The following is a 56,576-nucleotide window of genomic DNA, read 5'->3' as shown; positions in this document are numbered from 1 at the left end:
CGGCGCTCGCCCGCCGCGGTCCGGCCGCGGCGGCGTGGCACGAGCGGGGCTGGCTGCGCAACATCAGTGCCAACACCCGCTATTCGCCGCTCACTCCGGTATGGAACCTCACGGGCTGGCCCGCGCTCTCGGTCCCGTTCGGCGCTCTTTCCTCGGGGCTGCCCTGCGCGGTGCAGCTGGTGGCGGCGCCGCACAGGGAGGACGAACTCCTGGACCTGGCCGGGACGTTGGAGTCCCTGCGCCCCTGGCGGCGGCACGCGCCGACCCCTTGAGGCGGTCTGCTACCAGTTCGTGAACGCCCCGTCCGCCGTGCGCAGATGGGGCCGTTCCGTCGTGAACGCCTGGTAGCCGCGGGCCTGTTCACGGTCGATGTCCACGCCGATGCCCGGCAGTTCACTGCGCTCGATCCGGCCGGCCCGTACCGTCGGCCGGTGGGTGAAGAGCGCGGCGATCTCGGGCTCGGGGTCGGTCTGGTGCTCCTGGATCGCCACGTTCGGGCAGGCCAGGTTGAGCTGCAGCGAGGAGGCGGCGGTGACGGGGCCGAGCGGATTGTGCGTGGCCAGCTTGATGTGGTGGGTCTCGGCCATGGCGGCGATCTTCTTCGCCTCGGTGAGCCCCGCGGCGACTCCGATGTCGACCCGTGCGTAGTCGATCAGGTCGCCCTCGATGAGGCTCCTGAACTCCCATTTGGAGCCGTACTGTTCACCGGCCGCGAGCGGTACGCCGGTGCGTGAGCGCAGCATCCGGTAGCTCTCGGGGTTCTCGCAGCGCAGCGGGTCCTCGACGAAGTACGGGCGGGCCGCCTCGATCTCCCGGCAGAGGGTGAGCGCCTCGGGCGGGTCGAGCCGGGTGTGCACGTCGAGGATCAGCTCGACGTCGTCGCCGACGGTCTCCCGTACCTCGTGGAAGAGCGCGACGGAATCCCGCAGACAGCGGCGCGCGTCCAGCACGTCGTCGGCGTCGTGCGGCGACGCGAACCGCAGATGCCGCCAGCCCTCGGCCACCAACTCCCGGCAGCGGTCCAGGAATCGGGGCCGGTCGTGGTACCCGTCGCCGACATGCACATACGCCGGTACGTGGTCGCGCACCCGGCCGCCGAGCAGCTCGTGCACCGGTACGCCGAGTGCCTTGCCGCGGATGTCCCACAGGGCCACGTCCACCGCGGCGATCGCGGCGCCGAGTATCCGGTCGGCGGGGAAGAAGCCGCGCCGGAACATCACCTGCCACAGGTGCTCGATCCGCCGCGGGTCCTCGCCCACGATCAGCTCGGCCAGATGCTCGAGGGCGCCGGCGACCGCGCGCTGACGTGAGCGGATGCCGACCTCGCCCAGACCGTGCACGCCCTCGTCGGTGTCGACGACGACGAGCATCATGCTGTCCCCGTGGTCGGGGAGAGTCAGCACTTCCAGGCCGGTGATCTTCATGCCACTCCTTGCGCTCGGCGCGTGATGAAAACGTTCCCGCAAAATCATGGGAGTTGATGAGAACGCATCATCGGCAGCGGTCGGGCGATCGCGCAAGTCCCCGCAGTGCAGGGAATTTTCATCGAGTTCACACTCTTGACACGCCCGGGAACGTTCGCAAGCATCCGTCAGGTCAGTCAGGAATCAGCCAGGCAACACCGGCTCGGGAGGACCTCAAGTGGCGGTCACCATCAGGGAAGTGGCGAGCGCGGCGGGCGTTTCGGTGTCCACCGTGTCGCGGGCCTTCACCTCGCCCGAGCAGGTGCAGCCGGCCACGCGGCAGCGCATCCTGGACGCCGCCGCCAAGCTCGGCTACGCGCCGAACCCGGCGGCGCGCAGTCTGCGCGGCGGCGGTACGGGCACACTCGGCCTGATCGTCCCGGATATCGCCAACCCGTTCTTCCCGCCGATCGTCAAGGCGGTCCAGGCGCGCGCCCGACGTCTCGGGTACACCGTTCTGGTCGCGGACAGCGACGAGCGCGAGGCCGATGAGCTGGAGACCATCGCGGCCGTGTCGAAGCGGGTCGACGGGCTGATCCTGTGGGCGTCGACCCTCACTGAGGACAAGCTGCGCGAGCTCGCCGCCCAGATGCCGCTGGTGGTCGTGAACCGCCAGGTGGAGGGCGTCGCGGAGGTGCGTATCTCGCTGTCCGCCGGGATCGCCCAGGCCGCCGAACTGCTGCGCGCCTACGGCCACCGGCGCTGTGTGTTCATCAACGCCTCCCGGGCCGAGCTGCGACGCGGCAAGTCCATCCAGGAGTCGTTCGAGGCGCTCGATCTCTCCCTGGTCGAACTCGGACCGTACGAGCCGCGGTTCGAGACCGGCGTACATGCCGCGACGCTGGTCGCCGCCCACGAGGCGACGGCAGTGATCGCGCACAACGACCTGGTCGCCCTGGGTGTGCTGCACCAGATGGCGAACCTGGGGGTGAGCGTGCCAGGGGACGTCAGCGTCATCGGGATCGACGACACCCTCCTCGCCTCGGTGTCGACACCGAGCCTCACCACCATCCGTATCGACCCCGAGGAGATCGCGACGCGCGCCGGCGATCTGCTCATCGAGACCATCAACGGCCGGCACACGGACGGTCCTGCCCCCTGCGTGGAGATCGGCTCCCGGCTCATCCCCCGCGCGTCGACGGGGCCGGCGCCGGTCGGCTGACCCGCCGTACCGCAAGGCCACAGCTCGAGGACCCCGTACCGCACCCTCCCCTGCCCTTTTTCGCCCTTCATGGAGTCGCCATGTCCACAATCTCCCGTCGTGCGGCCGCACTCGGCTGCATAGCCGTGACCCTCGCCCTCGCGGGCTGTTCCTCCCTGACGCCGGGCAAGGCCGGCGCGGACGGGGATCTGGTGCTGCGGGTGCAGGGCATGCCGCCGGCCACCGACAAGCCGGGCCTGAAGCTGTTCAAGCAGCAGGTCGCCGACTTCGAGAAGGCCAATCCGGGCATCAAGGTCAAGGGTTCGACGACCGTCTTCGACCCGCTGACGTTCTCCGCGAAGCTCTCGGGCGGCAGTGTCGAGGACGTCATCAAGGTCCCGCTGACCGAGCCGCAGCGCCTCATCCAGCAGAAGCAGGTCCAGCCGATCACCGGGCAGCTGAAGGAGTGGGACCACTTCAAGGAGTTCAACCCGCAGGTCCTGGAGCCGCTGAGCGACAGCGGCGGCGAGGTGTACGGGGTGCCGCAGAACCCGTACGCGCAGGGTCTGGTCTACAACCGCGACCTGTTCGAGAAGGCCGGCCTCGACCCGGACAAGCCGCCGGCGACCTGGGACGAGGTCCGCGCGGCCGCGAAGGCGATCAGCGAGAAGACCGGCAAGGCGGGCTTCGTGCACGAGTCCAAGGACAACCAGGGCGGCTGGCAGCTCGCGATGCTGTCGTACGCCTTCGGGGGCGAGCTCCAGACGGAGCGGGGCGGCAAGTACACCGCGACGCTCACGGGCGAACCGACCAAGAAGGCGCTGCGGCTCCTCAAGGACATGCGCTGGAAGGACGAGTCGCTCGGCAAGAACATGCTGAACAACCAGAACGACGTCATCAAGGCCTTCTCGGCCGGCCAGATCGGCATGTTCATGGGCAGCCCCGGCACCTACCGTCTGGCGAAGATGCAGTTCGGCATGGAGGACACCGACGCGTTCGGTGCCGCCCCGATGCCCCAGTCCGGCGGCAATGCGACGCTGACCGGCGGCGACATCTACATGGTCCCGAAGTCCGCGGACAACAAGCATGCCGAGGCCGCCGTGAAGTGGCTGACCTTCGCCTACGCCAAGCCGCAGTACAGCACCGAGGTCGCGGCCGCCCAGGCCAAGACCCTGTCCGCGGACCCGAAGTCGGCGGTGGGTGTGCCCACGCTGCCGGTCTTCGACGAGAAGCGGCAGCAGGAGATCAACACCGCGATCAAGCCGTATGTGAACGTGAAGCTGGAGCACTTCAGGCCCTACACGGACGGCCTGTCGAAGCTGGAGCTCAAGCCCGAACCGCCCTACCAGGCACAGACCTTGTACACGGCGCTCGACTCGGTGGTGCAGGCGGTGCTCACCAAGAAGGACGCGGATGTCGACGCGCTGCTCGCGTCGGCCGAGAAGGACGTCAACGCCAAGCTCGCCGCGGACCAGAAGTGAGTGTGCTGACCGAGGAGCGGCGGGCGGTGGTCTCCAAGCAGGCCACGCCCACGCCGCGCAAGCGGAAGTCCGGCACGGGAGGTGCCCGCCGGCAGCTCACCGCCTGGCTGTTCCTGCTGCCGACCCTGGTCGTCTTCGGGCTCTTCGCCTGGTGGCCGATCGTGCGCAGTCTCCTGATCAGCTTCCAGCAGACGAATCTCGTCGATCCCGCGGTCTGGGTCGGTCTGGACAACTTCCGTGCCCTGTTCGACGATCCGCTGCTCGGCACGGCAGTCGGCAACACCTTGTTCTTCGTGGGGCTCGGGCTGCTGATCGGCTTCCCGGCGCCGCTGATCCTGGCAGCCGTCATGTCGACCGTGCGGCGCGGCGCCGGGGTCTACCGCTTCCTGGTGTATCTGCCGGTGGTCATTCCGCCGGTGGTGGCGATCCTGCTGTGGAAGTGGTTCTACGACCCCGGGGCCGGCCTGTTCAACAACGCACTCGGCAAGATCGGCCTGGGCCCGTACTCCTGGCTCGAGTCCTCCGACAGCGCGATGCTGTCGCTGGTCCTGGAGGCGACCTGGGCGGGCATGGGCGGCGCGGTCCTCATCTACCTGGCCGCGATGGTCTCCGTCCCCGGCGAGCTGTACGAGGCGGCCGAGGTGGACGGCGCGGGGATCTGGCGGCGCATCTGGCACGTCATGCTCCCCCAACTGCGGCCTGTCATCGGCCTGTTGCTGCTGGTCCAGCTGATCAACACGGTGCAGGTCTTCACCGAGCCGTACGTCTTCACCGGCGGCGGACCCGAGAACGCCACGCTGACCGTGCTCCTGCTCATCTTCCGTTACGCCTTCCAGGACGGCGCCTACGGCCAGGCGGCCGCGCTCTCCTTCCTGATGGTGCTCGCCCTGGCCGCCTTGTCGGCGGTGTATCTGCGGGCCACCCGCAGCTGGAGCAAGTCATGACCACGCTCACCACCTTCGTATCGACCAACGACCGACAGCGCCCGGGTGTACGGGCCGCCGTGCGCAGCATCCAGATCGGCACGCTGATCCTGCTGCTCCTCATCGGGATCGGACCGCTCTACTGGATGGTCAAGGGCGCGGTGTCACCGCCCACCGAGCTGACCACACAGCCCCTCGCGCTCTGGCCGGACAAGCCGCTGCTCGGGAACTTCTCCACGGCGTACACGGATCTGAGCGTGGGCCGCTATCTGGCGAACACCTTCGCCGTGGTGGGCGGTTCATGGTTCGTGCAGCTGTTCATCTCGGCCACCGCCGGGTTCGCGCTGTCGGTGCTCCGCCCGAAGTTCGGCACGGTGATCTACGGGGCGATCCTGGCCACGATGTTCGTGCCGTACACGGTGAACATGGTCAGCCTGTTCATGACCGTCATCGACGTGCCGTTCCTGCATCTCAACCTCGGCGACACCTACTGGGCGATCTGGCTGCCGGCCGGAACCAACGCCTTCACGGTGCTGCTCGCCAAGCAGTTCTTCGACGCGCTGCCGAAGGAGCTGTTCGACGCGGCCCGCGTGGACGGCGCGAACACCTGGCAGCTGCTCACCCGGATCGTGCTGCCGATGAGCCGGCCGGTGCTCGCGGTGATCTCCCTGCTCGCCGTGATGCACAGCTGGAAGGACTTCATCTGGCCGCTGGTCGCGATCACCGACCCGGAAAAGCAGCCGATCAGTGTCGCGCTCCACCAGCTCGCCACGCAGGCACCGCAGGACCAGCTGATCGCCGCGATGGTGCTGGCCGTCGCACCGCCGGTCCTTGTCTTCGTGGTCTGCCAGAAGTACATCGTCGCCGGTCTCGGCTTCACCGGCGTCAAGGGCTGAGCCTCTCCACTCCTTTCCTGAACAAGAGAAAGGCACCTCCATGTCAGTCGCCCGCCGCAGATTCCTCCAGGGCTCGGCCGCCGCCACCGGCGCGACGCTGCTGCCCGTGTCGCTCGCGCACGCCGCCGAGCAGGTCACCATCGACGCCGACGGCATCAAGCTGATCGGCCGCACCGACGGATCCGTGCTCATCCAGGACGGAGCCGGCACCGGCCGGGTCGAGCTGAGCCACTTCATGATCAAGGACTCGGCGCTCGGGCAGCAGCGCACCTTCGGAGGCACCCCGGCGCTGGTCACGTTGCCGGACGGGCGGTCCGCGCTGCGGGTCACGTATGCGATGGGCAGTGGCGCACCCGGGGTGACCGTGCGCGGCACGTTCGACGTGACGGCCCGGCGCGCGCATCTGAAGTGGGAGGTGAGCGGCTCGTCCACACTCACGCCGACCGGTTTCATGTTCGCGCGTACGGTGCTCACCCCGAGCGCACCCGAGTCCTATGAGGCGCTGACCCTGTGGGAGCGCGACGCGCGGGGCGGTATCCCGTACGAGGTGAACGCGGGCCGCGCGTACACGGCGACCTGGGGCGACACCAAGGGCTCGTTCTGCCTGCCGAGTTCCAATCCCTCGTACACGAACGCCACTTGGATCCACTCCCCCGGCACTGCGACCGGCACCTCCGCCGCCGTCACGGAGGCGGACTTCGTACTGGGCGATCTGCGGCCGCGCGCGGCGGGCACCATCGCCGCGGGTCGGGTGCTGGGGGTGGAGGTCTGGTCGGAGCAGCCGTTCGGTCTCTTCAAGGCTGCCGGGCAGACGATGACGCTCAAGGCGCAGGTCGTGAACGGGTCGACGGCCACCAAACCGGTCACGCTCACGTGGTGGGCGCGGGACTTCGCCGGGAAGAAGCTGGCGGGCGGAACGCTCACCAAGTCCCTTGCGACGGGCGCCTCCTGGGACGCCGCGTTCCCCGTCACCTCCCCCTCGCAGGGCATCGTCTTCACCGAGGTGTCGGCCGTCAGCGGCAGCGACAGGGCGCTGGCCCGTACGAACCTGTCCGTGCTGCCGGACTTCGCGTACAAGGCGGGCACGGAGTCGATGTTCGGGCTCGCCAACTATCCCTGGCTGCTCAAGCCGAGCAAGGACGCGGTCCTGGGGCTGCTCAAGACGCTCGGCATGAAGTGGATCCGGATCGCGTACGCGGGTGCGCCCGGAATCGATATCGCGACGCTCGACGCCAACGGCATAGCGCACAACGTGGAGTTGAGCGGCATCCCCGTCGGCGGCACCCCGGAGCAGATCGCGGCCTGGGCCGACACGAACGTCGCCAAGGCGCTGGACGCGAAGGCCGCGTACTTCGAGGTCAGCAACGAGGTCAACCAGCCGTGGATGTCGGGCCGCGGCGCCGACCTCTATGTACGCGACGGCCTCAAGCAGGTCACCGACCGTCTGGAGGCGGCCGGTTCGACGATGAAGGTCATGAACGCCGGGCTCGGCGGCATGGACTACGTCTGGACGAAGAACTTCCATGACGCGGGCGGCTGGGACCTCATCGACGCCTTCGCGTTCCACCCGGGCCGCGGCAACTTCACCGCCGACCACGCACCACCGCCCGAGGAGTGGGAACAGGGCCCTGCCGGTTCGTACTGGAACTTCCTCGGCGCCCTGCTCAAGGCCAAGCAGGTCATCGCGGAGTACGGCGAGAAGGAGCTGTGGCTCACCGAGGCGTACGCGCCGACCAAGCCCAACGCCTGGTGGTCCGACACCTATCGGCACGCCGCCGAGAACACCCTGCTCACCCTGGCGCTGTGCAAGGCGGAGGGGGTGCGGGGCGTCAACTGGTACCAGCTGCACGACTCGACCATCCACCACCCGCAGGAGGCCGACCCCGCCAACCCCGAGTACCACTACGGCCTGCTCAACCGGGACACCAGCGCCAAGCCCTCGCTGCTCGCCTACGCGACGGCGGCCCGGGTACTCGACCAGGCCGAATTCGTACGGAAGTTGGCCTTCGCCGACCCGGACGTGAAGGGGCTGCTCTTCAGCACGCCCGGCGGCCCGGTGTCGATCCTGTGGTCCCGAAAGGACGGCTACCTCCTCAACACCGACCACGGCGAGGACCCCTTCTACGCCACCCCCGAGCCCTGGCTCGACCCGTGGCCGACCAAGACCGACGTGATCGCCCACTCCGCGACGGTCGCCGGCACGGTGCGCGAGCTCAACTGCATCGGCCAGGAACGGACGCTGACCGCCGCCGCCGGCAAGGTGAGGCTCACGCTCGACGGTGCCCCGCGGATCTACTACGGCCTCGCGGCCAACCCCGACTGGAAGTAAGGATCATGCAGAGCGAGACGGTTCGGCACGACATCACCGTCGTCGGCGGCGGCCTGGCCGGGGTGTGCGCGGCGATCGCCGCGGCACGCCTGGGCCGGCACGTCGCCCTGGTCACCAACAGGCCGGTGCTCGGCGGCAATTCGAGCAGCGAGGTCCGGGTGTGGGTGTGCGGCGCGACCGGGCACGGCAAGAACCACTTCGCCCGCGAGGGCGGCATCATGGGCGAGCTGTTCGTGGAGAACCAGTACCGCAACCCGGACGGCAATCCGTACTTCTGGGACGCCCTGATCCTGGACTTCGTGCGCGCCGAGCCGACCCTCTCGCTCTACCTCAACACCGACGTACGCGAGGTGGACGCCGACGGACCCGACGACGAGCGGCGCATCACCGCCGTCACCGGCTGGATGATGGGCTCCGAACGGCTGATCCGCTTCGAGAGCGACCTGTTCCTCGACTGCACCGGCGACGGCCTCGTCGGCCATCTGGCCGGGGCCCATCATCGCATCGGCCGCGAGGCCCGAGCCGACTACGACGAGCCGTGGGCGCCGGAGGCCGCCGACGACATCACGCTCGGCTCGACGCTCCTCTTCTACACGAAGGACGCCGGGCACCCCGTGCGGTACGTTCCCCCGGCCTTCGCGAAGGACATCGCGCAGACCTCGATCCCGCAGCGCCGCATCATCAAGGCCGGTGACAACGGGTGCGCGTACTGGTGGATCGAGTTCGGCGGCGAGCTGGACACCGTGCACGACAACGAGCGCATCCGCGACGAACTCTGGTCGGTGATCTACGGAATCTGGGACCACATCAAGAACTCCGGCGAGTTCGACGCGGCGAACATGACCCTGGAGTGGGTGGGTTCACTCCCCGGCAAGCGCGAGTACCGGCGTTTCCTCGGCGACTATGTGCTGCACCAGGGCGACATCCTCGGCCAGAGAGAGTTCGCCGACCGGGTGGCGTTCGGCGGCTGGTCCATCGATCTGCATCCGCCGCAGGGCATGTACGCCACGGAGGCGGGCGCCAAACAGCGCTACGCGGACGGGATCTACCACATCCCGTATCGCAGCCTCTACTCGGTGAACACCACGAACCTGCTGTTCGCGGGCCGCAACATCTCGGCCTCGCATGTCGCGTTCGGCTCGACGCGCGTGATGGCGACCTGCGCGACGCTGGGCCAGGCGGCGGGCACGGCGGCCGCGCTGTGTGCGGCGTCGGCGGTGACACCGCGCGCGCTGCCGGTCGCGGAGCTGCAACGGACGCTGCTGCGGGCGGACGCCTCACTGATCGGGCTCCCGGCCGCGGACGACCCCGAGGATCTGGCCCTACAGGCCACGGTGACGGCCTCGAGTGCACTGACCGCACTCACGGTTGAGGGTGCACACGAGGCCTGGCCACTCACCGCCGACGCCGGCCTCGTCCTGCCCGCCGACCCCGGTCTCACCGGTGTGGAGCTGCTCGTCGACGCCTGCGACGACACGGAGCTGACCTTCGACCTGTACGACCCGGAGCTCGGCCAGAACTATGTGCCGCGCCGTCTCGTCGCCACGTCCACCGTGCCGGTGGCCGCCGGCGCCGGGCAGTGGGTGAAGACCGGGCTCGACTGGTCGCCCGGGACCCCGCGCAACGCGTTCCTCGTCGTGCGGGCCGACGAACGGGTCTCGCTGCGCGTGGCCGATGCCGCGACGCCGGGCGTGCTCTGCTTCACCCGCGTACCGCTGCGGCCGCAGGACGAGTCCCCGCAGCCGCTGCGCGAATGGACCGACTCCGGACTGCTGCGGCGGACCTTCTGCCTGCGGACCGGGGCGACCGCCGCGTATCTGCCCGAGAAGGCGGTCGACGGTTTTCTGCGGCCCTACGCCGGACCGCACCTGTGGGTGTCGGATCCCGCGGACACGGCACCTGAGCTGCGGCTCGCATGGGACCGGCCGGTCGAGCTCGCGCGGATCGAGGTGATCGCCGACGACGACGTCAACGAGGACCTGATCAACCTCCACCACCATCGCACCCCCTTCGAGGTGATGCCGACGCTGGTCAAGGACTTCCGCATCGAGGTGCTCGGCACGCACGGCGAGTGGGAGGCCGTGGCCCGGACCACGGACAACCGCAGGCGCCGGATCGAGCACATCCTCGAATCCCCGGTGACGACCGCGGCCCTGCGGGTCGTGGTGGAGTCCACGAACGGTGCCGCTGCGGCGCGGATCATCGCCGTACGGGCGTACGCGGGAGGTGCCCGGGGATGAGGGTCCTGGTCACGGGGGCGGCAGGCCGGATCGGGCGTGCGGTGCTCACGCTGCTCGCCGAGCGCGGGATCGAGGCGAACGCGCTGGTCCTGGAGGACCCGGGGAATCTCGACGCGCGCCTGGTGGTGACGGGCGACGCGTGCGACGCGAAGGCCGTGGCGGCGGCGCTCGATGGCGCCGATGCGGTGATCCACCTGGCCGCGATCCCCACGCCCGAACGGAACACTCCGCAGGAGGTGTTCGGCGGCAACTCCCTCGCCACGTTCACGGTGCTCGAGGAGGCCGGGCGGGCCGGTGTGCGGCATGCGGCGGTCGCGAGTTCCTGGGGTGCGACGGGGCTGCCGTGGACGTCCGATCCTGATCCGCACCCCGCGTATGTCCCGGTGGACGAGCGGATGCCGGCGCAGGTCGCCGATCCGTACGGTCTCGCCAAGCAGACGGACGAACTGACCGCCGCGATGATGGCACGTCGGCACGGGATCGGCGTGGTGTGTCTGCGCTACCCGTTCGTGGGCGGCTTCGAGGAACGGCTGCTCGCGCACGCGGCCCGGGTCAGGGCACAACCCGCGCTCGGCGCACGGGACTTGTGGACGTATCTGGAGGTCCGCGACGCGGCCCGCGCGGCGGTGCTCGCGCTCGACGTGCCCGGTCCGGGCGCGCACACCGTGCATGTGTGCGCGCCCGAAACCCTGGCGGATGAGGCGACGGAAGATCTCCTGCGCCGCTACCACCCGGACACCGAGGTGCGGCGGCCGCTGCCCGGCCGGACCGCTCCGGTGGACACCACGGCCGCCCGTGAGCTGCTGGGGTTCGAGGCTCGGTTCCTGGTGCCTCGATAAGCCTCGGGTCCTGCGAAGACGTACGTCTCAACCGATGCCCGGCAGAACCGTCTCAACGTTGCCCGGCAGAACCGTCTCAACTGACGCTCGGCAGAACGTACGTCTCAGTCGACCGTCTCAGTCGACGCTCGGCAGAATGTGCGGCTCGGCGAGGTCGTCCTCGTACCCCGCGAGGCGGATCGGCGCCGACCGCGCCCACACCTCGAGGCTGCCCAGCTGGTCCCCGCGCCGGCGGCCGGCTCGGTCGCGCCGTTCCTTGGGGGCCAGTTGCTCACTCTTTGACTTGTCTGGTGTCACCGCGCACTCCTTATGTGTCGCGTAACCCCCGGTCGTACCGGCGACGCCCGCAGTCCGGGGCGCCGCGGCCGCCCGGTAGGGGCATCGTCTCGGCCAGTTCGGTCGCGGTGGCGCCGGTGTCTCATGCGGGACTCACCGTGGTGACCGGCTTGCCCCAGGACGGACCCAAGGGTGTGGGTGGAACCCGTTGTGGCGGTCCGTCCCGACCAGAGTAACCAAATGAGCGCGGCCCCGCTCTATGGGGAGGCAAAGTCTTGGTACAACCCCGGGGATACGGCGCAAAACGTCGGTACGGGTTCCCGATTCCGGCCGGATCAGGCTCTCGGCTGCGCATGGTTCAGCCCGTGTTGGCCTCACGGTCAGCCCGGCCTGCTCTCCTGGCACTGCACCGCACAGCCCATAAGCCGCACACCACATCTCGCAAGCCGCACCGCACACCCCACCCGCCGCATCGCGCACCCGCCCGCGGTCGTGGACCGGAAGGAGCCGCCATGGAGTCGCGCACCGAGTCGCCGACGGTGACGAGCGTCCGCACCATCGACGCACCGACCATCGTCGAACCGACGAGCGTCCGCACGATCGACGAAGCGACCATCGACGAACCGACGAGCATCCGCACGATCGACGCACTGATGAATCTGCTGCACGCCTGCCGGGGCGCCTGGGACACCCCGGACCGCAGCGGCGATCCCGTCGATCTGCACGACCACGCGCTGCAGACCGCCGCGCTGCTGCGCCGCTCCCACCCCGCCGACAAGGAGCTCCAGGTCGCCGGGCTCGTGCACGACCTCGGTCATCTGCTGCGGCCGGGGGACGACGCGGCGCACGCCGATCACGCCGCCGCCGCCGTGCGCTCGCTGCTCGGCCACCGGGTGGCCGAGCTTGTCCGGCTGCACGTACCCGCCAAGCGCTACCTCGCCGCGACCGAGCCCGGCCGCGCCCTGTCCGAGCAGAGCGCGCTGACGCTGCGGGCCCAGGGCGGGGTGATGACGCACGAGGAGGCGGCGGCGTTCGCGGCCCATCCGTATGCGGAGGATGCCGTCACGCTGCGGCAGGCCGACGACGCCGGGAAGGTGGTCGGTCTCGACGCCGGGGTCATGGAGGACTGGCGGCCGGTGCTCGAGCTGGTGGCGGGTGCGGTCGGGCAGGCGACGGGGCCGCGCACGCACGGGTGACCGGGCCTCGTACGCGCGGCTGCCGGGTGCACGGCTCTCCCTCTTGACGCCCCGTCATGTCACCGTACGCGGATGGCATCTCAAGGAGCGGAACGCGAACTCGACGGCAGGGCAGCCCTGGTGACCGGCGCGACGCGCGGGATCGGCCTCGCCGTCGCCCGGCGGCTCGGGGCGGCGGGTGCGGGCGTGTGTGTCACGGGCCGGGATCCCGACGGGGTGCGGCGGGCCGTCGATGACCTGGACAAGGCCGGCGTGCGGGCCGTCGGCTGCGCGGGAGACGTGGCCGACGCCGACCACCTCCCGGCCTGCGTACGGCGGACCGTCGACGCGTTCGGGCGTCTCGACGTCCTCGTGAACAACGCCGCCACGAACCAGCCGTACGGTCCGCTGATGGACGCCGACCCCGACAGCTGGACCTCGGCCTTCGCCACGAATGTCGAAGCCCCGCTCCGGCTGGTGCAGTTGGCGTGGCGGGCCTGGATGCGCGAGCACGGCGGGGCCGTCGTGAACATCTGCACCGAGGGCACCCACGGCGTCGGACCGAACGTCGGCGCGTACGGCACGAGCAAGGCGGCCCTGCTGCACCTCACCCGCCAGCTCGCCGGCGAACTCGCCCCGCGGGTACGGGTGAACGCCGTCTCCCCCGGCCTGGTGCGCACCGAGATGGCCCGCTTCGTCTGGGAGGGCGCCGAGCGGCGCATCGCGGACGGACTGCCGCTCGGCAGGATCGGCGAGCCCGAGGACATCGCCGAGGCGGTGCACTGGCTGGTCTCGGACGCCGCACGCTGGGTGACGGGCACGGACCTGCTCGTGGACGGCGGCACGCGGGTACGCACGGCCGCCCCATCGGCCGCGGGGTACGCGGTGCATGAGCAGTTGCGGGCGGCGGGCGGCGGATCCGCGGGCTGAGGCCGCATTGTGGACCACGCCGGGCTCGCGGGCCCGGTCCGCAGGTCAGGCCTTGCGGTCGTCCGACCGGCGGGGCTTCAGCGGGTCTCGAGAGTGAGCTGCAGGCCCCGGATCCGGAAGCGCCGATACGGCCGCAGCCCGGCGAACCGTACTTCCTGTTCCGTGGCGAGGTCGGCCCGTTCGGCTGCCCGAGCGGTGGCCGTCGACAGGTGAGTGCAGGTCACAAGCCAGACCCGGGATGCCCCCTCCAGGCGGCGGGCGAGGGTGACCGGGTCGGCGGCCTCGTCGTCGAGCGCGTCGGTTTCGGCTGCGGTGCGGGAGCGGCCGATATCGGTCACCCCCGCGAACGCCTCTTGGTAGGCGGTGGAGATCAGTCCGCACCGTGCACCGGTGAACACCACGGCGTCCCCGGAGGCGCCGTGGGCGCGCAGGATCCGGACGGCGGCCGCGGTGTCCCACGCGCGGCTCTCCTCCAGGCGTATCGCCCGATGGGTGAAGGCCAGGGGCGCGACCATGGCCAGGACGAGCGCGATCCGGGCCGGCCAAGCGAGCGCGAGGAGACCGCCGGCGAGCAACAGCGCCAGGGCCGGCAGACAGAAGAGCAGATAGCGGTAGGCGAACAGGGGTTGCGTCGACGCCGCCAGAGCAAGCAGCACCGGGGGCATGACCAGCCACGGCAGCCCGACTGCCGTGAGCAGCGGCGGGGTTGTACGTCGCCGTACGAGCAGAGCCGTCAAGGCGAGCAGGACCGAACCCAGGAGCAGGACCTTCAGCCACGGCAGGAGTGTGTCCTGGCCAGGGCTCAGCAGCCAGGAGAAGAAGGACAGCGGGGTTCCCGCGGTGAGCGGCGGAGCCTCGCCCACGGCGGAATGCTGGGTGAGGCCGAGGATCAGCAAGGGCGCCACGGCCACGAGCCCCGCCACCTGCGCGCCGGCCACACGCCGGAACGTGCGCCGACCGGGACGCATCCACGCCATGGTCACCACATGCGCCGCGAGCAGCAGCAGCCCCATGACGTTGAACCAGCCGAGCACCGCCACCAGCACCGCGTACGTGACAGGCCACCGGCGGCCGGCCCCGTCATCGCCTTCATCGCCGCCGACGCCGTCGAGGAGGACCTTGACCAAGGCTCCCGTGGCCAGCACGGCCGCTGCCATGACGAAGGCGAACGACCGGCCCTCCTGCGCATAGCGGGATGCAGTCGGGGCCACCGCGAGGGCAAGCCCGGCACACACGCCCAGGCGCGGTCCGCCCAGCGAGCGGCCCAGCCACACCATCCCCGCCACGGCCGCGGCGACCGCCGCAGCGGACGGGAGCCGCACGGTGAACGCGTTCACCGAACTCACCTGCCCCACCAGGTGGATCAGCACGTAGTGCAGGCCGTGCACGGCGTCGACCCGGCCGAGCAGTGCGAACAGCTCCGGCCACGAGCGCCGCGCCACGTCCATGGTGACGATCTCGTCCGTCCACGGGGACGGGCCCGTATTGCCCCACAGGCCGAGCGCGAACGCGAGGACCGGCAGCGCCAAGCCCGCGGCGCGCAGGCGGGCAGGGAACCTCACGCTGTTCCCTCTCTGCGGCTCCGGCGGGTCGGGCCCCAGCGTGGCGCGTTTCCACGGCGCGGGCCTCGGCCGTTCGGCCAGAGTTCAGAAGCAGCCGCGTACCGCTCGGCCGACTACCGCCTGGCGCCTACCACTTGCCGGGCGCGTAATCCTTCAGGAAGACCCCGTACACGTCCTCGCCCGCCTCGCCGCGGACCACCGGGTCGTACACCCGGGCCGCGCCGTCGACCAGGTCGAGGGGGGCGTGGAAGCCCTCCTCGGCGAGGCGGAGCTTGTCGTAGTGCGGGCGCTCGTCGGTGATCCAGCCGGTGTCGACGGAGGTCATCAGAATGCGGTCCGTCTCGAACATCTCGGCGGCGCTGGTGCGCGTCACCATGTTCATCGCGGCCTTGGCGGCGTTGGTGTTGGGGTGTCCCGCGCCCTTGTAACCGCGGTTGAACACCCCTTCCATCGCCGAGACGTTGACGACGTACGCGCGACCCGAAGCGGCCTTGCCCGCGGCCTCTGCCATCGAGGCGCGCAGCTTGCTGATGAGGATGAACGGCGCGGTGTAGTTGCACAGCTGGGTCTCGAGCAGCTCCACCGGGGAGATCTGCTCGATGGACTGCACCCAGGTGTTGGTGTCCACGACATCGGGCACGAGCCCGCCCGCGTCGATGGCGGTGCCGTCGCGGTGCTTCTCGATGCTGGCGTGACCGCCCACCAGCGCGAGGTCGGCGACCTGCTGTGCGTCCATGCCCGAGATCCCGGCGGGCAGTGCCTGGATGCCGTCCACGGCACCGGAGTTGAAGGCGCCGATGACGTGGTACGGGGGCAGCTCGCCGGCGGGCAGCGGCGCACTCTCGCCGTCGACCAGGGCGGCGTAGGCGGAGGGCAGCCGGCGTACGGTCTGGGTGGCGTTGTTGATCAGGATGTCGAGCGGGCCCTGCTCGGCGACCTGGTCGGCGAGCGAGACGGCCTGCGCCGGGTCGCGCAGGTCGATGCCGACGACCTCGAGGCGGTGGATCCAGTCCGCGGAGTCGTCCATCGCCTTGAAGCGGCGGATGGCGTCCTTGGGGAAGCGGGTGGTGATCGTGGTGTGCGCACCGTCGCGAAGCAGCCGCAGCGCGATGTACATGCCGATCTTCGCGCGGCCGCCGGTGAGCAGCGCGCGCTTGCCGGTCAGATCGGCGCGGGCGTCCCGCTTGGCGCGGTTCTCGACCGCGCACTTCTGGCACAGCTGGTGGTAGAACGCGTCGACCTCGACGTACCGCGCCTTGCAGACGTAGCAGGAACGCGGCCGCTGCAGTATCCCGGCGATCTCACTGACCACGGACGAGCTGGGCAGCAGCCCCTGGGTCTCGTCGTCGATGCGCTCGGCGGAGCCGGTGGCCGTGGCGTGGGTGACCTTGCGGTCGTGCTCGGTCTTGGCGGCCCGGCGCTCCTGGCGGCGGCGCTGCTTCACCGTGCGGTAGATCCCGGCGGTGGCGCGGCGGACCTTGATCGCGTCGGGGTGGTCGACCTCGAGCTTGTCGAGCTCGTCGAGCACGGCGAGACAGATGGCGAGCCGCTCCGGATCGATGCCGGGGCCGAAGTCCTGGCTGTCCGGGGTGTCACTGGTCACGGTCATCGCCGCTGCTTCCTCGTACGGGTGGGGGCGCACCGGCGCCATGATGATTCCAAAAGGGGGATTTTACGGAGTGGAGGCGTTGCTCTCCAAACCGCTTCCCTCTCCGGGAACCCACCGCATCCGCGGAGTCACTCCCAGCGATGTACGCGTCAGACCCCGGCCACCTCTCCAAGGCCCCGCAGTTCGTCGCGCAGGGCCTGCGCGAACAGCTCCAGGTCGGGCACCGCCCGGCCGTCCGCCACCAGCCCGTAATGGACCCGCCCCCGATACGTGGAGACGGCGACCGCCAGGGACTGGCCCTGGGCGAGTGGGGCGAAGGGGTAGACCTCGGTGAGGGGGCAGTCGGCCAGGCGCAGGCCCAGGCTCGGCAGCGGGACGCTCGTGACGAGGATGTCGAAGAGCAGGCGCGCCGACTGGGCCACGAGCGGACCGCCGAGCCGGTGCCCCAGCGGCGGGACGTGGTCCGCGAGCAGGGCCACAGCACCGGCGCCGCGGTGCGCCCCGTCGTCCTTGCTGCGGTCCATGTCGGCGCGGACCGTGGCGAGGCGGGTCAGCGGGTCGGCCTCGTCGACGGGGAGCCGGATCAGATAGCCGGAGAGCCGGTTGCCCTGGGGCTGGTGCGCGCGGGGGCGGCGGCGCGAGACCGGTATCAGGGCGCGGGGGCGGAGTTCGTCGGCCGGCTCACCGCGCTCGGACAGCCAGCGGCGCAGGGCTCCGGCGACGACGGCGATGAGGACGTCGTTGACCGTGCCGCCCGCCTTCTTGCGGATGCGGTGGATGTCGTCGAGGTCGAGCACTGCCCCGGCCGTGCGCCGGGTGCCGGTCGCCTCGGCGGTGAGGGCGCCGGAGGACCGTACGTCCCAGGTCGCGCGGGCCACGGAGGCGCCGATGTCGAGGGCCTGGCCGAGCGCGCCGGCCTGGCGGCGCAGGGTCCGCGGCACAGCACCGGGCAGGGCGGTGAGCGCGCCCAGCAGACCGCGCCCGGGCTCCTCAGCCGGCGCGGACCGCGCGGGGCGCGGCAGCACGGACTGCGGGTCCATCACCCCGGCGGCCAGGGTCAGCGCCCGCAGACCGTCGGCGAGCGCGTGGTGGAACTTGAAGAGCACCGCGAAGGACCTGCCGTCCGCTCCCGGCAGCACATGGGCCTCCCACGGCGGGCGGGCGCGGTCCAGGGGACGCTCCATGAGCGCGCCTGCCGCCGCGTGGAAGTCGCCGGTCCCGGACGCCAGTTGTACATGGTGCGCGGGGTCGAAGTCGGGGGCGGGCTCGCGCACCGCTCCCCCGGCGCCGAACCACACGTCCCGGATCCGCATCCGCAGTCCGGGCACCTGGGGCGCACGGGCCGTGAGGAGCTCGGCCGCGTGCTGGGCGGCCGAGGCGGTGTCGCAGGTGAACACGCCCAAAGCGCCCAGATGCATGGGGTGTTCGGGCGATTCGATGTTCCAGAAGGCCAGGTCGAGGGGGGCGAGCGGATCGGTGAGGGTAGCCATGCCCAGCTCTCGCGTCGACAACGGGAGCCAGCAGTCAACAGCTTGTTGACGACTACGGTCAAGCACGTCCGGAATACGGAACGTTACGGACGCATCAATTCTCGAACCGCCCCTCACCCCTCCCCCAGTGACCACGTGCGCCTGCCCGCACCGAAGAAGGCCCGCCCCCTGCGCAGGGCAGAGGGCGGGCCTTCAGCTCACCTCAGGCGCACTGCGCACCTCCCGGCGCCGACGCGTCCCGGATCAGCGCCTCATGTGCGGCCTTGATCCGTTGCTCGTCCGCCTTCATCACCCTGCGGTCGTAGGTGAGCAACCCGTTCAACTCGCCCTCCACATCGGTGATCTGGGTATACACGGCCCCGTTGCTGCCCTGACAGGCCAGCGTCCGCACCTTGTCGAGCAGCCCGAGGTACTCGTCCGTGTACTTCGCCCGGTCCACCCCCACATAGGTGTGGCGGACCGGCCACGCATGACCGGGCACGGCGAGCCCGAGGCCGCCGTACTCGCCGCTGACCAGCGCCCGCTTGCCGTCCGGCGCCGGGAGCAGCGGGCTCGGGTAGCCGTGGGCGTCGGCGATGTCACCGTTGCCACCGTCGACCGCGCCGCAGCAGTTGAGCCCGCTCATGTTATTTACCAGTCGGCTCGGGTCCCAGGACTTGGCCTGGTCGGCGATGCGCGCCTGGTCGTACTGGCCCCAGCCCTCGTTGAAGGTGACCCACATGATCACCGACGGGCTGGAGACATGCTGGTCGATCATCTTCTTCATCTCGTGCTCGTACTGCGCCCGCGAGGCCGCGTCCGGAGTGCGGCCCGCCGTCATCGACGGCATGTCCTGCCAGACGAGCAGCCCCATCTTGTCGGCGTGGTGGAACCAGCGGTCCGGTTCGACCTTGATGTGCTTGCGTACCGAGTTGAAGCCGAGGTCCTTGTGCTTCTTCAGGTCGTACGCGAGTGCCTCGTCGCTCGGCGCGGTGTGCAGACCGTCCGGCCAGAAGCCCTGGTCGAGCGTGGCCATGGAGAAGACCGGTTTGCCGTTGAGCAGGATCCGGGGTGTGCCGTCGACCGACTTCACCTCGATCGACCGCATACCGAAGTAGCTCGTCACCCGGTCGCCGCCGACGGTGACCTTGAGGTCGTAGAGGTGCGGGTCCTCGGATGACCACAAGTGCGGGTCGGGCACGGGGACATGGACGGTGCCGCCGGACTTGCCACTGGCCCGTCCGACCTCGCGCTTGCCGTCGTACGCGACGGCGGTGACGGGCACCCCGTCGCGTACACCCTGGATGTCCACCGCGAGGCGCTCGCCGGCCACGTCGGGGATCAGCTCGAGCCCCTGGGCGTGGTCCGCGGCCACCGGCTCCAGCCAGACCGTCTGCCAGATGCCGGACGAGGAGGTGTACCAGATGCCGGACGGGTCGAGGCGCTGCTTGCCCAGCGGCGGGTTCTCGGCGCCGTCGGCGTCGGTCGGGTCGTAGACGCCGACGATGAGCTCCTGGGTGCTGCCGGGCTTGAGCGCATCGGTGATGTCGGCGCCGAACCGGTCGTAGCCGCCCTTGTGTTCGGTGACCTTCCTGCCGTTGACGTACACCACGGACTGCCAGTCGACCGCGTCGAAGTTCAGCTTGATCCGCTGCCCCTTGTCCGACCAGTTCTTCGGCACGGTGAACGTGCGCCGGTACCACATGCGGTCCTCGTGGCGTTCGATGCCGGAGAGCTGCGACTCCACGGGGTACGGCACGAGGATGCGCTCGGCGAGGCGCTTTCCGAACGGCGGCTGCTCGCCGGCAGAGGCGCCGGCGAACTCCCAGGTGCCGTTCAGGTTCTGCCAGTTCGGGCGCTTGAGCTGCGGGCGGGGGTACTCCCGCCAGGCGTTGGACGGGCGGACGTCCTCGCCCCACCGGGTGGTGAGCTGGTACTCGGAGTCGTTGGTGCCGCCGCTCCAGAAGGCGCCGACGGCCTTGCCGTCCTCGGCGGTCAGGCCGCCCTCGCCGTCGTAGCGGACGTCGACCTGTCCGCCCTGGCCGACGACGGGTTCATCGAGGGCGATCAGGAGCTTGCGCGGGTCGGCGGGGTCCACGGTGGCGGTGCCGAGCGGCCATTCGGCGCCGCCGATCACGGCGTCGAGGTGCTGGGTGAAGTCGGCGGGCGGGGCGGCCAGTTCCTGGATGAAGTCCAGGCGCAGGGTGCGGCCGGAGGCAAGAACGGAGCCGCCGTACGCGCCGTCGTAGTCGAAGCCGTCGGGGAGCCGGAAGGCCGACTGCGGGATCGGCTCCTTGGCCTGGCCCGGCTGGATCCAGTTGACGTGCAGGTTGGAGCCGCCGTAGTGCTCGAAGTACTCGACCTTGAAGTCGTACGCGGTGCCGGCGGTCAACTCGACCGGCTGTGAGGTCTGTTCCTTGTCCCAGTCGTCGACCCAGTGGTCGATCGCGAGCTTGCCGTCGATCCAGAGACGGAAGCCGTTGTCACCGATCATGGTGAAGGTATGGGCTCCGGTGCGCTCGGGGACGAGCTTGCCGGTCCAGCGCACGCTCACATCGTCGGAGCGGCCGGTCGCGGCCGTCAGGCGCGATTCGAGGTTGTCGAAGTCGAGGTCCGGGTCGAACCCGGTGGTCTTGAGCTCCGCGAAGTCGAAGGCTCCGGGGGCGGATTGCGTGTAGTACTCGCCCTTGAGACCGGGCGGCTCGGCGGGGTCCTCGGCGGCCTGGGCCACGGGCAGGGCGGTCAGTCCTGCGAGTCCCAGCAGGACCGCAAGGAGTAACGCCAGTCGTCTTCTCACTCGCACTTGATCCTCCATCTCGAGCGGTTCGTGAGGAAGGGTGGCGGGTCGTCGGATGAGTCTGTACAACGTTGGAAGGAACGGCAGTTGGCATGACAGCACGGCACCGACCGGCTGTCCAGGGTCATGACAAAAGGCCAGTACACGCGCCTGTACATCGATGCAACGGCGAGAAGCGCGTTGCCGCAGGCAGCGGCCAGGGGCGCCCGCCCCGGAGGGGAATCACGTGAGGGTGAGCCTCAAGGACGTCGCGGAACGCGCCGGCGTCTCGATCAAGACCGTCTCGAACGTCGTGAACAACTACCAGCACGTCACACCGGCGATGCGCGAGAAGGTACAGCGCGCCATCGACGAACTGGGCTACCGGCCCAATCTGACCGCCCGCCACCTGCGCAAAGGCCGTACCGGCATCATCGCGCTCGCCGTGCCCGAGCTGGGCAACCCGTACTTCGCCGAGCTCGCGGGCGCCGTGATCGACGCGGCCGCCGAGCACGACTACACCGTGCTGCTCGACCACACCCGGGGCGATCGCGAACAGGAGATCCTGGTCAGCCAGGGCTTCCGCGCCCGCGTGATCGACGGCCTGATCCTCAGCCCCCTCGAACTGGAGGCCGACGATCTGCGCGCCCGCACCGACGACGTCCCGCTGGTGCTGCTCGGCGAGCGCGAGTACGACCTGCCGTACGACCACATCGCGATCGACAACGTGGCGGCGGCGCGTGCCGCGGTACGCCATCTCCTGGGCCTCGGCCGTACCCGGATCGCCTTCCTCGGCGCCCGCACCGACACCGCCAACCGGCCCGCCCACCTGCGACTGCAGGGCTGGCGTGAGGAGTTGAGCGCCGCGGGACAGGAAGCGCCCGACGGTCTCGTGGGACCGGTCGGAGGCTGGGACCGCGCCGACGGGGCGGTGGCCATGGCCCGGATGCTGGACGCGGGGATGCGGCCCGACGCGGTGTTCGCGTACAACGACCTCGTCGCGATCGGAGCCATGCGGGTGCTGCACGAGCGCGGGCTCCGGGTGCCCTGGGACGTGGCGGTGGTGGGCTTCGACGACATCGTCGAAGGGCAGTTCGGGGCCGTCACGCTGACCACCATCGCGCCCGACAAGCACGCCATCGCGCGTCTGGCCGTCGAGTCCGTGATCAGCCGTCTGAGCGGCGCCGCGGCAGCCAACGGCGAGCCGCGGGGACGTGAACTCACCGCCGAATTCCGGCTGGTGGAGCGCGAGAGCACGCTGGGTCGCCGATGAGCCCCGCCGCCGCGCGGCCGTCGAAGGGCCGTCGAACGGCGCTCGCGCGAAGGGTTTACAGCCTCCTTCCAACGATGTAAACAATCCTCGGAACCACTCGGCGCACCCCGTCCACCACCGGACGGGGCTCGCCGAACCATCCGCACCGGACCGCGAGTTGACCGCACCAGCCGATCTCCCACGCGAGCCTGAGCGCCGCGGGGCCGCGCCGTAATGGGGACTCCATGAAGCCGACCGTTCGTCTGCGCCGTAAGACCGATCGCCGTAAGTCCACCCACACCCTGCTCACCGCCGGACTCTGTCTGAGCCTGGCGCTCGCCGCCGGCTGCGCCAAGTCCGAGGACGACCCCTCGGATGCCAAGGACACCGGCAAGGACACCAACGCGGGCCAAGAGGTCGCCGAGCCCTCCGGCGACCAGAAGATGTGCGACATCGAGACCTTCGGCGGCAAGAAGCTCGACCTGAAGGGCGCCACGGTCGGCTTCTCGCAGTCCGAGAAGGAGGCCAACCCGTTCCGCATCGCGGAGACGGCCTCCATCAAGGCCGAGGCGAAGGAGCGCGGGATCAAGCTCCTCACGGCCAATGCCCAGTCGCAGTTCTCCAAGCAGATCAGCGACGTCCAGGACCTGATCACCAAGGGCGCGGACGTCCTGGTGATCGCGCCGCTCAACTCCGACGGCTGGGGTCCGGTGCTCCGTACCGCCGCGCAGAAGAAGATCCCGATCGTCACCATCGACCGGAAGATCAACGCGACGGCCTGCAAGGACTACGTGGCCTTCATCGGCTCCGACTTCGTCGAACAGGGCAAACGCGCGGCGGACCGGATGATCGAGGCCACCGGCGGCAAGGGCGAGGTGGCGATCCTGCTCGGCGCGCCCGGCAACAACGTGACGACCGAGCGCACCAAGGGCTTCAAGGACCGTATCGCCGAGAAGGCCCCGGACCTCAAGGTGGTCTTCGAACAGACCGGTGAGTTCGCCCGTGAGAAGGGCCAGCAGGTCACCGAGCAGCTGATCCAGTCCAACCCGGACATCACCGGGATCTACGCCGAGAACGACGAGATGGGCCTGGGCGCCGTGAACGCGCTCAAGGGCGCGGGCAAGAAGGCCGGCGACGTCCAGATCGTGACGATCGACGGCACGCGCAACGCCGTGCAGGGCATCGTCGACGGCTGGATCTACGGGGTCGTGGAGTCCAACCCGCGCTTCGGTCCGCTCGCCTTCCAGACGCTCGACAGCTTCACCAAGGGTGAAGAGGTCGGACAGGACATCGTTATCAAGGACACCGAGTACGCGAAGGACAACGCCGAGTCCGAGATCGGCAAGGCGTACTGACGATGAGCGAACCCGTCCTGTCCGTACGGGGTGTCACCAAGCGGTTCCCCGGGGCGCTGGCCCTCGACGGGGTGGACTTCGCCGCGTATCCCGGCAAGGTGCACGCCCTGATCGGCGAGAACGGCGCCGGCAAGTCCACCCTGATCAAGGTCTTCACCGGCGTCTACCACCCTGATGCGGGGCAAGTCCTCTACCAGGGAGGTCCGGTGGCCTTCGGGACACCGCTGGAGGCCCAGCACGCGGGGATCTCCACGATCTACCAGGAGGTCAATCTCGTCCCCCTGATGAGCGTGGCCCGCAACCTGTTCCTGGGCCGCGAGCCCCGCAACCGCTTCGGCCTGATCGACTTCCGGCGGATGCACCGGGAGGCCGACGAGGCGCTGCGCGACCTGGGCGTCCGCGTAGACGTCACGCGCGCCCTGCGCACGCTCGGCGTCGGCGCCCAGCAGATGGTGGCGCTGGCCCGTGCGGTGCAGGTGGACGCGCGGGTCGTGGTGATGGACGAGCCGACCTCGTCGCTCGAACCGCGCGAGGTGCAGACCTTGTTCCGGGTGATCCGGATGCTGCGCGACCGCGGCATCGCGGTGATCTATGTCAGCCATCGCCTCGAGGAGCTGTACGAGGTGTGCGACACCGTCACGGTGCTCCGCGACGGAAAGCTGGTGCACACGGGCCCCATCGCCGAGCTCGACCGGCTGCGCCTGGTCTCGCTGATGCTGGGCCGGGCGATGGGCGAGGTGCAGAGCGACGGGCTCACCAAGTTCAGCGGCGAGCACGACGCGGGCGGCGAACCGGTCCTCCGCGCACGGGGGTTGAGGATCCGGCACACCCTCCACGACGTCTCCCTCGACATCCGCCCCGGCGAGGTCGTCGGTCTCGGCGGGCTGCTCGGCTCGGGCCGCAGCGAGACCGCGAAGGCCGTGGCCGGTGCGCTGCCACCGGACGAGGGCGAGGTCCTGGTGGCGGGTTCCCGTATCCGTACGGGATCGACGCCTGCCGCCATCCGCGCGGGCATCAGCCTGCTGCCCGAGGACCGCAAGGCGGAGGGGATCGTGCCGGGTCTGTCGGTCCGCGAGAACATCGCCCTTGCCGCGCTGCCGGGCCTGTCCCGCTTCGGTCTTGTCGACGAGGAGCGGGTGGACCGGATCGTCGGCACGTTCATGAAGCGCCTGCGGATCAAGGCCTCCGGGCCGCACCAGAAGGTCGGTGAGCTGTCGGGCGGCAACCAGCAGAAGGTGCTGCTCGCCCGCTGGCTGGCGATGCAGCCGAAGGTGCTGCTGCTCGACGAGCCGACCCGCGGGATCGACGTGGGTGCGAAGGCCGAAGTCCAGAAGCTGATCGACGAGTTGGCCGAGGACGGGCTCGGAGTCCTTCTGATCTCCTCCGACATGGAGGAGCTGATCGAGGGCTCGGACCGGGTGGTGGTCCTCAAGGACGGCGCCGTGGTCGCGGAACTCATCGGCGCCGAGGTGACCGAGGACCGGCTGCTCACGGCGATCGCCGCGCATCCCGGCACCGTATCGGAAGGGGAGCAGGCGTGACCCAACTCGCCCTGCGCGGACAGACCTTGGACCGCGCCCGCACGATGCGCCTGCTGCAGGACTACGGCGTGTACGTGGGCGTCGCCGCCCTCCTGCTCGCCAATATCGTCCTCACCCCGCACTTCGTCTCCGCCGAGAACTTCCGCACCCAGGCCGTCCAGGTCGCCCCCGTCCTGATCGTCGCCCTGGGCATGGCGCTCGCGATCGGCAGCGAGGGCGTGGACCTGTCGGTGGGGTCCGTGATGGCCCTGTCCACCTCCCTGGTCGCGCTCTATCTGGGATACGGGCCCGCGGTCGCGATTCTGGTCGCGGTGATCGGCGGCATGGTGGTGGGTCTCGCGAACGGCTCGCTGATCGCCTTCATCGGGGTACAACCCATCGTCGCCACCCTGGCGTTGATGGTGGCCTGCCGGGGTCTGGCGAATGTGTTCCTGCCGCAGCTCAAGGACGTCCGCGACCCCACGATGGCCTCACTGGGCAGCGGCAGCGTCCTCGGCATCCCGTATCTCGTCCTGATCGCGATCGCGCTCGCGCTGCTCGTCGCCTTCACCGTCCGCCGCACCACCTTCGGCCGTCAGCTGCTCGCCATCGGCGACAGCCGGCCCGCGGCACAGCTCGCGGGGCTGCCGGTCCGCAGGGTGCTGATCATCGTGTACGTGGTGTCCGGCGCCCTCGCCGCCATCGCGGGCGTGCTCGCGACGGCCCGGCTCACGGCCAGCGATCCGACCTCGCTGGGCAATCTGATGGAGCTGTCCGCGATCACGGCCGTGGTCGTCGGCGGCACACCGCTGAGCGGCGGCCGGGTACGGATCGGCGGGACCGTGGCCGGTGCCGTGCTGATCCAGCTCCTGACCGCCACCCTCATCAAGCACGATCTGCCGCCGTCCTGGACGCAGATCGCCCAGGCCGTAGTGATCATCGCCGCCGTCTATGCGGCGCGGGAGCGGGGAAGGCGATGAGTACCCAGATGAAGAGCCCCGTGGTGGACGCCTCGCTGCCGGAGGAGGAACCGCTCGGCGCCGGCCGCGGCGAACGCCTCACGGCACTGGCCCAGCAGCACGGCGCCCTGGTCGCGCTGCTGCTCACCGTCGTGATCGCCTCGCTGACCTTCGAGTCCTTCCCGACCTCCGACAACCTCGGCAATGTGGCCGAGGGTTCGGCCTTCCTCGCGATCATCGCCCTCGGCATGACCTTCGTGATCGTCACGGGCGGCATCGACCTCTCGGTGGGGTCGACGTTCGCGCTCGGCGGGGTTCTGGCCGCGTGGGGTTCGCAGTACGGCACGCTGGTCGCCCTGCTCCTGCCGCTGGCCGTCTGCGGGCTGATCGGCCTGGTCAACGGGCTGCTCATCGCGAAGGCACGGCTCGCCCCGTTCATCGTGACCCTCGCGGCGATGCTGCTGGCCCGCGGCGTCCTCCTGAACATCACGGACGAGGGCTCCACCACCTACCTCGTCGAGGAGAAGTCGTTTCTCGCGACGCTCGGCGAGGAGAGCCTGCTCGGTGTGAGTCTCCTCGTATGGATCACGGCCGTGCTGTTCGTGATCGGTGCGCTCGTGCTGCGCCGCAGCCGGTTCGGCCAGTACGTGTACGCGGTCGGCGGCAACGAGGACGCCGCCTCCCTGATGGGCGCCCCCGTGGCCCGTACGAAGATCGCCGTCTACACCCTGTCCGGACTGTGCGCCGGACTCGCGGGCGCGCTCAACGCGGCGTATCTGATGTCCGGTGTGACGATCCTCGGCGTCGGCATGGAACTGGACGCGATCGCGGCGGTGGTGATCGGCGGAACGCTGCTCACCGGCGGCTTCGGCTTCATCAGCGGAACCCTCGCCGGTGTACTGCTGCTCCAGGTGATCAAGAACATCATCAACCAGATCGGCTCCCTGGACTCCTCCTACCAGCAAGTGGTCAGCGGGGCGTTCCTCGCCGTCGTCGTGGTCGCGCAGACATGGCTGGGACGGCGACGGCGGATGCTGTGAGCCGGGTCGCGGCCCGCTACCATCCCTGCGCATGAGGATGCGGGGGTGGCGGCTGGGTGTCGTGGCGGTGGTGGCGGCGCTGTGCGTCTCCGGAGCCGGAGGGCCGCAAGTCGTCCCGGACCTCGGCCCGTTGCCGGCCGACCGCTACGACTACACACCACAGGACTACCAACGGGAGCTGCGGGCAACGGCGTTGCTGGTGCGGCAGTGCATGGCGGAGCACGGCCACCCGGATTTCCCGCTCGACCCCCGCCACCCCGGCGATCCGATCGGGCTCACCATGGTCGGCACCGACTACGGCGCCCTGGATCTCCGCTCCGCCCGCCGCTGGGGCTACGGCTGGGACCCGGCGACGTCCTTGATGCCGCAGCCGAAGGGCCGCAGCATGACGGACGCCGAGTACGCGGACTTCCCCGGCTGCGGCACCGAGGCGAATCGGCGGCTGATGCGCGGCATCGACGTCAAACGGGACTGGCTGTACGCCGGCACCCGCGCGGTCGAGGTCGACAAGGCCGTCAAGCGTGACCCGCGCCTGCGTGCCGCGTGGAAGGTGTGGTCCCGCTGTATGGCAGAGCAAGGATTCACTCCCTACCCCGACCCCGTGGCGGCGTTCACGGACGACGCCTGGCAGCGCGGCCGTGACGGCAACACCCGGCAGACGCCGCGGGAACGGGCCACCGCCACCGCGGACGTGCAGTGCAAGCGCCGCCACGGCACGGCCGAGCTCTGGCACGCGGTGCGGGCGCGGGCGCAGACCGCGGACATCGCCCGTCACCGTGACCGCTACACCGCGGGCCTCGAGGCGCTGCGGACGTACCGGGCCACCGTCGACGAGGTTCTGCGGGACCTCGGCTGACCGAGCGCTCACGCGCGGCCGCGCGGGCCGAATCCGCGCACGGCAAGCGGCTATTCGACCCGCTGCCCCTTCCCCAGGGCGATCACCCCGGCCTTGGACACCGTGTAGAGCTCCTGGTCCCGCTCGGGGTTGACGCCGATGGTCGCGCCGGGTGGGACGTCCACGTTCTTGTCCAGTACGGCGCCGCGTACGACCGCGCCGCGCCCCACGCGTACGTTGTCGTGCAGCACCGACCCCTGCACCACCGCACCGGCCTCCACCACCACGCCCGGGGAGAGTACCGACCCGGTGACCTGGCCGCTGATCACACAGCCGGGGCTGACGATGGACTCCCCCGCGATCCCGCCGGCCACGAACTTGGCGGGCGGCAGCTGGCCGGAATGGGTGTAGATGGGCCAGCGGCGGTTGTAGAGGTTGAAGGCCGGGTGGTCCGAGATCAGGTCCATATGGGCTTCGTAGTACGCGTCGAGGGTGCCGACGTCACGCCAGTAGCCGTGATCGCGGCCGGTCTCGCCGGGGACGTGGTTGTCGTCGAAGTCGTAGAGCTGGGCGACCCCGCGGTCGGTGAGCATCGGCAGGATCGAACCGCCCATGTCGTGCTTGGAGCCGGGGTCCTCGGCGTCCTTCTGCAGGGCGTCGACCAGGGTCTTGGTGGTGAAGAGGTAATTGCCCATCGAGGCGAAGACCTCGTTGGGGCTGCCGGGGAGGCCGGGCGGGTCGGTGGGCTTCTCGAGGAACCGCTCGACGCGGGAGCGGTCCTTGGCGGGTGTGATGATGCCGAAGGACGAGGCCTCGGCGCGCGGCACCCGTATGCCCGCGACCGTGACGCCGGCGCCGGACTCGATGTGCTGGTTGAGCATCTGGCGCGGGTCCATGCGGTACACGTGGTCGGCGCCGAACACCGCGATGTAGTCCGGCTGTTCGTCATGGACGAGGTTGAGGGACTGCAGGATGGCGTCCGCGCTGCCGGAGAACCAGCGCGGGCCCAGGCGCTGCTGGGCCGGCACCGGGGTGACGTAGTTGCCGAGCAGGCTGGACATCCGCCAGGTCGTCGTCACATGCCGGTCCAGGGAGTGCGACTTGTACTGGGTCAGCACGCAGATCCTGAGGATGTCCCCGTTCACGAGGTTGGACAGCACGAAGTCGACGAGGCGGTACATGCCTCCGAAGGTCACCGCAGGTTTCGCGCGGTCGGCCGTCAGCGGCATCAGCCGCTTGCCCTCCCCACCGGCCAGGACTATTCCGAGCACCGAAGGTCCGCCACGCATCGCCGCCCCCAAGTTCGCCGACTTCACTTGCCCGTACGACCGTGCAGTACCGCCTCGTACAACTCCGCCGTCCGTCGCGCCACCGCGTCCCAGCCGAACTCGCCGACGGCCCGCTGCCGTCCGGCCGCGCCCATACGGGCCGCGAGATCGGTGTCCCGTACAAGGCTGTTGAGCGCGAAGCCGAGCGCGTACTCGAATCCGCCGGTGTCCTTCTCGTCGTACGGCACGAGCAGCCCGGTGTCCTCGGTGACCACCTCGGGTATCCCGCCGACCTTCGAGGCCACCACGGGCGTCGCGCAGGCCATCGCCTCCAGGTTGACGATGCCGAGCGGCTCGTACACCGAAGGGCAGGCGAACACGGCCGCGTGCGTGAGGAGATGGATGACCTCGGCCCGCGGCAGCATCTCCGGGATCCAGTGCACGCCCGAGCGGGTGCCGCTGAGCTCCTCGAACAGGGCGCGGAACTCGCGGTCGATCTCAGGGGTGTCCGGGGCGCCCGCGCACAGGACCAGCTGGATGTCGGGATCCAACTGCCGTGCGGCGCGCAGCAGATGGGGCACGCCTTTTTGGCGGGTGATCCGGCCGACGAACAGGACGTACGGCCGGCCGGGGTCGATCCCGTGCCGCAGCAGTGCGTCGGACGAAGGGGTGGGGCGGTACAGGGCGGTGTCGATGCCGTTGTGGACGACGTGCACGCGGTCCGGGTCGATCGCCGGATAGCTCTCCAGGATGTCGGTGCGCATCCCGTGCGATACGGCGATCACCGCGTCGGCCGCCTCGATCGCGGTCCGCTCGGCCCAGCACGACAACGCGTAGCCGCCGCCGAGCTGTTCGGCCTTCCATGGGCGCAGGGGCTCCAGGGAGTGCGAGGTCATCACGTGCGGGATGCCGTACAGCAGCTTGGCCAGGTGTCCGGCGAGGTTGGCGTACCAGGTGTGGGAGTGCACGAGATCGCGGTCGGCCACGGCGGCTGCCATCGACAGATCGACGGAGAAGGTCCGTAACGCGTCGTTGGTGTCGGCGAGCTCGGGCCAGGCCGAGTGCCGCGTGACGCCGGCCTCCGGACCCTCTCCCCAGCAGTGCACCCGGACATCGGCCAGGTCCCGTAACTCCCGTGCGAGGAACTCCACATGGACCCCGGCGCCGCCGTACACGTCCGGCGGATACTCACGGCTGAGCAGTCCGACCTTCACCCTCAGCCCTCCGGCTCCTGCGACGGTGGTCCCTCGTACGGCGATGGCGCCTCCTCATGGTCACCCACTTCGGCGGGTTGCGGAAGGGCCCGGTGGTGTACGGAAACAACAGTCGCCGCAGACGCCCCCGCCGGGGATCCGGTAGTAGAGGCAGCAGCTGCTGCGGCGGAAGGCCGCCCCGGTGAAGGTTCCCGTGCCGCTCAGACGGGGGTCCTCGAAGAGGGCACCGGTCAGGGCGCGGGTGCGGTCGGCGGCCTGCGGGTGTCCCGTGCGGTGGGCCCAGCGGTGCAGCTCGCGGGCCGCGCCGGCCAGGGCGGAGCCCGCGTTGCCCCACAACAGGCCCTCGGAGATACGGAATTCGGCGCGCACGGCCGTGGCCAGCGGGGCCAGATGCTGGTCGAGGACGGTCGCGGCGAGGTGGGTGGCAGGGCGCGATGCGACGCCGGGGCGGACGGCGTCGGCTCCGGCACAGTGAGTTCCGGCGAGGGCGAGGTCGTCCGGGGCGGAGGCGTCGGGGTCCCAGTGCAGCCGTGCCGGGTCGAGGTCCGGGATGCGGCCGTGCAGCGCGGCCGAGCCGAGTGCGATGGACCACAGGCGAGCGGCCAGGCCGAGTTGGGCGATGGACACGGCGATACGGGGCTCCTGTGCGCCGATCGCCGACGCCACCTTGCCGACGCGGAAGACGAGCGGTTCGCGCCGGCCCGCATAGAGCGCGGCGAACGTGCCGCCCTCGGTGGCCGCACCATCCGTGCGCAGCGGGAAGAAGCCGCCGACCGAGGCGACCAGGCCGAGGTCGGCGGGAGTCAGGGGCTCGGGCATGGCGTTCATGCTCGCAGGGCGGGCCGTGCACTCGCAGAGCGGGGCGGCGGCAGCGGCCCGGGACGCTCGCCCGTTGGCGCGCGCTCGCAGAGCGGGCAGAACGCCCGCACGGTGGGGCGCGCGCTCGCAGAGCGAAGTGTGGTCGGAGCCGGCCGGCGCCGTACGTCACTCACAGGTGGGGTTCCTGCACCGTCCCCGGTGTGGCGGCCCGGCCCGCTCCCCACCATGGCGCCATGACCACGCACCGGCATGACTCCACAGCCCCCCACCGCCACGGCCGCCGCGCCTTCCTCGGGCTCGGTGTCGCCGCCGTCCCCCTGGCCGCCCAACTGCCCGCCCCGCGCCCGACCGACCGGGCACGCGTCCCCCGTACCGCGGCGCAGGCGCTGCGCCGGCTGCGTACCGGCAACGCGCGCTATGCCGACGCGCACGCACGCCACCCCCACGAGGGCCGGAGCTGGCGGCGGGCGGTGGCGGTCGCCCAGCATCCGTTCGCCGTCGTGCTCGGCTGCATCGATTCACGGGTTCCTCCCGAGCTGGTCTTCGACCAAGGGCTCGGGGACCTGCTGGTGATCCGGACGGCCGGGCACGTCCTGGACGAGGCGGTACTCGGCAGTGTGCAGTACGGCGTTGCGGAACTCCGCGTACCTCTTGTGGTCATCCTCGGGCATGAGCGCTGCGGCGCGGTGAGCGCGGCGGTCGCACAGGTACGCGACGGCGGACAGGTGTCAGGACATCTCGCGCCGGTCGTGGACGCGATCGCGCCGGCCGCACGGGCGACCCGTTTCAGCTCCGGTGACTGGGTCGACAACGCGGTGAAGGCGCATGTCGACCGGGTGGTCGCCCAGGTCGGGGCCGATCCGGCGCTCGGTCCCGCCGTGGTCGTGGGGGCGCGTTTCGACCTCGACAGCGGCCGGGTGCGCTTCCGGCGGGCCTGACCCGGCAGCCGCGCGCGCCCCACGGAGCACTCCCCTCGCAGGTCACCGGAGCCCACCCAGGGGACTACACACAGTTCCGCGTACTCCAACGGCAGTACCTCCGAATGCGTGCTCAGGGACGACGACCGGGCGGAATGAAAGCGTCATCGTGGGTGTTATGAACCCCGACCGCTTGCCGCACGAGAACGCCCGGAGGGACACATGAGTGCCCTCGCGTTGTCCGTGCTCCTGTCGTTCGTATCCGCCGTCGCCTATGCCGGCGGAGCGATCGTCCAGGAGCGCGTCGCCACGACCGGACGCAGCCACTCGTACGCCCCGCTGCGCAGCACGGGTTGGTGGCTCGCGGTCATCCTCAACGGTCTGGGCGGACTGCTGCACGTGGTCGCCCTCGCCTACGGACCGCTGAGCGTCGTCCAGCCGCTCGGTGCGCTGACCATCGTCTTCGCCCTGCCCATGGCCGCGCTGTTCGTCGGCCGCAAGGCCGGTTCGACCGCCTGGCGCGGGGCGATCATGGCCACCGTCGGCCTCGCGGGCATGCTGGCCCTCACCGGCTCCAGCGACTCGCACGCCATGGACGGCACCGAGCAACTGCTCGTCGCGGTGACCACGCTCAGTGCGCTGGCCGCACTGGCGGTGGCCGCCCACGCGGTGCACCGGCACCCCGTGATCCGCAGCGTGCTGCTCGCGGTCGCCTCCGGTATCTCCTTCGGTATGGCCTCGGTGTTCACCAAGAACGTCACGGTCGACTTCACACCGGGCAGCGTCATGCACGAGCTGCCGGGGCTGATCATGATCGCGGTGCTCGCCGTCGGCGGTCTGCTCCTGTCGCAGGCCTCGTACCGGGGCGCGGGCCTCGCGGCGCCGCTCGCGGTGCTCACGGTCGTGAACCCGGTAGTCGCGGCGGCGGTCGGTCTGACCCTGTTCGGCGAGTCCTTCCGGTACGGCCTGACGGGCACGCTGCTCGCGCTCGGCTGCGGTGTGGTGGCGGCGGGCGGTCTCATCCTCCTGACCACCGAGCGCATCGGCCAGGCGTCGTCCACGACGCAGGTCGTGGCCTCCTCTGAGGATGTCGCCCCGACTGCCGCGGACTTCGCGGACGACCTCGACGACGATCTCGCCGCGGCCGACCTGCTCGTCCCCGAGAACGTCCTGGTGCCGGACACCGTCCAGGTCCCGGACACGGTCCACGACATCGTCCAGGTGCCGGACTCCCCCGCCTCGCTCTCGGCCGACGAGGTCGTACGGGCGGTCGCCGCCGAGGACGAGAACGGCACCGCGTCCGAGCGCCGGGGCGTGCGGGCACTGCCGGGCATCCCGGGTCAGCCGCCCGCGGTCGTGTACGACGCGCAGGACCACGGCCACGACGACGTGGCCCGCCGGCACGGCGGACCCTGCGAGCGCATGATCAGATCTTGACGCCGCCCGCACGCAGATAGCCGAGCGGGTCGACATCGCTGCCGTATTCGGGCCCCGTCCGCACCTCGAAGTGCAGATGGGGCCCGGTGCTGTTCCCGGTGGAGCCGGAGCGGGCTATGCGCTGCCCCGCGTTCACGGTCTGGCCCTGCTTGACGACAAGGGCGGACAGATGCGCGTACTGCGTGTACCGCCCGTCCTCGTGCCGTATCACCACCTGGTAGCCGTACGCGCCGCCCCAGCCGGCCGTGACCACCTTGCCCCGGGCCACCGCCTGGACCGAGGTCCCGGTGGGCACGGGGAAGTCGACGCCGGTGTGATAGCCGCTCGACCAGGAGCCGCCGGCCGCGCGGTACGGGGTGCTGGGGGCGGCGGCCACCGGGGCGGTGCGGCGCGGTGACGTGCTCTGGCCGCTCGGCTTGTTGTCCGCCGGCTTCGCGTCGGACTTGCCCGCGTCGGACTTGCCTGCGGGCTTCGCGGGCTCGGTCCTCTTCGCGGGCTGGCCGGTCTTCTTCTTCGGCGGCCGCTCGGCCTGCTTCTTCGGCGGCTCGGTCTTCTTCCCGGGCTGCTCGGCCTCGTCCGGCGAGGCTTTCGGAGGCCGCGTGGAGATCCCGCCCGCCTGTGCGTCGAGGGACAGCCGCTGCCCCGGCAGGATCAGATCCGGATCCGCGCCGACGACCTTGCGGTTCGCCTCGTACAACTGCCGCCAGCCGCCCCGCACTTCGCGCTCCTGGGCGATGGCGGAGAGGCTGTCGCCCGTCATGACCGTGTACATCTCGGTGCGGCCGGCCTTGGACTGGGGCGTGGTCTCCGGCTTGGTGTCCGCCTGGCCGGCGGATCTCTTCTGCGGGGCGCTCTCCCGGCGCGCCGCCTTCTGGGGCGCCGCCTTCTGAGGCGCCGCGGCCTGCGCGGGCTCGATGTCCGGGGACTCACCGCCGCGGGTGAGACCGGCACGGACCGAGCAGACCGGCCAGGCTTGCGGGCCCTGCCCCTTGAGCACCTTCTCCGCGATGGCGATCTGCTGGTCCTTGGTGGCGAGATCGGCACGCGGCGCATAGCGCGTGCCGCCGTACGCCTCCCAGGTGGACTGCTTGAACTGGAGCCCGCCGTAATAGCCGTTGCCGGTGTTGATCGCCCAGTTGCCGCTCGACTCACACGCGGCGACCTTGCTCCAGGTGCCCACGTCGGCGGCGTGCACGGTGCCGCTGCCGATCAGCGGCAACGCCATCGAGGCGCCGCCGACCGTCACGGTCAGCGAGGCGCGGTTGATCCTGGTGGGCTGGTGACGGCGATGACGGCCCGGCATGGTCTCCCCCAAACGACACGCGTCAAGGCCCGCAAACGTAATGGTGCCGAACAGGCCATGACAAGAGGGTCTTCAGCCGCCTCACCGACAAGTACGGCCACGGTGACAAGTACGGCCACGCCGACAAGTCCGCCGCCAACCGCCCCAGTTGATCAACCGCGCCCGTATACCCCTCAGCCGACCCGGCCGGCCCTCAGCCTCCCGGGCAGCCACCGCAGTTGTACGGCCTGCTGGTAGGGGCCGCCGCCCTCGTGGTCGTTGAAGTCGTACACCTCGATCTTCTTGTCCTCGGCGGCATACGCGTTGAAGGCCGCGAACACCGTCGACGGCGGGCAGGTCTGGTCCTCGAGCGCGGCCGAGAACAGTGCGGGCGCCCGGCCGCGGGCAGCGAAGTGCACCCCGTCGAAGTAGGAGAGCGTGCGCAGCACCCGGGCCGAGTCGGCACGACGGGCCTTGAGATAGCTGCCTATCTCGCGGTACGGCATCCGGTCGGTGAGCGAGACCGCCCTCGGGAAGTCGCACAGGAACGGCACGTCGGGGGCGATCGCCGCGAGGTCGGGGACGAGTCCGCCGACGGCGATGGTCACGCCGCCGCCCTGGCTCACTCCGACCGCGGCGGTGCGCGAGGCATCCACCAGGGGGTGGGAGCGGGCGGCTTCGACGGCCCGTACGGCATCGGTGTAAAGGCGGCGGTAGTAGTAGTCGTGCGGGTCGTCGATCCCGCGGGTCATATAGCCGGGGTACGCGGGTCCGCTGCCCACCGGGTCGGCGGTGGCGCCTTCGGCCCAGCCGGCGCTGCCCTGTCCGCGGGTGTCCATCACGAAGTGCGCGAACCCGGCCGAGGCCCACAGGAGATGCATATGGGGAAGGCCGCGTCCGCCTCCGTATCCGATGTATTCGACGACCGCCGGGACCGGCTCGCTCGTGCCGGTCGGCAGGACCAGCCAGCCCTTGACCGCGTGGCCGCCGAAACCTGCGAAGGTCACGTCGAACACATCGACGCCGCTGAGCCCGGTGTCCACCGGCTCGAAACGCGCGTCGAGCTCGTGCTCCCGGGCTTCGGCGAGGGTTTTCGACCAGAATTCATCGAAATCGTCAGGGGCCGGGAATTCCGCACGGTAGGCACGGAGTTCATTGATCGACATATCGAACAAAGCCATACGGACAACACTCCCCAACAGATCATCGGACAGGCTGTCGGGAAGATATCGCAGTGCCACAAGCGATACTGACGTCACGGCAGCACTTCCGAAACAGGCCCAGGAGCTACAGGCATGAGCACTTCAGCCCAGATCGGCGTCACGGGACTTGCGGTCATGGGCCGCAATCTCGCCCGCAATTTCGCGCGCAACGGTTACTCGGTCGCCGTGCACAACCGCACCGCCGCGAAGACCCGCGCGCTCGTGGAGGAGTTCGGGGGCGAGGGGACCTTTGTGGCCGCCGAGAGCGCCGAGGAGTTCGTCGCCGCCCTGGAGCGTCCGCGCCGCCTGGTCATCATGGTCAAGGCGGGTGAGCCGACGGACGCGGTGATCCGTGAGTTCGCGCCGCTCCTGGAGCCCGGCGACATGATCATCGACGGGGGCAACGCACACTTCGCGGACACCCGCCGCCGCGAGAAGGAGCTGCGCGAGCAGGGCATCCACTTCGTCGGCACCGGCGTCTCGGGCGGCGAGGAGGGCGCGCTGCTCGGCCCGAGCATCATGCCCGGCGGCTCCGTCGAGTCGTACGCCACGCTCGGACCGATGCTGGAGAAGATCTCCGCGAAGGCCGCCGACGGCACCCCGTGCGTCACGCACTGCGGCCCTGACGGCGCCGGTCACTTCGTGAAGATGGTGCACAACGGCATCGAGTACGCCGACATGCAGCTGATCGCCGAGGCGTACCACCTGCTTCGCGAGGTCGCGGGCTACTCCCCCGCCGAGATCGCCGATATCTTCCGCACCTGGAACCAGGGCCGCCTGGACTCGTACCTCATCGAGATCACCGCCGAGGTGCTCTCGCATGTGGACGCGGCCACCGGCAAGCCCTTCGTGGACGTCGTGCAGGACCGGGCCGAGCAGAAGGGCACGGGCCGCTGGACCGTGCAGATCGCGCTTGACCTGGGCGTACCGGTCTCCGGCATCGCCGAGGCGGTCTTCGCGCGTTCGCTGTCGGGCCACACCGAGCTGCGGGAGGCCTCGCGCGGTCTGGCCGGGCCGTCGGTCAAGCCGCTCGGCGACGCCGAGAAGGCGGCCTTCGCGGACAAGGTGGAGCAGGCGCTGTACGCGTCCAAGATCGTCTCGTACACGCAGGGCTTCCACGAGATCCAGGCGGGCTCCGAGGAGTACGACTGGAACATCGACCTGGGCGCGGTGGCGGCGATCTGGCGCGGTGGCTGCATCATCCGGGCCGCGTTCCTGGACCGTATCCGCGCGGCCTACGACGCCCGCGCGGATCTGCCGTCGCTCCTTGCCGACAAGAGCTTCGCGGAGGAGATCGCGGCGGCGCAGGACGACTGGCGCGCGGTGCTGGTCGCGGCCACCCAGCAGGGTGTGCCGACGCCGGGCTTCTCGGCGGCGCTCGCGTACTACGACGCGCTGCGCGCCGAGCGGCTGCCGGCGGCCCTGACGCAGGGGCAGCGGGACTTCTTCGGGGCGCACACCTACCGGCGCACGGACCGCGAGGGCTCGTTCCACACGCTGTGGGGCGGGGACCGGTCGGAGGTCTCGGCCTGAACCGGGGTTTCCCGCACATGAGTTGAGGGGCGGCAGCCGTGACGGCTGCCGCCCCTCGGCGCACCGGCGGTGCTTACTTCGCGCGATGCGGCCGTGCTCAGGACGCGGGTCCCGGCTGGGGCTCCGGCTCCGGTACGGGGTCGGGGCCCGGCGGCTGCGGAACGGGCGACGGAGCCGGCTCCGGATCGGGCGACGGGTGCGGGAACGGGTCGGGCAAGGGGCCCGGGTCCGGGGGCGGCCCGGGGTGCCCGGGATCCGGTGGCCCCGGCTTCGGGGGCTGTCCGGGATGGCCGGGATCCGGCGGGTACGGGCCGGGAGTGGGCCCCGGCCCGACGGGGTCGGGGTACGGCTGGGTCATGGTGATCCTCCTAGGGGAACGGAGGGCCTTTCCTGTCCACTGTCTCCCGGGGCGCGTGCCCGCGCCTGACGAAGCTACTCATGACCGGGGGGCGGGCCTGTGCGAGCGGCCGCTTGGTTCCGGGCCGGCTCAGGTCTGCCCTGCGCGCTCAGCCCGCTCAGTCCGCCGTTTCCGCCCAGGCCGCCTTCCCGCCCTGTCCGCTCAGTCCGTCTTGCGGGTCAGCCGTACGACGGGAATGTCACGCTCCGTCTTCTTCCGGTAGTCGGCGTACTGCGGGAACAGCTCCACCAGGCCGGGCCAGACCCGCTCCTTCTCGTCCGCGTCGAGCGTCTCGGCCGTCGCGTCGAACCGTTCGGTCTCCACGCGCAGCCGGACGTCGGGGTTCTCCCGCAGGTTCAGGTACCAGGCGGGGTGGTGGTCGGCGCCGCCGTTCGACGCCACGAGCAGGTAGTCGTCCCCGTCGCGTCCGTAGATCAGGACGGTCCGGCGCCACAGCCCGCTCTTGCGCCCCTGGTAGTCGAGGAGCAGACAGGGCACACCCATCACCGTCGTGCCCTTGGTGCCGCCCGACTCCTCGTAGGTCCGGGCCTGCTTGGCCACCCAGTCGGTCGGGGTGATCAGCACATCGTCCTGGTCCGCCATGTCCTGCTCCTCGTCTTCGGTCGTCTGCGGGTCAACGGGCCGTACGGGCAGGGATGTTCCCCGTCACCACTTCTCGGGGTCGGCCTCCACCGCCGCCCTCGCCGCGTCCAGGAGTTCCTGCGACGCGGCGGGCGCCTCGTCGGGGTGCTTGGCCGCCCAGCGCACCACGTACGGGCACAGCGGCGCCACGGCGAAGCCTTCGCGCGCGGCGATCGCGTACAGCTCGCGCACCAGCGAGCCCGCGATGCCCTTGCCCTCGTGGGCGGGCTCCACGACGGTGTGCACCGGCACGAGGGCGGGCGCGGGGTCGTCGAGCACGAAGTACTGGATGTGGCCGAGGAGTTCACCTTCGGCGCGGGCCTCGAGCCGGCCCTTGGGCCGGTCGTCGAAGATCACGGTGTCTGCCATGCGGCCCAGTCTGCCAACCTGGCCGCGGGCTGTCTTCCCCGGGTCGGGCGGACCGTTGCCCCGAGGGACGGGCGGGCGGTCTCCCCGCGGGACGGGCGGGCCGCTGCCCCTCGGGACGAGTGGGCGGCCTCCCCGCGGCATGGGCGGACCGTTGCCCCGAGGGACGGGCGGGCGGTCTCCCCGCGGCATGGGCAGGCCGCTGCCCCAGGGGACGAGCGGGCGGCCTCCCCGCGGCATGGGCGGACACCGGATCGGGCGGACCATATCTCGGACCGGTCTTGGATGCTTCAACGGTCCCAGCGCGCGTCCGCCTCGGCCAGCACCGCCCGCAGGGCGCGCGCTGCGGGACGGCTCAGCGCCCGCTCCACGCCGTCGAGCAGCTCACGCTCGTACAAAGGATCCCCGCAGCAGTCCCCGTGGAGGTCCGCATCGCTGTCGTAGGCCCACCGTCTGCGGGCAGGCGCGCGGGAGTACTCCTGCCAGCGCAGAACGGCTCGGACGACGTCGCCGGGGAACAGGTAGTTGCGGGTGCGCTCCAGCCGCTGGATCTCGGCCATCACCTGTCGGGGCAGGCCGTCGATCTCCCGCTCCGTGGCTCCGTGCGAGGAAGCCGCCGGGACGCCACGCGGCCGGCTACGCGCCATGGCCCTTTCACTGCTTGATCATGCGCGCCATCGTGGCACGGCCGCGCCCCCGGCGCACCGGCGTTTCCCGGGGCGTACGGCCACCGCACGCCCCACCGCCGGCCCACGCCGGGCCCGGGCCCGGGCCACCAGCACCAGCACCAGCACCGGCACCGGCACCGGCCCACGGACACCCGAACGTCAACCCCGCGCCACCGGCACCCGCGCCTGCGGGCTGCGCAGCTGGTCCGAGCCCGGCACCGGGGCCGAGGCGTCCTCGCCGAGCTGGACGATGCGGTTGTCGGCGTCCACATGGACGACCGACGGGCGCAGGGTGCGGGCCTCCGCATCGTCGACCTGGGCGTAGCTGATCAGGATGACCAGGTCGCCGGGGTGGACGAGGTGCGCCGCGGCGCCGTTGATGCCGATGACGCCCGAGCCCGGTTCACCCTCGATCACATACGTCTCGAGGCGCGCGCCGTTGGTGATGTCGACGATGTGCACGAGCTCACCGGGCAGCAGATCGGCCGCCGCCATCAACTCGGCGTCGACGGTCACGGATCCCACGTAGTGCAGGTCCGCCTGGGTCACCGTGGCGCGATGGATCTTGGACTTGAACATGGTGCGCAGCATGGAGCTACTCCCTGAGGTCGGCTACCTGCCTGCGTTGGTGCAGGTCAAGTGCTCGCCGACCAGGATACAACCCGGCCGTTCGTCCGGTCCCTGCTCCCGGCGGATGTGGGCGGTACCTCACTTCGGCCGCAACCCTCGGGCCACGTGGGCGAGCACATCGCCGAGTGCGCGGGCTGCCCGGCAGCGGCCCGCCTCAGGCCCGGGCCCGCCGCCTCAGCCGCCCCGCCACCCCCGTAAGCCCACCCGGCAGGAAGTACACCACCGCGATGAACAGCGCCCCGAGCACGAACAACGGCTCGGACAGCGGTCCCCGCAGCCACCCCGGCAGGCCCGAGACCGCCTCCGACGTACCGAGCGCGCCCAGACGGTGGTCGAGGTAGGCGTACAGGACGCCGCCGACGATGGCGCCCCAGCGGGTGCCCGCGCCGCCGAGCACCACCATGAGCAGGAAGCCGAGGGTGAAGCTGGAGGTGGTGATCCCCGGGCTGGAGCCGCCCATGAGGAAGAGGTGGACCATGCCGCCGAGCGCCGCCAGGAAGGACGCGAGGACGAAGGCGAGGAGCTGGAAGCGGTACGGGTGGAGGCCCAGGACCGCCACGCGCTGCTCGTTCTCTCGGATCGCCGCCCAGACCCGGCCGGGTTCGGAGTCGACCAGCCAGGCGATCGCGGCGGCCACGAGCACCAGGTAGGCGAGCGCGAGCCAGTAGAGGTTGGCGGTGTTGTCGATACCGGCGAGGAAAGCCGGCACGGCCGAGGGCAGCAGGGACAGGCCCTCCTCTCCCCCGGTGAGCCGCCCCGGGTCGCTCGCGACCGCGATGGCCGCGACCTGCGCCATCGCCAGCGTGACCATGGCGAAGGCGATCCCTCGGACGCGCAGGGCCAGTGCGCCCAGGAGCGCCGGGACGACCAGCCCCACGAGAACCGTAAGGGCGAGCGCAGCGGGCAGTGTGAACTCCCCTTTCGTGACCGCGATGTTGACGGTGTAGCTGCCGAGCACGACGTACAGCGCATGGCCGAAGGAGAGCAGTCCGGTGTGTCCGAAGAGCAGGTCGTACGTGGCGGCCAGACCGGCGAACACCAGGCATACGCCCAGCAGTTGGAGCGAGCCCGGGCTGTTGACCGGGCCCGGCAGGAGCGCCGGAAGGTCCAGGGTGGAGTACGGCAGGATCGCGAGGACGATCAGCGCGGCCAAGGGCGGCCCCGCGCGGCGCAGCAGCCGACGCCGAGGTGCGGCGGATGCGGTGGGTGTGCCGGTCTGCGCGGGTGGGGTGCGTACGGCTGTCCTGGTCATGCGGTCCTCCCCGTGAGGCCGCCGGGCCGGGTGAGCAGGACGACGGCGAGGACGAGCACGACCGAGGCCTCGCCCACGCCGGCGGCGGCGTAGTAGCTGGTGAACTGCTGGACGAGGCCGACCACGACGGCGGCGAGGGCCGAGCCGGCGACCGAGCCCATGCCGCCGATGACGACGACGATGAAGGCGAAGATGAGCAGCGAGGTGCCCTGGCCGGGCGAGACGTCGCCGTAATAGACGCCGGCCAGGACCCCGCCGAGCGCCGCCGCCGCACCGCCGATGGCGAAGACGACGGTGAAGGCGATCCGTACGTTGATGCCGAGGGCCGTGACCATCGCCCGGTCCTCCACTCCGGCGCGCACGATGAGCCCGAACCGGGTGCGGTGCAGGAAGAGTTGCAGGAGGCCGAGGACCGCGAGCGCGACGCCGATGAGCAGGAACCGGTCGTTGGGCACGGTGGCGCCGAGGACCGTGCTGGTCTCCTCGGTCCAGGCCGGCTTGGGGAACGTCACGGGGTCGGCGCCGAATCCGGCCTGGAGCAGCGCGACGCCCGCGAGGCTCAGGCCGACGGTGACGAGGACCTGGTCGATGGGGCGCGCGTACAGCGGGCGGATGAGGAGCAGTTCGACGAGGACGGCTGCCACGGTGCCGAGGCTGACGCCGACGGCCGCGGCGGGCAGGAAGCCGAGGTCGAGACGGTCCGCCGCCCACCAGGTGCCGTACGCGCCGACGGAGAGGAACAGGCCGTGCGCGAAGTTGAGGACATCGGCGAGGCCGAAGATCAGTGAGAGGCCGGAGGCGACGAGGAAGTACAGCGCTCCCAGGCCGAGGCCGGTGAGGGAGAGCAGGACGAGGGTGCTCATGCCACTCCCAGGAGTTCACGGGTCAGGTCGGCGTCGGTGAGCAGGTCCGCGGCGGGCGAGGTGTGCACGACGCCGCCCTGTTCGAGGACGACGGCGTGGTCGGCGATCCGGCGGACCAGGGCGAGGTTCTGTTCGACGAGGAGGATCGGCACCTTCTGCGCGGCGCGCGCCAGGACGTCGGCGACCTCGGTGACGATCTTCGGGGCGAGGCCCTTGGTGGGTTCGTCGACGAGCAGCAGCCGGTTGTCGTTGAGCAGCGTCCGCCCGATGGCGACCATTTGCTGCTGCCCGCCGGACAGGCTGCCGGCCCGTTGCCTGCCGCGCGTCTCGAGCTCGGGGAACATGTCGTAGACCAGGTCGTAGTGGTGGGGGCCGCTGCCGCGTGCGGCGAGCTGGAGGTTCTCGGTGACCGTCAGGGCGGCGAAGACGTTGCGGTCCTCGGGCGCGTAGCCGAGGCCGCGTCGGACGATGGCGTGGGTGGGCAGACCGGAGAGTTCCTCATCTCCCAGGCGCACCCGGCCCGTTCGGGGCACGAGGCCGAGCACGGCCTTGAGTGTGGTGGTCTTGCCGGCTCCGTTGCGGCCGAGGAGCGCGGTGACTCCCTGGTGGGCGACGGTGAGGCCGACTCCGTGCAGGATCTGCGAGGAGCCGATCCGTACCTTCAGATCGCTGACCTCCAGGAGCGGCGTCACAGCGCCTCCCCGAGGTAGGCGTCCTGGACGAGCGGGTCGGCCATGACCTTCGCCGGTGTGTCCAGGGCGAGCAGCTGTCCGTGGTGCATGACGGCGACCCGGTCGGCGAGCCCGAGCAGGACGTCCATATGGTGTTCCACCATCAAAACGGTGCGGCCTTCTTCGCGGTGCACGGCCCGTATCACCTCGGTCAGGGCGGGCACGTCGGCCGTGCCGACGCCCGCCATGGGCTCGTCGAGGAGGATCAAGCGCGGCTCGGTGACCAGGAGGATGGCGATCTCCAACTTGCGCTTGTCGCCGTGGGACAGCGATCCGGCGAGGTCCCCGGCCCGCGCGGACAGGCCGACGCGGGCGAGCGCGTCCACGGCCGCGTCCCGGGCCGCGAAGTCGGACGAGGCGCGCCGCCACAGCCGCAGACAGGAGCCCCGGTGGGCGGCCGCGGCGAGCCGGACGTTCTCGAGGACGCTCAGTCCCGCGAAGACGCTCGAGGACTGGAAGGTCCGGCCGAGTCCGCGGCGTGCTCGCCGGTGCGGCGGGTCGGCCGTGATGTCGGCGCGGTCCAGTTCGATGCTGCCCTCGGTCGGGCGTACGAGGCCGGAGATCAGGTTGAACAGGGAGGTCTTGCCGGCGCCGTTCGGTCCGATGACGGCCACGAACTCGCCCTCGGCGACGTCGAATTCGACCCCGGTGACGATCTGGGCGCCGCCGACCGCCCAGCCGAGCCCGCGGATGCGCAGGACCGGCCGGGCGGCGGCGGGGGCAGTGGCGGTCACTTCTCGACCACGCCGGGGGCGACGGCGTCGGCGTCGAGCTTCTTGACCAGTTCGGCGGTGGGCGGGGTGCCGTTCTTGAGCCGCGCCTGGAACATGGGCTGGAGCAGCGCGTGGTCCTCGGGCCGGATGGTCAGCCTGCCCTTGACGCCCTCGAAGCTCCATCCTTCGAGCGCCTTGGCCATCTCGTCCGTGGAGGCACCCTGTCCGGCCGCGTGGACGATCATCTGGGCGGCGGTGAAACCGTCCACGGTGAACAGCCCGACCTCGCCCCCGGCCTTGGTGACGCGTTCGGTCATGGCCTTCTCGGCCTCGGTGCCCGCGGCGCCGGCGAAGTAGTGGGCGAGGAAGTCGACTTCCTGGGCCACCTTTCCGTACGACGGCCAGGTCGCCGCGATGTCCAGGCCGGTGACGACCTTCGTGGAGTCGAACACGCCCTGCTGGCCGAGCGCCGTCCACATCGCCTTGGCGGAGGTGCCGGCCCAGGCGACGAACATCATGTCCGCGCCGGCCTTCTTCGCCTGGGTGGCGAACGGCGTGAAGTCGTTCGCGGCGGCCGGCACGAGCAGCGGCGCGACCTTCGCCCCCTGCGGTTCGAGCACCGCCTTCACGCCGGCGACATTGGCCTGCCCGAAGGCGTTGTCCTGGGCGAAGACGGTGACCTTCCTGCCCTTCATATCGCCGACGAAGGCCGCCGCCGTGTTGATGTCCTGGGTGGTCTGCCGTCCTGAGCGGAAGGTGTACGGGCCCGCGCCGGTGACCGCGTCGGTGGCCGCGGGACCGGACAGGAACAGGACCTTGTTCTGTTCGGTCAGCGGGCTGACCTGGGTGGCGACACCGGAGGAGGTCGCGCCGGCGATGACGTCGTAGCCCTGGCCGATGAGGTCCTTGGTGGCGGCGACCGCCTTCGCGGGGTCCCCCGCGTCATCGGCCTGGTGGACCTCGATCGTGCGGCCGCCGGCCTTGCCGGTGCCCTTCGTCGCGTAGTCGAGTCCGGCCTGGAAGCCTTCCAGGTACTGCTTGCCGTACGTGGCGAGCGGCCCGGACTTGGAGTACACGAGGCCGACCTTGACGGGGTCCGAGGCCTTGTTCCCCGTCGAACCGCTGCTGCCGGGGCTGCCGCAGGAGGTGGTGAGGATCAGGGCCGCCGCTGCCGCGGCCAGGGCGGCGGGCCACCGGCCCGCGGGGCGCTTTCGGTGCATGGTCGGCTCTCTTCTGCTGCTGGTGAGGGTGGCGGAGGGCACGGCTCAACTGCCGCTCCGGACAAGGGGGTTGCCGGGCGAAGGCCTGGCGGTTGGTGCTCGCCGGAAGGCTAGGAGCGGATGGCGCCGGGAGCGATGTGGGCCGGGACCACAACCGGAGGCGGATCGGTGGCGGTGGCAGCCACAGACCGCGGAGGGTGGCGGCCACAGACCGCAGGCGACGGCAGCCACAGACCACCGGCGGCACCGGCCCACACCCGCTCAGCAGGACCCGGTCGCGACCACTTCGTAGTGGTCGTCGCCGGTCTTCTTCAATGTGGCCTGGACGGCGGTGTTCCACAGGCCCATCGGCTGGTTGGAGCCGTCGGCGTACGTGTAGCCGCCCGACTGGTGCGCGCGACTGAGCTGTACGTGAGTGTAGTTGCTCGAGGTGAAGCACTCGGCGGGCGCCGGTGTGCTCGGGTCGGGCGACGGGGTCGTCGGGTCCGGGGACGGGGTGGATCCGCCGCCGTCCAGGCCCCAGAACCCGGCCATGTGGTGGGCGGAGCAGATGTTCGCGTCCGGGATGTAGGTGTCCCCGGTCTGCCCGCACTGGCCGACACCGGTTCCGGGGTCGATGGGCTGACCGTGGCCCATCCCGCTGATCGTGAAGCTCTCGACCACGGGCCGGCCCGATGGATTCTTGAACACCTTGTGCGCGGCGCCGGACACCGTGTCGGACACGTCGGCCGTCTGGTCGGCGCCGTGGACGTTCGTCCACTGGTCGACGAGTTCCTGCGTGTTCGCGGGCACCACCGTGGTGTCACCGGTGCCGTGCCATACGGAGAGCGTCGGCCAGGCGGTACGCGAGGCACCGCCCGGCGATGCAGCCCGCACCTTGTCACCCCACTGGGCAGGGGACTTGGCGACTCCGGGACTCATACAGGTCCACTCGTTGGTCTCCGGAGCACAGCCGAACGGCAGTCCGGCCGCGATGCCGCCGCCCGCGAACACCTCGGGATAGGCGGCCATCATCACCGACGTCATACCGCCACCGGCGGAGAGCCCGGTGACGTACACCCGCGACGGGTCCGCGGACTGGTCGGCCTTCGCCTTGTCCACCATCTGCTTGATGGACAGCGCCTCGCCCTGGTCGCGGGTGATGTCCGCGGTCTTGAACCAGTTGAAGCAGTTCATGGCGTTGTTGGCGGTGCCGGTCTCCGGCAGTACGAGCGTGAACTTGTGGCGGTCGGCCAGCTCCTTCCAGCCGGTACGGGTACCGAAGTTGGCGGCGAGGCCGGTGCCGCTCAGCGAGCAGCCGTGCATCGCCACCACGAGCGGCCGGCCCGCGGGCAGTCCGTCGGGCACGTAGCGGTACATCTTGAGCGCGCCGGGGTTGGAGCCGAAGCCGGTCACCTGCTCGATGGACGCGGCGCGTGCGGGCGGCGCCGCCTTCAGCATGGTCGCCGCGAGCAGGAACGACAGGGCGGCCGCGGCGAGCGCGGACAGCAGGAATCCGGATCGTCGCCGGCGAGGTGCCGGACGGTGGTGGGGCAGCGTCACAGGGAACTCCTCGTTCACGGGGCCGAAATGTTTCCGTGAACGTAGGGGCCGGCCTCGGCGCCGAGGAATGTGTCAACTCACCACTTCGGCAGGTGCAGTTGTGTGGTTATGGGTCACGCCACGCCCGCCGTGATCAGGTCCTGCGCCACCGCGACCTCGGTGCCCGTCGCGGCACGTACCTCGTCGAGCCGTACGCCCGGGGCGAGTTCACGCAGCAGCAGCCCGCCCGCGGTGATGTCGAGCACCGCGAGATCGGTGATCACCCGGTGCACCACACCCCAGCCGGTCAGCGGCAGGGTGCACTCGTCCACGAGCTTGGGCGAGCCGTCGCGGGCCGTGTGCTCCATCAGCACGATCACCCGGCGCGCTCCGTGCACCAGATCCATCGCCCCGCCCATGCCCTTGATCATCTTTCCGGGGATCACCCAGTTCGCCAGATCACCGAAGGCGGACACCTGCATGGCGCCCAGGACGGCCACGTCGATATGGCCGCCGCGGATCATCCCGAACGACAGCGCGGAGTCGAAGTACGAGCCGCCCGGCACGATCGTCACGGTCTCCTTGCCGGCGTTGATCAGGTCCGGATGCAGCTCGTCCTCGGCCGGATACGGGCCCACGCCGAGGATCCCGTTCTCGGACTGGAGCACCACCTCGACGCCCGGGGGCAGGTGGCCGGGGATCAGCGTGGGCAGTCCGATGCCGAGGTTCACATAGGCGCCGTCGGGCAGTTCACGCGCGGCGCGGGCCGCCATCTGCTCCCGGGTGAGTGCCATCTCAGCGACCGCCTTCCCCTACGGGGCGCAGGGTGCGCCGTTCGGTTTCCGTGCCGGGGTGCGCCATGGCCCGTCCGGTCTCCGCCACAGGGCGCACCGTGCGCCGCTCGATCCGCTTCTCGGCCGCGGGGTCGTCGGCCGCCACCGGCACCACCCGCTGCACGAACACACCGGGCAGCTGCACCTCTCCGGGCGGTATCGCACCCGGTTCCACCAGCTCCTCCACCTCGGCGACGGTGATCCGACCGGCCATCGCGGCCAGAGGGTTGAAGTTCCGGGCGGACGCGTGGAACACGAGGTTGCCGTGCCGGTCGCCGACCGCGGCCCGCACGAGGGCGAAGTCCGTGGTGATGCCCTCCTCGAGGAGGTATTCGCGTTCGTGGAAGATCCGGGTCTCCTTGGGCGGTGCGGCCGCCGCCACCGAGCCGTCCGGGTGATGGCGCCAGGCGATCCCGCCCTCGGCGATCTGCGTGCCGACCCCGGCGGGGGTGTAGAAGGCAGGGATGCCGGCGCCACCCGCGCGCAGCCGTTCGGCCAGCGTGCCCTGCGGGACCAGCTCCAACTCCAGTTCCCCGCCGAGGTATTGACGTGCGAACTCCTTGTTCTCGCCCACGTACGAACTGGTCATCCTGGCGATCAGCCCTTCGCGAAGGAGCAGTCCGAGCCCCCAGTCGTCCACGCCGCAGTTGTTCGACACCACCCGCAGCCCGCCGGTGCGCCGCTCGAGCAGCGCGTGAATGAGGGCACTCGGTATCCCGCAGAGCCCGAATCCACCGACGGCCAGCGACGCGCCGTGCGCAACGTCGGCGACCGCCTCCACGGCGTCGTCGATCACTTTGTCCAGTCCCATCAGCGGTACGCCCCTTGGTGTGTGGAAGCAGTCGTCCGAGCGAGGGCTGAACACGGACAGCCGTCGCGACGCCACCGAGGCTAGGAAGCCGCACCGCCCCGCTGCCATGGCGCACCGGCCCATACATTGCGGGCCCGCCATGGCGCCCTGCCCCATACCCCCCACTTCCGCCCACCTCCGTTTCAACAGCAAATCCCCGCACGCCTCTTGAGGCGTTCATGGCGGGACACCTAGGATCGAAGGCACCCGATTGAAACGTTTCAAGCATCGAAACCCGCGAGAATCCGAGGGGCACGCGATGAGCGACGCACGCGAGACAGGACGGGGTGAGCCCTGGAACCGCAGGGCCTTCCTCGTGACATCCGCCGCAGGAGCGGCCACGGGCATGGCCGGCCTCGGACAGGGATCGGCCCTGGCCGCCACCGGCACACCGGCCGGGAGCGGAGGCGCCCTGCGCATCGAACGCACCACGGTCGAGTACGCACCGACGCTGCTCGGCACGGACACCGAAAGGCCCCGGCTCGCCTGGGAGTCGAGCGCACCAGGCAAGGGCGCGGAACAGAGCGCGTACCAGATCAAGGTCACCACCGGATCGCGCACCGTCTGGGACTCCGGCAAGGTCGCCTCCGCGCGCACGGTCGGCGTGCCCTATGACGGCCCCGCGCTCGCTCCCCGTACGAGATACGCCTGGAAGGTACGGGTGTGGGACCGCGACGGAGCGGCCTCGCAGTGGAGCGCCGAGCGGTGGTGGGAGACCGCGCTCGGCGAGGAGGACTGGCAGGGGCACTGGATCGGGGCCGGGGCCGCACCGCAGGCACCGTCCTTCGAGGGAGCCTCGTGGATCTGGGCGCCCGGGGCCACCGAACAGGGCGCACCGCCCGGCACCGTGTGGTTCCGCGGTGTGCTCCAACTCCCCGGCGGCGCCCAGGTGTCGAAGGCCACGGTGATCGCCACGGCGGATGACGACTACACGCTGTACGTCCAGGGCGAGCAGGTGCTGCACGCGCCCGAGCAGACGGACAGCTGGCGCACCGGGGACCTCGCGGAGCTGACCGGCGCGCTCGCGTCGGGCGGCCGGGTGGTGGTCGCCGTGCGGGCCACCAACCGTGGGGGCGCGTCCGTGAATCCGGGCGGTCTGCTCGTCCGTCTCCTCGTGGAGCACGGCGGCACCACCACCGAGCTGGTGACCGGTCCCGGTTGGTGCTGCACGGAGAGTGAGCAAGCCGGCTGGCAGCAGCCGGACTTCGACGACACCGCGTGGACCGAGGCGGTGGTGGTCGCCCCATACGGGCAAGGGGCCTGGGACAACGATGTCACGGTGGCCGCGCCCGAGCTGCCGGCTCCGCTGCTGCGCCGCGCGTTCACGGTGTCCAAGCCGGTGCGCCGCGCCCGCCTGTACATCAGCGGACTCGCGTACTACGAGGCCGAGATCAACGGCCGGCGCGTGGGACGGCAGGTGCTCGACCCCGGCTTCACCGACTACGACGAGACCGTCCTGTACGCCACGCACGACGTCACCGGACTGCTGCGGCGCGGCGCCAACGCCATCGGAGTCACGCTCGGCCGCGGCTTCTACGGCATGACCACCCCCAACGTGTGGAACTGGCACAAGCCCCCGTGGCACGGAGAGCCGCGGCTGCTCGGCCAGTTGGAGATCGAGTACGAGGACGGCTCGCGCAGCACCCTCGCCACCGACGGCGCATGGCGGATGACGGAGGGCCCGACCCGCACCAACTCCCTGTACGCGGGCGAGACATATGACGCCCGGGAGCATCCGGCCGGCTGGACCGAGGCCGGCTTCGACGACAAGGGCTGGCGGGCGCCCGTACGGATGGAGGCGCCGAAGGGCGCGCTTCGGGCGCAGGGGCTCGAGCCGGTCGAGGTCGTCGAGACCGTGCGGCCTGTGAAGATCACGGCGTACGGGGACGACTGGCTCGTGGACATGGGCCGGACCATGGCGGGCTGGACGCGGCTGACCGTAGAAGCCGCGGCGGGGACGACCGTCCGGCTCAAGCACGGCGAGAAGCTCAAGGCCGACGGGAGCGTGCACGCCGAGACGGGCCATGTGCCCGGGCGCTTCCAGACCGACGAATACGTGTGCGCGGGTGGCGAGGAGGTGTGGGAGCCCAAGTTCTCGTACAAGGGCTTCCGTTACGTGCAGATCAGCGGGCTGCCGCGCAAGCCCGAGCCGGACGAGGTGCTCGGGCGCGTGGTGCGTTCGGCGGTCGAGGACACCGGGACCTTCCGCTGCTCGGAGCCGTTCTACGAGCAGTTGGAGCGTGCCATGCGGCGCACCGTCCTGAACAATCTGCACAGCATCCCGACCGATACGCCGATGTTCGAGAAGAACGGCTGGACCGGGGACGCCCAGGTCGGCACGCCGATCATGATGTACGCCCTGGGCATGCAGCGCTTCTTCACCAAGTGGCTGGGCGATCTGGCGGACAGCCAGAACGCGGCCGGCCAGATCCCGGTGATCGTGCCGAGCGGCGGCTGGGGCTATCAGGAGCTGGCGCCCGCGCCGGAGTGGACCACGGTCTATCCGTTCCTGGTGCGTGAGATGTACCGGGTCTACGGGGACGACCGCATCGCCCGCGACCATCTCCCCTCCCTGACCCGCTATCTGGACTGGGAGCTCGGCCGCCTCAAGGACGGCCTCGCGGTCACCGCGCTCGGCGACTGGGTGTCGCCCGGGTACGAGATCCCGCCGGAGGACACCCGCCTCACGGCGACCGCGTATCTGTACCGGGCCCTGAGCGACACCGCGGAGATGGCGGAGCTGGTCGGCGAGGACGCGCTGCGCGGGCGCTACGTGAAGGCCGCCGAGGATCTGAAGAGCGCCTTCAACTCCGCGTTCCTGGGCCCCGAGGGGCACTACCGCACGGCCAAGGATCCGCACTACCGGCAGTCGAGCAACTGCATCCCGCTCGCCTTCGGTCTGGTGCCCGCGGGCGCCCGTGCGAGCGTCACGGACTCACTGCTCGCCGATATCGCCAAGCGCGGCAACCACCTCAACACCGGCTGCCTCGGCACCAGCGTGCTCCTTCGCGCGCTGAGCGCCGCCGGGCACTCCGATGTGGCACGAGCGGTGGCCCTGCAGAAGACATATCCGGGCTGGGGCCACTGGTTCGAGAACGGCGCGGACACCATGTGGGAGTACTGGCAGGCGGACTCCCGCTCCCGCGACCACTACTTCCTCGGCACCATCGTGCAGTGGCTGTACGAGAACGTGGCGGGCCTGCGCCCCGGTGACGCCGGCTACCGGACGTTCACGGTACGGCCGGACGCCCGCGACGGCGTCGACTGGGCGCGCACCGAGCTGGACACGGTGCGTGGGCGGGCGGCCGTGGCGTGGTCGCGTATCGACAAGGAGATACGGCTGACGGTACGGGTCCCGGTGGGCGCGACCGCCGAGGTGCACGTACCGGCGGCCGCGCGGGACAAGGCCGAGGCGCCGAAGGGCGCAGCCTATGTGCGCACCGAGCCGGGGTACGTGGTGTTCCGGGCTCCGCACGGGGAGTGGGGGTTCCGCGGGCGGCCGTGATCGACTGAAGAGGCTCACAGCCGTCAACGCGCGAAGGGGCCGGCGGTCCCGAACACGCGGGAGGGGCCGGCGGCACCAGCCACCGGCCCCTCCCTCAGTGCTCACCACCAGGCTTTCAGCTGCTCGCGCAGGCCTCGTGCCCCCAGCCGCCCGAGGCCAGCTTGGTGATCTTCTCGCCCGCGGCGTACGGCTGTCCGCACGAGCAGCGACCCGCGAACTTGGCCTTGATCACGGGGGCCTTGCCGGACGAGCCGGACCCGCTCTTGCGTGCGGGCGCCGTCTTACGGGCGGCCGCCGGTGTGGCCGTGAACCGGTCGGCGCGCGGCTGAGGAATCTCCGTGCTGCCGTGCGCCGTCCCGGCGGGCTCCTGCGACTCCGCCGCGTCGCTGGCCGCGATATCGGCGATCGCGTTGAGCAGGTCGCCGTCCGCGCGGTGGGCGGCGACATGGCGGAAGGTGACCTCGCGTCCGGTGAGCAGCTCGTCGATACGGATCACGAGTTCGCGGTTGGCGACCGGTTTCTTCGAAGCGGTGAGCCAGCCGTTGCGCTTCCAGTTCTTGATCCAGGTGGTGACGGCCTGCATCGCGTACGTGCTGTCCATCCGGACCTCGAGCGGAACGGAGGCGTCGGTGGCCTCCAACAGCTCGGCGAGCGCGGTCAGTTCGGCCACATTGTTGGTGGCGACGCCGAGCGGTCCCGCCTCCCAGCGCTGCGGGGTGCCGTCGGCATCCGCGACGACCCAGCCCCAGGCCGCGGGGCCCGGGTTCTTCTTGGCGGCACCGTCACAGGCGGCAATGATCAAGTCGGACATGCCCTCGATGATGCCAGCTCCACGCCCGGGCGCCGTACACGCGGCGTCGGCTGCCGGATGTGTGCACCCCGCATCCGACGGTCGGATGTGTGCGCTCCACCTCACATGTGCGACCGAAACCGGGTTCGGTCGTTGACTCCGGTATGACCGTGCAGAAACCACGCCGCCGTCGGCCCCTGGGCTGGGGCGCACCGCACCTCCAGGGCGCCAAGGCTGCCCAACCCTCGGCGGACGACGTGCAGTTGACGCTCAAGGCGCGGGCCGCACGGCTCGCGGCGGCGATGCGCTGAAGCCTCGGCGGCGCGGGTCACGGTCCCTGGTCGGGGGATGCGGTTCCGAGCGCGTAACGCTCCGTGTCCCGCCAGGCCGTGCCGTCCCAGGTGACCAGGGTCACGTGGCGGACGGTCACGGTCAGCGGAAGCAGCGGCGTCAGTGCGGCTTCGAGAGCGTCGTACACGGCGGGTGCCGCCTCGGGGCCCAGGCTGTTGGCGAGGGTCAGATGCGGCTGCAGTCCGTCCTCGCCGAAGATGCCGCGGTACGGGGCGCACTCGGGCCATGCGTCGACGACGCTCTTGGTCAGCGCCCGCACCGGGTCGGCCGGCCAGGGGTCCAGGTAGAGCACGCCCGGGTAGCGCCCGAATTCCGCGAACGTGAGGCCGAAGGGCTCATGCGTGCGCAACAGCTCCCCGAGCCTGCGGCGGACCGAGGAGTCGATGCGGTCCTGGTGCAGAAACGGGAAGAGCACCGAGACATGGGCCGGAAAGTCCTCCCGTATCAAAGGATCGGCCTCCGGCAGCAGGATCGTCAGCGCCGTCTCCCCCAGGGCATGCGCCCACCCCGAACTCACCCTGTGTGCTCCTCAGCGCCCCGGCAGACTGGAGCCGCGCACGACGAGTTCCGGCTGGAGCACCACGCGCCGGTGCTCGTGCTCGTCCGACTCGGTCTCCTCCAGGAGCAGTTCGGCCGCCATCGCACCCATGGTCACGGCCGGCTGGCGTACCGAGGTGAGCGGGACGACCGCGGCCGCCGCGAACTCGATGTCGTCGTAGCCGACGATCGCCATCTCCTCGGGGACCCGGACGCCCGCCGCGTACATCGTCTGCAGGACGCCGAGCGCCAGGAGGTCATTGGCGCAGAACACGGCCGTGGGGCGTTCGGACAGGCCGAGGATCCGCGAGGCCGCGTCGCGGCCCGCGGCGACGTCGAGGTGTTCGGTGGGCAGTTCGCGCAGCGCCTCGGCCGGCAGGCCCGCCTCGGCGAGTGCGTCCAGGGCTCCCTGGCGGCGGTCGCGTACCTGGTTGAGGTCGGCGGGTCCGCTGACGTAGGCGATGCTGCGGTGCCCGGCGTCCACGAGATGGCGTACGGCGAGGGCGCCGCCCTGGATGTCGTCGACGGAGACGGAGCATTCGGTGACGCCCTCGGCGACGCGGTCCACGAGCACGAAGGGGATGTTGTGCCGGCGGAAGGCCTCGATATTGCGGCCGGTGGCGTCCGCCGGGGTCAGCAGCACACCGCGTACCCGCTGCTCGGCGAAGAGCCCGAGATAGTCGGCCTCCTCCTGCGGGCTCTGCGCACTGTTGCAGACCATCACACCGAGTCCGGCCTTGCGCGCCGCGCGTTCGGCGCCGCGCGCGACGTCCACGAAGAACGGGTTGCCCATGTCCAGGACGAGCAGCGCCATGATCCGGCTGCGGCCGGCGCGCAGCTGGCGCGCCGACTCGCTGCGGACATAGCCGAGGCGCTCGATGGCGTCGCGCACCCGCTTACGGGTCTCCTCAGCGACCATGTCCGGGTGATTGATCACGTTGGACACGGTGCCCACGGACACCCCTGCGTGCTTCGCCACGTCTTTGATGCCGGCCATGTGCGGTGCGTACTCCGTCCTGCAGCGGCGGTCCGGTCCTGCCGGCAGTCACTCTGTTCTGCCGGGCCCGGTTCTGCCAGCAGTAACTCAGAATTTGTACTGGCCGGTGCGCTCCTTGTCGAATACAGCGGCTGCTCATCCGCACCGGTACACCGGCTGCTCATCCACACCGGCTACCGGTACATCGCCTTGCGGAGCACCACCTCCACCGGGCCGCGCCACCCGCGCCGCTCGAAGGCGTACGCACCCGCCACCGTCACCAGCCACACCCCGGTCGCGAACAGCACCATGGTCCAGCTGGTCAGACGGGCGCCAAGGCCCAGGCCCCAGGCCGCGAGCAGCGGGGCGAAGAGGACGGAGTGGGCGAGGTAGCAGGACAGGGAGCGCTTGCCGACGGCGGCCACGGCCGTCACCGCACGGTTCGGTCGCGCCGCGCGGTTCCGTCCCGCCGCACGCCGGTTCCACCAGGCCACGAACAGGGCGATCGCGGCGACATAGCCGAGCCCGGCCGCCATCCCGGTCAGCTCGCGCACGATCATCAGCACACCGGATTCGCTCTGCACGTGAGCGGGCACGTCCAGAGCCCCGACGTGGGCGAGGGCGGAGGGCAGCGCGCCCAGCCAGCCGATCGTGATGCCGAGCACGGCCGTACGGCGCAGCAGCGGCAGATGGCGGGACGGCTCCTCCAGGATGCGGCGGCGTGCGGCCCAGAAGCCGAGCAGGAAGATCAGGTACGCGCCGCCGACCAGGGACAGGGGGGCGGCGGCGAACGTGACGAACAGACCGGTGGACAGCCGGGTCCCGGCCGCCGTGAGCCAGTCGCTCTCCTCGCTCGCGTACGCCTCGTAGCCCGGCGTCCCGGTGACCTCGCCGAGCGACCCCAAGTCGCCCTGGAGCAGCGCCGATACGACGGGTTCGGCGGAGATCACGAGCAGCTGGACCGCCGCGATCACGATCCACCGGTTCAGGGCACGGTCGCTGCGGCGCAGGAAGAACCAGCCGAGGGCGAAACTCAGAACCCCGTAGTAGCCGACGATGTCCCCCGCCATGAAGAGGGTGGCGTGGGCGAGACCGATGAGGACGAGCAGCAGACTGCGCCGGCGCAGGATCCGGACCGCGGCCCGCTCGCTGGTGCCGGCGGCCCGCTGGCGCTGGTAGAGCTGCACCATCCCGTAGCCGAAGAGGAACGCGAAGAGCGGATAGACCCGCAGATCGAGCACCGTGATCATCCCGAACTGCACGGCGTGGTCCAGCCACCCGCCCGTGACCGGCTGCCATCCGGAGGGCCCGTACTCGGAGCGCCACAGGTGGTAGGCCGTGTTGGAGAGCACGATGAGCAGCAGCATCAGTCCGCGGGCGAGGTCGGGGGCGAGGGCCCGTTCCGCGGACCGCATACCGGCCGGGCGCGCGGTCGCCGCCCTGGCCGCTGTGGCGTCAAGAGTCATGGTGCGACGCTATGGACGCAGGTCACAGGCCCGCTTCCGACTTTGGGCGAGAGAAGGTGGCCATGGGTCTACGCGTGCCGGTCCCTGTCGGTCCATAGGAGACCGGCCCTGTGCGACAGCACTGCCGAGGAGCCGCATCAACCGATCGGTGGATCTGGCCGTAGCCCGTCCGTACCCCCGGAAGGGAACCTTCCGTATCGCGCCGGGGCAACCGGTGGAGCGATGTGCCGAGGCCGGTGGGCGGGCGAGGATCGGCAGACGAAGCACCGACTGTGAGGAGACCACCGTGGAGCCGACCCGACGGACCCGTCGCCGTACTCTCGTCCCGGCCGCGCTGCTGCTCTCCGCGGTGACGCTGCTGGCCGCATGCGGCTCCTCCGAGGAGGGCGCGGCCGCCGACCGCCCGTCGCCCTCGCCCTCGGCCTCCGCGTCCGCGTCCGCGTCGAAGGCGACGGCGACGGCCACGGCGACGGCGACGGCAGGCACGAACGCCGAGGCGTCGGACCGGCTGCTCGCCGCGGCC

Annotated in this window: 48 protein-coding genes and 1 pseudogene; 22 read left to right on the top strand and 27 right to left on the bottom strand. The window is 70.7% G+C overall.

Features of this window, described 5'->3' with window-relative positions:
- The coding region (locus ABT367_RS17650; protein WP_352254000.1) for an amidase family protein at positions 1 to 272 on the top strand (272 nt) is incomplete at its 5' end.
- Positions 273 to 281: 9 nt separating this feature from the next.
- On the opposite strand, the gene ABT367_RS17645 is transcribed toward ABT367_RS17650, so the two are convergent.
- On the bottom strand, positions 282 to 1,424 hold the full coding sequence (locus ABT367_RS17645; RefSeq protein WP_352253999.1) for a mandelate racemase/muconate lactonizing enzyme family protein: 1,143 nt from the start codon (positions 1,422 to 1,424) through the stop codon (positions 282 to 284).
- Positions 1,425 to 1,641: 217 nt separating this feature from the next.
- Here ABT367_RS17645 and ABT367_RS17640 point away from each other — a divergent pair, with 217 nt between their 5' ends.
- From ABT367_RS17640 to ABT367_RS17610, 7 genes are all read left to right on the top strand, one after another.
- Positions 1,642 to 2,625, top strand: a complete 984-nt coding sequence (locus ABT367_RS17640; protein WP_352253998.1) for a LacI family DNA-binding transcriptional regulator — start codon at positions 1,642 to 1,644, stop codon at positions 2,623 to 2,625.
- A gap of 80 nt (positions 2,626 to 2,705) precedes the next feature.
- Positions 2,706 to 4,085, top strand: coding sequence for an ABC transporter substrate-binding protein (locus ABT367_RS17635; RefSeq protein WP_352253997.1), 1,380 nt, complete (start codon positions 2,706 to 2,708; stop codon positions 4,083 to 4,085).
- Positions 4,082 to 5,029, top strand: coding sequence for a carbohydrate ABC transporter permease (locus tag ABT367_RS17630; protein WP_352253996.1), 948 nt, complete (start codon positions 4,082 to 4,084; stop codon positions 5,027 to 5,029). The genes ABT367_RS17635 and ABT367_RS17630 overlap by 4 nt, the downstream gene beginning before the upstream one ends.
- The gene (locus ABT367_RS17625) at positions 5,026 to 5,904 is read left to right on the top strand and encodes a carbohydrate ABC transporter permease (protein ID WP_352253995.1); all 879 of its coding nucleotides are present in this window, start codon (positions 5,026 to 5,028) and stop codon (positions 5,902 to 5,904) included. The genes ABT367_RS17630 and ABT367_RS17625 overlap by 4 nt, the downstream gene beginning before the upstream one ends.
- Positions 5,905 to 5,944: 40 nt before the next feature.
- Positions 5,945 to 8,233, top strand: coding sequence for a hypothetical protein (locus tag ABT367_RS17620; protein WP_352253994.1), 2,289 nt, complete (start codon positions 5,945 to 5,947; stop codon positions 8,231 to 8,233).
- A gap of 5 nt (positions 8,234 to 8,238) precedes the next feature.
- Positions 8,239 to 10,473 carry an FAD-dependent oxidoreductase gene (locus ABT367_RS17615; RefSeq protein ID WP_352253993.1) on the top strand — a complete coding sequence of 745 codons (2,235 nt, stop codon included), beginning with the start codon at positions 8,239 to 8,241 and terminating at the stop codon, positions 10,471 to 10,473.
- A complete protein-coding gene (locus ABT367_RS17610) occupies positions 10,470 to 11,312 on the top strand; it encodes an NAD-dependent epimerase/dehydratase family protein (RefSeq protein WP_352253992.1) in 843 nt (280 codons plus the stop codon). The genes ABT367_RS17615 and ABT367_RS17610 overlap by 4 nt, the downstream gene beginning before the upstream one ends.
- Positions 11,313 to 11,429: 117 nt before the next feature.
- On the opposite strand, the gene ABT367_RS17605 is transcribed toward ABT367_RS17610, so the two are convergent.
- Complete coding sequence (locus ABT367_RS17605; RefSeq protein WP_093607003.1) at positions 11,430 to 11,609, bottom strand: hypothetical protein; 180 nt, start codon at positions 11,607 to 11,609, stop codon at positions 11,430 to 11,432.
- Positions 11,610 to 12,241: 632 nt separating this feature from the next.
- Here ABT367_RS17605 and ABT367_RS17600 point away from each other — a divergent pair.
- A complete protein-coding gene (locus ABT367_RS17600; protein ID WP_352254002.1) occupies positions 12,242 to 12,784 on the top strand; it encodes an inositol oxygenase family protein in 543 nt (180 codons plus the stop codon).
- Between the two features lie 72 nt (positions 12,785 to 12,856).
- Entirely contained in the window at positions 12,857 to 13,693 is an 837-nt protein-coding gene (locus ABT367_RS17595; RefSeq protein ID WP_352253991.1) for an SDR family oxidoreductase, read from the top strand.
- Between the two features lie 77 nt (positions 13,694 to 13,770).
- Here ABT367_RS17595 and ABT367_RS17590 read toward each other — a convergent pair whose 3' ends face one another.
- From ABT367_RS17590 to ABT367_RS17575, 4 genes are all read right to left on the bottom strand, one after another.
- Entirely contained in the window at positions 13,771 to 15,255 is a 1,485-nt protein-coding gene (locus ABT367_RS17590) for a glycosyltransferase family 39 protein (protein ID WP_352253990.1), read from the bottom strand.
- A gap of 127 nt (positions 15,256 to 15,382) precedes the next feature.
- Entirely contained in the window at positions 15,383 to 16,864 is a 1,482-nt protein-coding gene (locus ABT367_RS17585; RefSeq protein WP_352253989.1) for an SDR family NAD(P)-dependent oxidoreductase, read from the bottom strand.
- 149 nt (positions 16,865 to 17,013) lie between these two features.
- On the bottom strand, positions 17,014 to 18,354 hold the full coding sequence (locus ABT367_RS17580) for a wax ester/triacylglycerol synthase family O-acyltransferase (RefSeq protein WP_352253988.1): 1,341 nt from the start codon (positions 18,352 to 18,354) through the stop codon (positions 17,014 to 17,016).
- Between the two features lie 202 nt (positions 18,355 to 18,556).
- Positions 18,557 to 21,148 carry a PA14 domain-containing protein gene (locus tag ABT367_RS17575; protein ID WP_352253987.1) on the bottom strand — a complete coding sequence of 864 codons (2,592 nt, stop codon included), beginning with the start codon at positions 21,146 to 21,148 and terminating at the stop codon, positions 18,557 to 18,559.
- Between the two features lie 208 nt (positions 21,149 to 21,356).
- Between ABT367_RS17575 and ABT367_RS17570 the strand changes: the two genes are divergently transcribed.
- The 6 genes from ABT367_RS17570 (at position 21,357) to ABT367_RS17545 (ending at position 28,091) form a co-directional block, all read left to right on the top strand.
- The gene (locus ABT367_RS17570; protein WP_352253986.1) at positions 21,357 to 22,382 is read left to right on the top strand and encodes a LacI family DNA-binding transcriptional regulator; all 1,026 of its coding nucleotides are present in this window, start codon (positions 21,357 to 21,359) and stop codon (positions 22,380 to 22,382) included.
- Between the two features lie 242 nt (positions 22,383 to 22,624).
- Positions 22,625 to 23,716: an ABC transporter substrate-binding protein gene (locus ABT367_RS17565; RefSeq protein ID WP_434975484.1), complete on the top strand. Its 1,092-nt coding sequence runs from the start codon at positions 22,625 to 22,627 to the stop codon at positions 23,714 to 23,716.
- Positions 23,717 to 23,718: 2 nt separating this feature from the next.
- On the top strand, positions 23,719 to 25,257 hold the full coding sequence (locus ABT367_RS17560) for a sugar ABC transporter ATP-binding protein (RefSeq protein ID WP_352253984.1): 1,539 nt from the start codon (positions 23,719 to 23,721) through the stop codon (positions 25,255 to 25,257).
- A 44-nt stretch (positions 25,258 to 25,301) separates the two neighbouring features.
- Complete coding sequence (locus ABT367_RS17555; RefSeq protein ID WP_352254001.1) at positions 25,302 to 26,216, top strand: ABC transporter permease; 915 nt, start codon at positions 25,302 to 25,304, stop codon at positions 26,214 to 26,216.
- Positions 26,213 to 27,235 carry an ABC transporter permease gene (locus ABT367_RS17550; RefSeq protein ID WP_352253983.1) on the top strand — a complete coding sequence of 341 codons (1,023 nt, stop codon included), beginning with the start codon at positions 26,213 to 26,215 and terminating at the stop codon, positions 27,233 to 27,235. The genes ABT367_RS17555 and ABT367_RS17550 overlap by 4 nt, the downstream gene beginning before the upstream one ends.
- 31 nt (positions 27,236 to 27,266) lie before the next feature.
- Positions 27,267 to 28,091, top strand: coding sequence for a hypothetical protein (locus ABT367_RS17545; protein WP_352253982.1), 825 nt, complete (start codon positions 27,267 to 27,269; stop codon positions 28,089 to 28,091).
- 50 nt (positions 28,092 to 28,141) lie between these two features.
- On the opposite strand, the gene glgC is transcribed toward ABT367_RS17545, so the two are convergent.
- The 3 genes from glgC to ABT367_RS17530 are packed head-to-tail and all read right to left on the bottom strand — an operon-like array spanning position 28,142 to position 31,371.
- A complete protein-coding gene (glgC, locus tag ABT367_RS17540; protein ID WP_352253981.1) occupies positions 28,142 to 29,359 on the bottom strand; it encodes a glucose-1-phosphate adenylyltransferase in 1,218 nt (405 codons plus the stop codon).
- 23 nt (positions 29,360 to 29,382) lie between these two features.
- Complete coding sequence (gene glgA / locus ABT367_RS17535; protein ID WP_352253980.1) at positions 29,383 to 30,552, bottom strand: glycogen synthase; 1,170 nt, start codon at positions 30,550 to 30,552, stop codon at positions 29,383 to 29,385.
- A gap of 60 nt (positions 30,553 to 30,612) precedes the next feature.
- Positions 30,613 to 31,371 (bottom strand): (2Fe-2S)-binding protein, encoded by a 759-nt coding sequence (locus ABT367_RS17530; protein WP_352253979.1) that lies wholly within the window; start codon positions 31,369 to 31,371, stop codon positions 30,613 to 30,615.
- 470 nt (positions 31,372 to 31,841) lie between these two features.
- Here ABT367_RS17530 and ABT367_RS17525 point away from each other — a divergent pair, with 470 nt between their 5' ends.
- A complete protein-coding gene (locus ABT367_RS17525) occupies positions 31,842 to 32,309 on the top strand; it encodes a carbonic anhydrase (RefSeq protein WP_434975483.1) in 468 nt (155 codons plus the stop codon).
- Positions 32,310 to 32,510: 201 nt separating this feature from the next.
- Positions 32,511 to 33,725, top strand: a complete 1,215-nt coding sequence (locus tag ABT367_RS17520; protein WP_352253977.1) for a DMT family transporter — start codon at positions 32,511 to 32,513, stop codon at positions 33,723 to 33,725.
- On the opposite strand, the gene ABT367_RS17515 is transcribed toward ABT367_RS17520, so the two are convergent.
- Together ABT367_RS17515 and ABT367_RS17510 are read right to left on the bottom strand one after the other, a co-directional pair.
- A complete protein-coding gene (locus ABT367_RS17515; protein ID WP_352253976.1) occupies positions 33,715 to 35,028 on the bottom strand; it encodes a transglycosylase family protein in 1,314 nt (437 codons plus the stop codon). The genes ABT367_RS17520 and ABT367_RS17515 overlap by 11 nt on opposite strands.
- Positions 35,029 to 35,201: 173 nt before the next feature.
- Complete coding sequence (locus ABT367_RS17510; protein WP_352253975.1) at positions 35,202 to 36,188, bottom strand: acetylxylan esterase; 987 nt, start codon at positions 36,186 to 36,188, stop codon at positions 35,202 to 35,204.
- Between the two features lie 114 nt (positions 36,189 to 36,302).
- Here ABT367_RS17510 and gndA point away from each other — a divergent pair, with 114 nt between their 5' ends.
- Positions 36,303 to 37,742 (top strand): NADP-dependent phosphogluconate dehydrogenase, encoded by a 1,440-nt coding sequence (gene gndA / locus ABT367_RS17505; protein WP_352253974.1) that lies wholly within the window; start codon positions 36,303 to 36,305, stop codon positions 37,740 to 37,742.
- A gap of 559 nt (positions 37,743 to 38,301) precedes the next feature.
- On the opposite strand, the gene ABT367_RS17500 is transcribed toward gndA, so the two are convergent.
- The 12 genes from ABT367_RS17500 to ABT367_RS17445 all read right to left on the bottom strand — a co-directional run bounded on the left by ABT367_RS17500 (position 38,302) and on the right by ABT367_RS17445 (position 48,389).
- Positions 38,302 to 38,742, bottom strand: a complete 441-nt coding sequence (locus tag ABT367_RS17500) for a nitroreductase family deazaflavin-dependent oxidoreductase (RefSeq protein WP_352253973.1) — start codon at positions 38,740 to 38,742, stop codon at positions 38,302 to 38,304.
- Positions 38,743 to 38,805: 63 nt separating this feature from the next.
- Complete coding sequence (locus ABT367_RS17495; protein WP_352253972.1) at positions 38,806 to 39,150, bottom strand: GNAT family N-acetyltransferase; 345 nt, start codon at positions 39,148 to 39,150, stop codon at positions 38,806 to 38,808.
- 287 nt (positions 39,151 to 39,437) lie between these two features.
- Complete coding sequence (locus tag ABT367_RS17490) at positions 39,438 to 39,794, bottom strand: hypothetical protein (RefSeq protein ID WP_352253971.1); 357 nt, start codon at positions 39,792 to 39,794, stop codon at positions 39,438 to 39,440.
- A gap of 180 nt (positions 39,795 to 39,974) precedes the next feature.
- On the bottom strand, positions 39,975 to 40,406 hold the full coding sequence (panD, locus tag ABT367_RS17485; RefSeq protein ID WP_352253970.1) for an aspartate 1-decarboxylase: 432 nt from the start codon (positions 40,404 to 40,406) through the stop codon (positions 39,975 to 39,977).
- Between the two features lie 193 nt (positions 40,407 to 40,599).
- Entirely contained in the window at positions 40,600 to 41,697 is a 1,098-nt protein-coding gene (locus tag ABT367_RS17480) for a branched-chain amino acid ABC transporter permease (protein WP_352253969.1), read from the bottom strand.
- Positions 41,694 to 42,560 carry a branched-chain amino acid ABC transporter permease gene (locus tag ABT367_RS17475; RefSeq protein ID WP_352253968.1) on the bottom strand — a complete coding sequence of 289 codons (867 nt, stop codon included), beginning with the start codon at positions 42,558 to 42,560 and terminating at the stop codon, positions 41,694 to 41,696. Before ABT367_RS17475 ends, ABT367_RS17480 begins: the two co-directional genes overlap by 4 nt.
- The gene (locus ABT367_RS17470) at positions 42,557 to 43,252 is read right to left on the bottom strand and encodes an ABC transporter ATP-binding protein (RefSeq protein WP_352253967.1); all 696 of its coding nucleotides are present in this window, start codon (positions 43,250 to 43,252) and stop codon (positions 42,557 to 42,559) included. The genes ABT367_RS17475 and ABT367_RS17470 overlap by 4 nt, the downstream gene beginning before the upstream one ends.
- A complete protein-coding gene (locus tag ABT367_RS17465; protein ID WP_352253966.1) occupies positions 43,249 to 44,025 on the bottom strand; it encodes an ABC transporter ATP-binding protein in 777 nt (258 codons plus the stop codon). Before ABT367_RS17465 ends, ABT367_RS17470 begins: the two co-directional genes overlap by 4 nt.
- Positions 44,022 to 45,224: a substrate-binding domain-containing protein gene (locus tag ABT367_RS17460; RefSeq protein WP_352253965.1), complete on the bottom strand. Its 1,203-nt coding sequence runs from the start codon at positions 45,222 to 45,224 to the stop codon at positions 44,022 to 44,024. Before ABT367_RS17460 ends, ABT367_RS17465 begins: the two co-directional genes overlap by 4 nt.
- Before the next feature lie 261 nt (positions 45,225 to 45,485).
- Entirely contained in the window at positions 45,486 to 46,766 is a 1,281-nt protein-coding gene (locus ABT367_RS17455; protein WP_352253964.1) for an extracellular catalytic domain type 1 short-chain-length polyhydroxyalkanoate depolymerase, read from the bottom strand.
- A 113-nt stretch (positions 46,767 to 46,879) separates the two neighbouring features.
- Entirely contained in the window at positions 46,880 to 47,539 is a 660-nt protein-coding gene (locus tag ABT367_RS17450) for a CoA transferase subunit B (RefSeq protein WP_352253963.1), read from the bottom strand.
- Between the two features lies 1 nt (position 47,540).
- Positions 47,541 to 48,389, bottom strand: coding sequence for a CoA transferase subunit A (locus ABT367_RS17445; protein WP_352253962.1), 849 nt, complete (start codon positions 48,387 to 48,389; stop codon positions 47,541 to 47,543).
- A 298-nt stretch (positions 48,390 to 48,687) separates the two neighbouring features.
- On the opposite strand from ABT367_RS17445, the gene ABT367_RS17440 reads away from it, so the two are divergent.
- Entirely contained in the window at positions 48,688 to 51,933 is a 3,246-nt protein-coding gene (locus ABT367_RS17440; protein ID WP_352253961.1) for a family 78 glycoside hydrolase catalytic domain, read from the top strand.
- Positions 51,934 to 52,048: 115 nt separating this feature from the next.
- Here ABT367_RS17440 and ABT367_RS17435 read toward each other — a convergent pair whose 3' ends face one another.
- Positions 52,049 to 52,744, bottom strand: a complete 696-nt coding sequence (locus tag ABT367_RS17435; protein ID WP_206344140.1) for a ribonuclease H family protein — start codon at positions 52,742 to 52,744, stop codon at positions 52,049 to 52,051.
- Between the two features lie 149 nt (positions 52,745 to 52,893).
- Here ABT367_RS17435 and ABT367_RS17430 point away from each other — a divergent pair, with 149 nt between their 5' ends.
- On the top strand, positions 52,894 to 53,034 hold the full coding sequence (locus ABT367_RS17430) for a hypothetical protein (RefSeq protein ID WP_352253960.1): 141 nt from the start codon (positions 52,894 to 52,896) through the stop codon (positions 53,032 to 53,034).
- A 17-nt stretch (positions 53,035 to 53,051) separates the two neighbouring features.
- On the opposite strand, the gene ABT367_RS17425 is transcribed toward ABT367_RS17430, so the two are convergent.
- The 3 genes from ABT367_RS17425 to ABT367_RS17415 all read right to left on the bottom strand — a co-directional run bounded on the left by ABT367_RS17425 (position 53,052) and on the right by ABT367_RS17415 (position 56,053).
- Positions 53,052 to 53,591 (bottom strand): 2'-5' RNA ligase family protein, encoded by a 540-nt coding sequence (locus ABT367_RS17425; RefSeq protein ID WP_352253959.1) that lies wholly within the window; start codon positions 53,589 to 53,591, stop codon positions 53,052 to 53,054.
- Positions 53,592 to 53,603: 12 nt separating this feature from the next.
- Positions 53,604 to 54,608 carry a LacI family DNA-binding transcriptional regulator gene (locus ABT367_RS17420; protein ID WP_352253958.1) on the bottom strand — a complete coding sequence of 335 codons (1,005 nt, stop codon included), beginning with the start codon at positions 54,606 to 54,608 and terminating at the stop codon, positions 53,604 to 53,606.
- A gap of 173 nt (positions 54,609 to 54,781) precedes the next feature.
- Positions 54,782 to 56,053: a DUF418 domain-containing protein gene (locus tag ABT367_RS17415; RefSeq protein ID WP_352253957.1), complete on the bottom strand. Its 1,272-nt coding sequence runs from the start codon at positions 56,051 to 56,053 to the stop codon at positions 54,782 to 54,784.
- Positions 56,054 to 56,339: 286 nt separating this feature from the next.
- Between ABT367_RS17415 and ABT367_RS17410 the strand changes: the two are divergent.
- A pseudogene (locus ABT367_RS17410) lies at positions 56,340 to 56,576 on the top strand (hypothetical protein); the annotation flags it as partial.

The sequence above is a fragment of the Streptomyces mesophilus genome (genome assembly GCF_040300965.1).
GTDB lineage: Bacteria > Actinomycetota > Actinomycetes > Streptomycetales > Streptomycetaceae > Streptomyces > Streptomyces mesophilus_A.
The sequence above is the reverse complement of the archived record's forward strand: the minus strand, read 5'-3'. Positions and strand labels throughout refer to the sequence as shown.

Excerpts from the sequence above, each read along its gene's own strand:
- ABT367_RS17645 (WP_352253999.1), bottom strand. The coding sequence starts at position 1,424 with ATGAAGATCACCGGCCTGGAAGTGCTGACTCTCCCCGACCACGGGGAC.
- ABT367_RS17635 (WP_352253997.1), top strand. The coding sequence starts at position 2,706 with ATGTCCACAATCTCCCGTCGTGCGGCCGCACTCGGCTGCATAGCCGTG.
- ABT367_RS17625 (WP_352253995.1), top strand. The coding sequence starts at position 5,026 with ATGACCACGCTCACCACCTTCGTATCGACCAACGACCGACAGCGCCCG.
- ABT367_RS17620 (WP_352253994.1), top strand. The coding sequence starts at position 5,945 with ATGTCAGTCGCCCGCCGCAGATTCCTCCAGGGCTCGGCCGCCGCCACC.
- ABT367_RS17615 (WP_352253993.1), top strand. The coding sequence starts at position 8,239 with ATGCAGAGCGAGACGGTTCGGCACGACATCACCGTCGTCGGCGGCGGC.
- ABT367_RS17610 (WP_352253992.1), top strand. The coding sequence starts at position 10,470 with ATGAGGGTCCTGGTCACGGGGGCGGCAGGCCGGATCGGGCGTGCGGTG.
- ABT367_RS17600 (WP_352254002.1), top strand. The coding sequence starts at position 12,242 with ATGAATCTGCTGCACGCCTGCCGGGGCGCCTGGGACACCCCGGACCGC.
- ABT367_RS17595 (WP_352253991.1), top strand. The coding sequence starts at position 12,857 with ATGGCATCTCAAGGAGCGGAACGCGAACTCGACGGCAGGGCAGCCCTG.
- ABT367_RS17585 (WP_352253989.1), bottom strand. The coding sequence starts at position 16,864 with ATGACCGTGACCAGTGACACCCCGGACAGCCAGGACTTCGGCCCCGGC.
- ABT367_RS17580 (WP_352253988.1), bottom strand. The coding sequence starts at position 18,354 with ATGGCTACCCTCACCGATCCGCTCGCCCCCCTCGACCTGGCCTTCTGG.
- ABT367_RS17575 (WP_352253987.1), bottom strand. The coding sequence starts at position 21,148 with ATGGAGGATCAAGTGCGAGTGAGAAGACGACTGGCGTTACTCCTTGCG.
- ABT367_RS17560 (WP_352253984.1), top strand. The coding sequence starts at position 23,719 with ATGAGCGAACCCGTCCTGTCCGTACGGGGTGTCACCAAGCGGTTCCCC.
- ABT367_RS17555 (WP_352254001.1), top strand. The coding sequence starts at position 25,302 with ATGCGCCTGCTGCAGGACTACGGCGTGTACGTGGGCGTCGCCGCCCTC.
- ABT367_RS17550 (WP_352253983.1), top strand. The coding sequence starts at position 26,213 with ATGAGTACCCAGATGAAGAGCCCCGTGGTGGACGCCTCGCTGCCGGAG.
- ABT367_RS17545 (WP_352253982.1), top strand. The coding sequence starts at position 27,267 with ATGAGGATGCGGGGGTGGCGGCTGGGTGTCGTGGCGGTGGTGGCGGCG.
- glgC (WP_352253981.1), bottom strand. The coding sequence starts at position 29,359 with ATGCGTGGCGGACCTTCGGTGCTCGGAATAGTCCTGGCCGGTGGGGAG.
- ABT367_RS17530 (WP_352253979.1), bottom strand. The coding sequence starts at position 31,371 with ATGCCCGAGCCCCTGACTCCCGCCGACCTCGGCCTGGTCGCCTCGGTC.
- ABT367_RS17520 (WP_352253977.1), top strand. The coding sequence starts at position 32,511 with ATGAGTGCCCTCGCGTTGTCCGTGCTCCTGTCGTTCGTATCCGCCGTC.
- ABT367_RS17515 (WP_352253976.1), bottom strand. The coding sequence starts at position 35,028 with ATGCCGGGCCGTCATCGCCGTCACCAGCCCACCAGGATCAACCGCGCC.
- ABT367_RS17510 (WP_352253975.1), bottom strand. The coding sequence starts at position 36,188 with ATGGCTTTGTTCGATATGTCGATCAATGAACTCCGTGCCTACCGTGCG.
- gndA (WP_352253974.1), top strand. The coding sequence starts at position 36,303 with ATGAGCACTTCAGCCCAGATCGGCGTCACGGGACTTGCGGTCATGGGC.
- ABT367_RS17500 (WP_352253973.1), bottom strand. The coding sequence starts at position 38,742 with ATGGCGGACCAGGACGATGTGCTGATCACCCCGACCGACTGGGTGGCC.
- ABT367_RS17495 (WP_352253972.1), bottom strand. The coding sequence starts at position 39,150 with ATGGCAGACACCGTGATCTTCGACGACCGGCCCAAGGGCCGGCTCGAG.
- ABT367_RS17490 (WP_352253971.1), bottom strand. The coding sequence starts at position 39,794 with ATGGCGCGTAGCCGGCCGCGTGGCGTCCCGGCGGCTTCCTCGCACGGA.
- panD (WP_352253970.1), bottom strand. The coding sequence starts at position 40,406 with ATGCTGCGCACCATGTTCAAGTCCAAGATCCATCGCGCCACGGTGACC.
- ABT367_RS17480 (WP_352253969.1), bottom strand. The coding sequence starts at position 41,697 with ATGACCAGGACAGCCGTACGCACCCCACCCGCGCAGACCGGCACACCC.
- ABT367_RS17475 (WP_352253968.1), bottom strand. The coding sequence starts at position 42,560 with ATGAGCACCCTCGTCCTGCTCTCCCTCACCGGCCTCGGCCTGGGAGCG.
- ABT367_RS17460 (WP_352253965.1), bottom strand. The coding sequence starts at position 45,224 with ATGCACCGAAAGCGCCCCGCGGGCCGGTGGCCCGCCGCCCTGGCCGCG.
- ABT367_RS17450 (WP_352253963.1), bottom strand. The coding sequence starts at position 47,539 with ATGGCACTCACCCGGGAGCAGATGGCGGCCCGCGCCGCGCGTGAACTG.
- ABT367_RS17445 (WP_352253962.1), bottom strand. The coding sequence starts at position 48,389 with ATGGGACTGGACAAAGTGATCGACGACGCCGTGGAGGCGGTCGCCGAC.
- ABT367_RS17440 (WP_352253961.1), top strand. The coding sequence starts at position 48,688 with ATGAGCGACGCACGCGAGACAGGACGGGGTGAGCCCTGGAACCGCAGG.
- ABT367_RS17435 (WP_206344140.1), bottom strand. The coding sequence starts at position 52,744 with ATGTCCGACTTGATCATTGCCGCCTGTGACGGTGCCGCCAAGAAGAAC.
- ABT367_RS17420 (WP_352253958.1), bottom strand. The coding sequence starts at position 54,608 with ATGGCCGGCATCAAAGACGTGGCGAAGCACGCAGGGGTGTCCGTGGGC.
- ABT367_RS17415 (WP_352253957.1), bottom strand. The coding sequence starts at position 56,053 with ATGACTCTTGACGCCACAGCGGCCAGGGCGGCGACCGCGCGCCCGGCC.